62 protein-coding genes, 1 tRNA gene, 1 other RNA gene and 1 other annotated feature (1 of these 65 running past the window's edge) are annotated in these 57,671 nt (G+C 45.1%); of the genes, 57 read left to right on the top strand and 7 right to left on the bottom strand.

The features are described from left to right. From GM612_RS06740 to GM612_RS06755, 4 genes are all read left to right on the top strand, one after another. A partial coding sequence (locus GM612_RS06740) for an LPXTG cell wall anchor domain-containing protein (RefSeq protein WP_155431628.1) occupies positions 1-436 on the top strand: 436 nt, incomplete at its 5' end. Positions 437-733: 297 nt separating this feature from the next. Continuing rightward, positions 734-1,531, top strand: coding sequence for a pyrroline-5-carboxylate reductase (gene proC / locus GM612_RS06745; RefSeq protein WP_155431629.1), 798 nt, complete (start codon positions 734-736; stop codon positions 1,529-1,531). Between the two features lie 152 nt (positions 1,532-1,683). Next, complete coding sequence (gene nagA / locus GM612_RS06750; RefSeq protein WP_155431630.1) at positions 1,684-2,829, top strand: N-acetylglucosamine-6-phosphate deacetylase; 1,146 nt, start codon at positions 1,684-1,686, stop codon at positions 2,827-2,829. Between the two features lie 25 nt (positions 2,830-2,854). Further along, entirely contained in the window at positions 2,855-3,556 is a 702-nt protein-coding gene (locus tag GM612_RS06755; RefSeq protein WP_155431631.1) for a GntR family transcriptional regulator, read from the top strand. Between the two features lie 63 nt (positions 3,557-3,619). On the opposite strand, the gene GM612_RS06760 is transcribed toward GM612_RS06755, so the two are convergent. Continuing rightward, on the bottom strand, positions 3,620-4,354 hold the full coding sequence (locus GM612_RS06760) for a WecB/TagA/CpsF family glycosyltransferase (protein ID WP_155431632.1): 735 nt from the start codon (positions 4,352-4,354) through the stop codon (positions 3,620-3,622). A 112-nt stretch (positions 4,355-4,466) separates the two neighbouring features. On the opposite strand from GM612_RS06760, the gene GM612_RS06765 reads away from it, so the two are divergent. From GM612_RS06765 to GM612_RS06835, 15 genes are all read left to right on the top strand, one after another. Then, positions 4,467-5,936: a nicotinate phosphoribosyltransferase gene (locus tag GM612_RS06765; RefSeq protein WP_155431633.1), complete on the top strand. Its 1,470-nt coding sequence runs from the start codon at positions 4,467-4,469 to the stop codon at positions 5,934-5,936. Between the two features lie 16 nt (positions 5,937-5,952). Further along, a complete protein-coding gene (nadE, locus tag GM612_RS06770) occupies positions 5,953-6,777 on the top strand; it encodes an ammonia-dependent NAD(+) synthetase (protein ID WP_155431634.1) in 825 nt (274 codons plus the stop codon). 140 nt (positions 6,778-6,917) lie between these two features. After that, on the top strand, positions 6,918-9,569 hold the full coding sequence (locus tag GM612_RS06775; RefSeq protein ID WP_155431635.1) for a cation-translocating P-type ATPase: 2,652 nt from the start codon (positions 6,918-6,920) through the stop codon (positions 9,567-9,569). Between the two features lie 12 nt (positions 9,570-9,581). After that, positions 9,582-10,016 carry a hypothetical protein gene (locus tag GM612_RS06780; RefSeq protein ID WP_155431636.1) on the top strand — a complete coding sequence of 145 codons (435 nt, stop codon included), beginning with the start codon at positions 9,582-9,584 and terminating at the stop codon, positions 10,014-10,016. Positions 10,017-10,418: 402 nt separating this feature from the next. Continuing rightward, positions 10,419-12,584, top strand: a complete 2,166-nt coding sequence (locus GM612_RS06785; protein WP_155431637.1) for a Tex family protein — start codon at positions 10,419-10,421, stop codon at positions 12,582-12,584. Next, positions 12,577-13,038: a SprT family protein gene (locus GM612_RS06790; protein WP_155431638.1), complete on the top strand. Its 462-nt coding sequence runs from the start codon at positions 12,577-12,579 to the stop codon at positions 13,036-13,038. Before GM612_RS06785 ends, GM612_RS06790 begins: the two co-directional genes overlap by 8 nt. A 14-nt stretch (positions 13,039-13,052) precedes the next feature. Beyond that, on the top strand, positions 13,053-14,324 hold the full coding sequence (locus tag GM612_RS06795) for a homoserine dehydrogenase (protein ID WP_155431639.1): 1,272 nt from the start codon (positions 13,053-13,055) through the stop codon (positions 14,322-14,324). A gap of 4 nt (positions 14,325-14,328) precedes the next feature. After that, the gene (gene thrB, locus GM612_RS06800) at positions 14,329-15,210 is read left to right on the top strand and encodes a homoserine kinase (RefSeq protein ID WP_155431640.1); all 882 of its coding nucleotides are present in this window, start codon (positions 14,329-14,331) and stop codon (positions 15,208-15,210) included. Between the two features lie 66 nt (positions 15,211-15,276). Further along, positions 15,277-15,361: transfer RNA gene (locus GM612_RS06805), tRNA-Leu, on the top strand. Positions 15,362-15,444: 83 nt separating this feature from the next. After that, positions 15,445-16,074: an HAD family hydrolase gene (locus tag GM612_RS06810; RefSeq protein WP_173021242.1), complete on the top strand. Its 630-nt coding sequence runs from the start codon at positions 15,445-15,447 to the stop codon at positions 16,072-16,074. 114 nt (positions 16,075-16,188) lie between these two features. Then, positions 16,189-16,608, top strand: coding sequence for a PTS sugar transporter subunit IIA (locus GM612_RS06815; protein ID WP_343031835.1), 420 nt, complete (start codon positions 16,189-16,191; stop codon positions 16,606-16,608). Beyond that, positions 16,605-17,108 (top strand): PTS sugar transporter subunit IIB, encoded by a 504-nt coding sequence (locus tag GM612_RS06820; protein ID WP_155431642.1) that lies wholly within the window; start codon positions 16,605-16,607, stop codon positions 17,106-17,108. Before GM612_RS06815 ends, GM612_RS06820 begins: the two co-directional genes overlap by 4 nt. 36 nt (positions 17,109-17,144) lie before the next feature. Beyond that, positions 17,145-17,939 (top strand): mannose/fructose/sorbose family PTS transporter subunit IIC, encoded by a 795-nt coding sequence (locus GM612_RS06825; RefSeq protein WP_343031836.1) that lies wholly within the window; start codon positions 17,145-17,147, stop codon positions 17,937-17,939. Further along, complete coding sequence (locus GM612_RS06830; RefSeq protein WP_173021243.1) at positions 17,936-18,772, top strand: PTS system mannose/fructose/sorbose family transporter subunit IID; 837 nt, start codon at positions 17,936-17,938, stop codon at positions 18,770-18,772. The genes GM612_RS06825 and GM612_RS06830 overlap by 4 nt, the downstream gene beginning before the upstream one ends. Positions 18,773-18,786: 14 nt before the next feature. Continuing rightward, positions 18,787-19,107 carry a hypothetical protein gene (locus GM612_RS06835; protein WP_155431644.1) on the top strand — a complete coding sequence of 107 codons (321 nt, stop codon included), beginning with the start codon at positions 18,787-18,789 and terminating at the stop codon, positions 19,105-19,107. Positions 19,108-19,196: 89 nt separating this feature from the next. Here GM612_RS06835 and GM612_RS06840 read toward each other — a convergent pair whose 3' ends face one another. Continuing rightward, a complete protein-coding gene (locus GM612_RS06840; protein WP_155431645.1) occupies positions 19,197-20,279 on the bottom strand; it encodes an LCP family glycopolymer transferase in 1,083 nt (360 codons plus the stop codon). 357 nt (positions 20,280-20,636) lie between these two features. Here GM612_RS06840 and GM612_RS06845 point away from each other — a divergent pair, with 357 nt between their 5' ends. Beyond that, positions 20,637-21,590 carry an AEC family transporter gene (locus tag GM612_RS06845; protein WP_155431646.1) on the top strand — a complete coding sequence of 318 codons (954 nt, stop codon included), beginning with the start codon at positions 20,637-20,639 and terminating at the stop codon, positions 21,588-21,590. Positions 21,591-21,745: 155 nt separating this feature from the next. Next, complete coding sequence (locus tag GM612_RS06850) at positions 21,746-22,417, top strand: 2,3-bisphosphoglycerate-dependent phosphoglycerate mutase (RefSeq protein WP_155431647.1); 672 nt, start codon at positions 21,746-21,748, stop codon at positions 22,415-22,417. 71 nt (positions 22,418-22,488) lie between these two features. Here the strand turns inward: GM612_RS06850 and GM612_RS06855 are convergent, their stop codons facing one another. Then, a complete protein-coding gene (locus GM612_RS06855; protein WP_155431648.1) occupies positions 22,489-23,838 on the bottom strand; it encodes a C1 family peptidase in 1,350 nt (449 codons plus the stop codon). Between the two features lie 141 nt (positions 23,839-23,979). On the opposite strand from GM612_RS06855, the gene GM612_RS06860 reads away from it, so the two are divergent. The 16 genes from GM612_RS06860 (at position 23,980) to rplL (ending at position 36,526) form a co-directional block, all read left to right on the top strand. Next, positions 23,980-24,516: a dCTP deaminase/dUTPase family protein gene (locus GM612_RS06860; protein ID WP_155431649.1), complete on the top strand. Its 537-nt coding sequence runs from the start codon at positions 23,980-23,982 to the stop codon at positions 24,514-24,516. A gap of 110 nt (positions 24,517-24,626) precedes the next feature. After that, positions 24,627-26,003: a DNA repair protein RadA gene (gene radA, locus GM612_RS06865; RefSeq protein WP_155431650.1), complete on the top strand. Its 1,377-nt coding sequence runs from the start codon at positions 24,627-24,629 to the stop codon at positions 26,001-26,003. Between the two features lie 19 nt (positions 26,004-26,022). Beyond that, a complete protein-coding gene (locus GM612_RS06870) occupies positions 26,023-27,198 on the top strand; it encodes a PIN/TRAM domain-containing protein (protein ID WP_343031837.1) in 1,176 nt (391 codons plus the stop codon). Positions 27,199-27,352: 154 nt separating this feature from the next. Beyond that, positions 27,353-28,843: a glutamate--tRNA ligase gene (gene gltX / locus GM612_RS06875; RefSeq protein ID WP_155431651.1), complete on the top strand. Its 1,491-nt coding sequence runs from the start codon at positions 27,353-27,355 to the stop codon at positions 28,841-28,843. Positions 28,844-29,041: 198 nt separating this feature from the next. Further along, positions 29,042-30,466, top strand: a complete 1,425-nt coding sequence (gene cysS / locus GM612_RS06880; protein WP_155431652.1) for a cysteine--tRNA ligase — start codon at positions 29,042-29,044, stop codon at positions 30,464-30,466. Further along, positions 30,463-30,885 (top strand): Mini-ribonuclease 3, encoded by a 423-nt coding sequence (locus GM612_RS06885; RefSeq protein WP_155431653.1) that lies wholly within the window; start codon positions 30,463-30,465, stop codon positions 30,883-30,885. Before cysS ends, GM612_RS06885 begins: the two co-directional genes overlap by 4 nt. Then, on the top strand, positions 30,875-31,642 hold the full coding sequence (gene rlmB, locus GM612_RS06890) for a 23S rRNA (guanosine(2251)-2'-O)-methyltransferase RlmB (protein ID WP_155431654.1): 768 nt from the start codon (positions 30,875-30,877) through the stop codon (positions 31,640-31,642). The genes GM612_RS06885 and rlmB overlap by 11 nt, the downstream gene beginning before the upstream one ends. A gap of 18 nt (positions 31,643-31,660) precedes the next feature. Continuing rightward, complete coding sequence (locus GM612_RS06895; RefSeq protein WP_155431655.1) at positions 31,661-32,203, top strand: NYN domain-containing protein; 543 nt, start codon at positions 31,661-31,663, stop codon at positions 32,201-32,203. Between the two features lie 202 nt (positions 32,204-32,405). Continuing rightward, entirely contained in the window at positions 32,406-32,987 is a 582-nt protein-coding gene (locus GM612_RS06900; protein WP_155431656.1) for a sigma-70 family RNA polymerase sigma factor, read from the top strand. A gap of 30 nt (positions 32,988-33,017) precedes the next feature. Then, positions 33,018-33,197, top strand: a complete 180-nt coding sequence (gene rpmG, locus GM612_RS06905; protein WP_155431657.1) for a 50S ribosomal protein L33 — start codon at positions 33,018-33,020, stop codon at positions 33,195-33,197. Between the two features lie 29 nt (positions 33,198-33,226). After that, on the top strand, positions 33,227-33,403 hold the full coding sequence (gene secE, locus GM612_RS06910; RefSeq protein ID WP_155431658.1) for a preprotein translocase subunit SecE: 177 nt from the start codon (positions 33,227-33,229) through the stop codon (positions 33,401-33,403). A 116-nt stretch (positions 33,404-33,519) separates the two neighbouring features. Continuing rightward, entirely contained in the window at positions 33,520-34,068 is a 549-nt protein-coding gene (gene nusG, locus GM612_RS06915; RefSeq protein ID WP_155431659.1) for a transcription termination/antitermination protein NusG, read from the top strand. A gap of 130 nt (positions 34,069-34,198) precedes the next feature. After that, positions 34,199-34,624 carry a 50S ribosomal protein L11 gene (gene rplK, locus GM612_RS06920; protein WP_343031838.1) on the top strand — a complete coding sequence of 142 codons (426 nt, stop codon included), beginning with the start codon at positions 34,199-34,201 and terminating at the stop codon, positions 34,622-34,624. A 96-nt stretch (positions 34,625-34,720) separates the two neighbouring features. Further along, a complete protein-coding gene (rplA, locus tag GM612_RS06925; protein ID WP_155431661.1) occupies positions 34,721-35,413 on the top strand; it encodes a 50S ribosomal protein L1 in 693 nt (230 codons plus the stop codon). A 52-nt stretch (positions 35,414-35,465) separates the two neighbouring features. Then, positions 35,466-35,591 (top strand) — a sequence feature (ribosomal protein L10 leader region). A 21-nt stretch (positions 35,592-35,612) separates the two neighbouring features. Next, positions 35,613-36,116 carry a 50S ribosomal protein L10 gene (gene rplJ, locus GM612_RS06930; protein ID WP_155431662.1) on the top strand — a complete coding sequence of 168 codons (504 nt, stop codon included), beginning with the start codon at positions 35,613-35,615 and terminating at the stop codon, positions 36,114-36,116. A gap of 47 nt (positions 36,117-36,163) precedes the next feature. Continuing rightward, positions 36,164-36,526 (top strand): 50S ribosomal protein L7/L12, encoded by a 363-nt coding sequence (gene rplL / locus GM612_RS06935; RefSeq protein WP_155431663.1) that lies wholly within the window; start codon positions 36,164-36,166, stop codon positions 36,524-36,526. A gap of 454 nt (positions 36,527-36,980) precedes the next feature. On the opposite strand, the gene nrdF is transcribed toward rplL, so the two are convergent. The 3 genes from nrdF to nrdH all read right to left on the bottom strand — a co-directional run bounded on the left by nrdF (position 36,981) and on the right by nrdH (position 40,503). After that, a complete protein-coding gene (nrdF, locus tag GM612_RS06940) occupies positions 36,981-37,937 on the bottom strand; it encodes a class 1b ribonucleoside-diphosphate reductase subunit beta (RefSeq protein WP_155431664.1) in 957 nt (318 codons plus the stop codon). Between the two features lie 68 nt (positions 37,938-38,005). After that, positions 38,006-40,177 (bottom strand): class 1b ribonucleoside-diphosphate reductase subunit alpha, encoded by a 2,172-nt coding sequence (gene nrdE / locus GM612_RS06945; RefSeq protein ID WP_155431665.1) that lies wholly within the window; start codon positions 40,175-40,177, stop codon positions 38,006-38,008. Positions 40,178-40,275: 98 nt separating this feature from the next. Beyond that, complete coding sequence (nrdH, locus tag GM612_RS06950) at positions 40,276-40,503, bottom strand: glutaredoxin-like protein NrdH (protein WP_155431666.1); 228 nt, start codon at positions 40,501-40,503, stop codon at positions 40,276-40,278. A 194-nt stretch (positions 40,504-40,697) separates the two neighbouring features. On the opposite strand from nrdH, the gene tadA reads away from it, so the two are divergent. From tadA to tsaD, 16 genes are all read left to right on the top strand, one after another. Next, positions 40,698-41,192, top strand: coding sequence for a tRNA adenosine(34) deaminase TadA (gene tadA, locus GM612_RS06955; RefSeq protein WP_155431667.1), 495 nt, complete (start codon positions 40,698-40,700; stop codon positions 41,190-41,192). A gap of 59 nt (positions 41,193-41,251) precedes the next feature. Next, positions 41,252-41,338: signal recognition particle sRNA small type (ffs, locus tag GM612_RS06960), an RNA gene on the top strand. A 158-nt stretch (positions 41,339-41,496) separates the two neighbouring features. Further along, positions 41,497-43,239, top strand: coding sequence for a DNA polymerase III subunit gamma/tau (dnaX, locus tag GM612_RS06965; protein ID WP_155431668.1), 1,743 nt, complete (start codon positions 41,497-41,499; stop codon positions 43,237-43,239). A gap of 22 nt (positions 43,240-43,261) precedes the next feature. Next, the gene (locus GM612_RS06970; RefSeq protein WP_155431669.1) at positions 43,262-43,576 is read left to right on the top strand and encodes a YbaB/EbfC family nucleoid-associated protein; all 315 of its coding nucleotides are present in this window, start codon (positions 43,262-43,264) and stop codon (positions 43,574-43,576) included. 28 nt (positions 43,577-43,604) lie between these two features. Then, positions 43,605-44,204, top strand: a complete 600-nt coding sequence (recR, locus tag GM612_RS06975; RefSeq protein WP_155431670.1) for a recombination mediator RecR — start codon at positions 43,605-43,607, stop codon at positions 44,202-44,204. A 4-nt stretch (positions 44,205-44,208) separates the two neighbouring features. Continuing rightward, on the top strand, positions 44,209-44,460 hold the full coding sequence (locus GM612_RS06980) for a YaaL family protein (protein ID WP_425500338.1): 252 nt from the start codon (positions 44,209-44,211) through the stop codon (positions 44,458-44,460). Between the two features lie 406 nt (positions 44,461-44,866). Continuing rightward, positions 44,867-45,517 carry a dTMP kinase gene (gene tmk / locus GM612_RS06985; RefSeq protein ID WP_155431672.1) on the top strand — a complete coding sequence of 217 codons (651 nt, stop codon included), beginning with the start codon at positions 44,867-44,869 and terminating at the stop codon, positions 45,515-45,517. A 15-nt stretch (positions 45,518-45,532) separates the two neighbouring features. Next, positions 45,533-45,862 carry a cyclic-di-AMP receptor gene (locus tag GM612_RS06990; RefSeq protein WP_155431673.1) on the top strand — a complete coding sequence of 110 codons (330 nt, stop codon included), beginning with the start codon at positions 45,533-45,535 and terminating at the stop codon, positions 45,860-45,862. A gap of 22 nt (positions 45,863-45,884) precedes the next feature. Next, the gene (holB, locus tag GM612_RS06995; RefSeq protein ID WP_343031839.1) at positions 45,885-46,913 is read left to right on the top strand and encodes a DNA polymerase III subunit delta'; all 1,029 of its coding nucleotides are present in this window, start codon (positions 45,885-45,887) and stop codon (positions 46,911-46,913) included. A gap of 64 nt (positions 46,914-46,977) precedes the next feature. After that, positions 46,978-47,310, top strand: a complete 333-nt coding sequence (locus GM612_RS07000; RefSeq protein WP_155431674.1) for a DNA replication initiation control protein YabA — start codon at positions 46,978-46,980, stop codon at positions 47,308-47,310. Next, entirely contained in the window at positions 47,297-48,211 is a 915-nt protein-coding gene (gene rsmI, locus GM612_RS07005) for a 16S rRNA (cytidine(1402)-2'-O)-methyltransferase (RefSeq protein WP_155431675.1), read from the top strand. Before GM612_RS07000 ends, rsmI begins: the two co-directional genes overlap by 14 nt. Positions 48,212-48,233: 22 nt before the next feature. Further along, a complete protein-coding gene (locus GM612_RS07010; protein ID WP_155431676.1) occupies positions 48,234-49,001 on the top strand; it encodes an acyl-[acyl-carrier-protein] thioesterase in 768 nt (255 codons plus the stop codon). A 66-nt stretch (positions 49,002-49,067) separates the two neighbouring features. After that, complete coding sequence (tsaB, locus tag GM612_RS07015) at positions 49,068-49,790, top strand: tRNA (adenosine(37)-N6)-threonylcarbamoyltransferase complex dimerization subunit type 1 TsaB (protein WP_155431799.1); 723 nt, start codon at positions 49,068-49,070, stop codon at positions 49,788-49,790. Further along, the gene (gene rimI, locus GM612_RS07020) at positions 49,774-50,358 is read left to right on the top strand and encodes a ribosomal protein S18-alanine N-acetyltransferase (protein WP_155431677.1); all 585 of its coding nucleotides are present in this window, start codon (positions 49,774-49,776) and stop codon (positions 50,356-50,358) included. The genes tsaB and rimI (GM612_RS07020) overlap by 17 nt, the downstream gene beginning before the upstream one ends. After that, entirely contained in the window at positions 50,345-50,800 is a 456-nt protein-coding gene (rimI, locus tag GM612_RS07025; protein ID WP_155431678.1) for a ribosomal protein S18-alanine N-acetyltransferase, read from the top strand. The genes rimI (GM612_RS07020) and rimI (GM612_RS07025) overlap by 14 nt, the downstream gene beginning before the upstream one ends. A gap of 27 nt (positions 50,801-50,827) precedes the next feature. Then, entirely contained in the window at positions 50,828-51,850 is a 1,023-nt protein-coding gene (gene tsaD, locus GM612_RS07030; RefSeq protein WP_343031840.1) for a tRNA (adenosine(37)-N6)-threonylcarbamoyltransferase complex transferase subunit TsaD, read from the top strand. Between the two features lie 147 nt (positions 51,851-51,997). On the opposite strand, the gene abc-f is transcribed toward tsaD, so the two are convergent. Beyond that, positions 51,998-53,956, bottom strand: a complete 1,959-nt coding sequence (gene abc-f / locus GM612_RS07035; RefSeq protein WP_155431679.1) for a ribosomal protection-like ABC-F family protein — start codon at positions 53,954-53,956, stop codon at positions 51,998-52,000. A 233-nt stretch (positions 53,957-54,189) separates the two neighbouring features. Between abc-f and GM612_RS07040 the strand changes: the two genes are divergently transcribed. The 4 genes from GM612_RS07040 to GM612_RS07055 all read left to right on the top strand — a co-directional run. Next, positions 54,190-54,828 carry a redox-sensing transcriptional repressor Rex gene (locus GM612_RS07040; protein WP_155431680.1) on the top strand — a complete coding sequence of 213 codons (639 nt, stop codon included), beginning with the start codon at positions 54,190-54,192 and terminating at the stop codon, positions 54,826-54,828. Between the two features lie 215 nt (positions 54,829-55,043). Beyond that, positions 55,044-55,328, top strand: coding sequence for a co-chaperone GroES (gene groES / locus GM612_RS07045; RefSeq protein WP_343031841.1), 285 nt, complete (start codon positions 55,044-55,046; stop codon positions 55,326-55,328). A 60-nt stretch (positions 55,329-55,388) separates the two neighbouring features. After that, on the top strand, positions 55,389-57,014 hold the full coding sequence (groL, locus tag GM612_RS07050) for a chaperonin GroEL (protein ID WP_155431681.1): 1,626 nt from the start codon (positions 55,389-55,391) through the stop codon (positions 57,012-57,014). A 554-nt stretch (positions 57,015-57,568) separates the two neighbouring features. Next, positions 57,569-57,671, top strand: partial view of an APC family permease gene (locus GM612_RS07055; RefSeq protein ID WP_155431682.1) — the 5' end (the start) only. 1,733 nt of this gene lie beyond the right edge of the window; 103 of the gene's 1,836 nt are visible here — the first part of the coding sequence; its start codon is at positions 57,569-57,571; its stop codon lies off the right edge, out of view.

A 57,671-nucleotide genomic window follows, 5' to 3' on the forward strand; every position in this document is an offset into this window, starting at 1 on the left:
TAACCCTGACAATGGTAGTGGTATTCCAGGTACTGGAACTAATTCGACCGGAAACAATGGCCAGGCTAATAATGGACAAGCTAATAATTCTGGAGACAATAACACTACTACTGGCGTTGATAGGGGCAAGGTACCATCAGCTAAAGGATCTTCAAATAATTCACAGATTGGTACAACTCACAATATTGCAAAAGGTACTCAATCAACTGGTGATGACGTTGTTAAGAATCAAGTTCATGGCGAACATCCACAAGCAACGGTGCATTCCGTTCAGAATAGTATTACAAATACTAAAAAGAATGGAACTCAGCATCAATTACCACAAACTTCAGAAAGCACTAATGAGTTAGGTACAATGGGAGCTCTGCTTCTAGGACTTTCTTCGTTACTTGGTTTGTTAGGAATTGGCAAACGGCGTAAACATGAAGATAAGTAACTACTGCAGATGTTAATCATAAATAGTTAGTGATTTTAGAAGTAAGAAAGCAGTAGCTCCATTCATTTGGGGCTGCTGCTTTCTTGTACATATATTGAATAATTTGGAGCATTTCATCTTTAGTAGATTTTAATCATTACTCATTAAACACAATGTTATTTTATAAAATATTCACACAGATTCAACTAATTAAACAACATAAGGTTAACTTCGCAAAAGACTGCCTGCAAGCTACTTTTTTGCTATAATGTATACAGTGTATTGATGTCAAATTAAGATCCATAGGAGTTGATACTCATGAAAGTTGGGTTTATCGGAGTCGGTGGTATGGCACAGGCGATTATTCACGGGTTGTTAAGCCAGACGAAAATTGCACCTGCCGATATTTTAATTCATAGTGCGCATACCTCGACTTATGAACCGTTTGCCAAGGAAAATGGGGTCACCGCGATGGCCAGCAATGTGGAAGTGGCGAGGTCAAGCGATATTGTCGTCCTGGCGGTCACACCTAACGTTGCAACACCGGTTTTGCAGCAAATTCGCGATGAGTTGGATCCCAAACGTCACACGCTAGTTTCAATTGTCGCTGGACTCTCCTTAGAACGACTAGAGGAAATTGCCGGTTACGATTTACCAATTTTGAGAACTTTGCCAAATTTAAACGTGGCTATTGGTGCCGGTATGACGGCGATCCACGGTAATGAACATTTGACTGGTAAAGTTAAGCAGCAAGCGGTCTCATTGTTTGACCAAATTGGGAGTACCGTAACGTTGCCAGAGTCAGATTTCTCCACGTTTTCCGCATTGGCGGGCTCCAGTCCGGCCTACGTTTATTTCTTTATTGATAGTTTGAGTCGAGCGGGTGTTAAGCACGGATTAACGAAGGCTGCTGCGACTAAAATTGCTGCACAAGCCGTGATGGGTTCGGCCGAAATGGTGCTCAATTCTGACGATAATCCCTTTGCGCTGATTGACCAAGTTTCCTCGCCGGGCGGCAGTACCGTCGCCGGTCTGTTAGCGATGGAAGAGGCTGGGTTCATGACTTCCGTTGTCAAAGGAATTGATGCAACGATTGCTCGGGATAAGAAAAAATAATAACGTTTGAAGCATAAACTAGCGGTGGATACAGGAACTTTAAAATGCAAGCTGAACGCCGATACAACGGGCTTGCAACATGGTCTATACCAGTATATAATGAATTCGTAAACGTGATCAAGTAGATCAGATTTGATTAGGAGGAACAGTTTATGAGTATCGTGTTGAAACACGCGACGATTTACACTGGTGAAGACGTTATCAGTGATGGCTACATCCGGTTTAGTAAGACGGTTGAAGCCGTGGGTGCGATGAATGATTACCAAGCACAACCCAATGACGAGGTTCACTTTGTCAGTGGAAAGGTGATCGTTCCCGGATTCATTGATGTTCACACACATGGTGGCTACGGCTTTGATTCGATGGACGGAAATGCTGATCAGATCAACCAGATGGTTAATCTGATGGTTAAAGAAGGGATTACGACTGTATTTCCTACGACCATGACCCAGTCTAATGATAATATTGCGCACGCAATGACTGGTATTAGGAAAGCAGCAAAGGTTAATCCGGTGATTAAGGGGATTCACCTTGAAGGTCCGTTTATCGCAGCAATCTACAAGGGTGCCCAGCCAGAAAAGTTCATTAAAGATCCAGACGTTTCCTTACTGGACCACTGGAATGAACTTTCAGGCGGGTTAGTCAAGCTGATTACTTATGCGCCTGAAGATGAAGGTGCTAAGGTGTTTGAAGACTATTGTCTCGCTCATCATATCGTGCCTTCGGTTGGACACAGTAACGCTACTAGAGCACAAATGTTAGCCAGCCGTGCGACCCACGTTACTCATTTGTACAATGCTCAACGCGAATTCAAACACCGTGAACCGGGTGTGACCGGCCACGCAATGCTGGAAGATAACATGTATGCTGAGCTTATCTGTGATGGATTCCATATTGTTCCCGATATGATCAAACTTGCTTACGAACAAAAGGGACCTCACCGAATCGAATTGGTGACGGATTCTATGCGTGCCAAGGGTATGCCAGAGGGCGTCAGTGAACTTGGCGGCCAAAAAGTGATCGTGAAGGATAAACAAGCTCGACTTGAGTCGGGTAATTTAGCCGGTTCGGTTTTACGTTACGATGACGCTTTTCGTAACGTGATCTCATTCACTGGCTGCGCAATTGAAGATGCTGTTCAAATGGCTTCCGTCAATCAGGCCCAAGAATTTGGGTTGACGAGCAAGGGTAAATTATTGCCCGGCTTTGATGCAGACCTGAACGTCTTTGATCGCGCACTTAATTTGCAAACTACTTACAGCTATGGTCGTGCCTTCGAAGCTGACCAGGCTGACTAGCAAGTCAGAAAGGTCGTTAAATGCTATGGGGTCACCTGTATATATACAAATTCATAATGATATCAAAAAAGCGATTGAGGCTGGTAAATGGTCGGTTGGGGATCGAATTCCATCTGAACGTGAGCTCGCCGTTCAATTTCACGTCAGTCGAATGACGCTGCGACAGGCGATTCAAACATTGGTTGAAGAAGGAATTTTAGAGCGTTTTGTGGGTTCTGGTACGTTCGTTGCCAACCAAAAAGTGCAGGAAAAAATGTCAGGGGTCACCGGGTTTACTGACGTGATGCTTGCTCAAGGTAAACAGCCTTCCAGTAAGACGGTTTCTTACCACGTGATGAGCCCTTCACTAAGCGAGGCTGAAAAGCTGCAACTGAAAGACGGGGACCAGGTTTTGCGAATGGAACGGGTGCGGTATGGTGATGATGTGCCGATCAGTTTTGAAGTGGCGACGATTCCAATTGAAATTGTTGATGGCCTCTCGAAACCGGAAGTTACCGATTCACTCTATCGGACTTTGGAAGCTAAAAAAAATTTGATTCCAGGACACGCCAAGCAAATGGTGTCTGCATCATCAGCTTCTGAGCGCATTGCCGAGTATTTGGATATCAAGCGCGGTGACGCCATCCTCAGATTGCGGCAGATTTCCTACTTGCAAGATGGTCGGCCGTTTGAATATGTCCGGACCCAGTACGTGGGTGAACGGTTTGAATTCGTTCTAGAAAAGTAAATGTTGAATCAAAAAGATAGCAACGCTCCAATTCAATCATTGAAGTGTTGCTATTTTTTTAAGTTATTTCGATTGACGAACTGATTTTTTAACGGCTTTTAGGTACTTTGGCAGAACCATCATACGGCCAATTCGAGATGGTTCGGTAATTAAACGGTAGAACCATTCCAGATGGTGGTTTTGAAAGAATTTTGGCGCTCGTTTGGTATGGCCGCTAAGAACGTCAAAGCTGCCGCCCACGCCCATCCAGAGGCCGTCATTTTGATGCCGGTATTGAGCAATCAGCTGTTCTTGTTTGGGAAAGCCAACTGCTAGGAAGACCATGTCTGGTTGCTGAACCTCAATATCAGCAGCAATCGGGTTAAAGTCTTGAAAATAACCATCGTGGGTGCCAACCACCTTTAAATGCGGATATTGGGTAGCCACTACCCTAGCCACGTCTGAGATCACGTCTGGCTTAGCGCCCACGAGGTAGACTGATTTGTCATTTCTGTTTCCCCAGGACAGCAACGACAGCATTGTATCATACCCGGTGATGCGTTCGGACATCGGGGTACCAATAATGGCTGCCCCCTTCAAAATACCGATCCCATCTGGTGTGATATAGTCAGCCCCAGCCAAAATATTTTGATAATCGGGGTGTTCTCGCGCATACATGACGATCTCGGGGTTAGCGGTCACGATAAAAGTATTGTGACGAGCAGTGATCCGAGATTCAATGGCAGTTAAAAACGCCTTTTGGGTTGTGTTGATGAACGGGACACCTAGGACAGTAACGTGTGAAAAATCTTGAACCATAATGACCACCTAACTTTTGATAAAATAATAATACTACCGTTTAAATGACGTCCCAAGGGATTAATGCTAAAATAGTGCTTATAAATAGCAATCAATTAAAGGAGTTGCAGACATGGCAAAGCAGTATCCAGATGATAGCACAACGTTGCATACGGATGCGTATGAATTAAGCATGATTCAAACCTATTTTGAAAAGGGGATTCAGAATAAACCGGCCATTTTCGAGGCTTATTTCCGGGAGATGCCCTTTCATAACGGTTTTGCAGTCTTCGCTGGACTAGAACACATTATCCATTATATCGAAGATTTGCACTTTTCCGACACTGACATTGCATATTTAAAGGAAACTGGTGATTTTTCACCAGCGTTTATTGATTATTTGAGTCATTTTAAATTTCAAGGGACGGTTCGTTCTGCCGTAGAAGGAGAATTAATCTATAACAATGAACCGATTATGCAGGTCGAAGGTCCGCTGGCCGATTGTCAGCTGATTGAAACCGCAGTACTGAACATTTTGAACTATCAGACCCTGATTGCCACCAAAGCCGCCCGAATCCGTTCCGTAGCGGGCAACGATGGCATTATGGAATTTGGAACACGTCGAGCACAGGAATTTGACGCTGCTATTTGGGGTACTCGAGCAGCCTATATTGGTGGTTTTGATGCAACTTCCAACGTTCGTGCCGGCAAGTTGTTTGGGATTCCGATCAGCGGGACTCACGCCCATTCACTCGTGCAAACTTACGGCAACGATTACGATGCATTTCGCGCCTACGCTGAGACCCACAAAGACTGTGTATTTCTAGTTGATACCTATGATACGATCAAATCAGGTGTGCCATCAGCCATTAAGGTTGCTAAAGAAATGGGCGATAAGATCAATTTCTTAGGTGTTCGTATTGATTCTGGTGATATGGCTTACCTGTCAAAGCGGGTGCGCGAGCAATTAGACGACGCCGGCTTCACGGATGCTAAGATCTATGCGTCAAACGACCTGGACGAAAAAACGATTATGTCACTGAAAATGCAGCGGGCAAAAATTGACGTTTGGGGAGTTGGAACTAAGCTGATCACGGCCTTTGACCAACCAGCACTGGGCGCGGTTTACAAGATGGTGTCCATCGAGCACAACGGCAAGATGGAAGACACGATCAAGCTATCTAACAACGCTGAAAAGGTCTCAACACCTGGTCGAAAGCAAGTTTGGCGAATCACCAAAAAAGCGGACGGCAAGTCGGAGGGTGACTACGTGGCACTGTGGGACGAGGACCCGCGCAAATTGGATGAACTTTACATGTTCCACCCAAGCTACACTTACATCAATAAAACGGTCACGGACTTCGATGCTCGGCCGATTTTGCAAACGATTTTTGAAGATGGCCGTTTGGTTTATCAACAGCCTGAACTGGAAGCCATCAAGGCTCGCTGCCAACAAATGCAGGAGAACCTGTGGCCCGAATATAAGCGTGATTTGAACCCCCAGAAGTACCCGGTTGATTTGTCGCAGAAGTGCTGGGATAACAAGATGGCGCTGATTAAAAAGATTCACGAATATGTCAGAAATATTAACTATGATGACTAAGTAAGAGGGCGCAGAGATGAGAGCATTACAACGAGAAATTATTGGCGCGTTGAAAGTTCAGCCAAAGATTGATCCCGAAACTGAAATTCGCCGCAGTGTTGATTTTATGAAGGCCTATTTAAAAAAAACCGGTTTAAAATCTTTGGTACTAGGAATTTCCGGTGGTCAGGACTCCACGCTAGCAGGCAAGCTTTGTGAGATGGCGGCTAGTGAACTAAGGGCTGAGACTCACGATGACAGTTACCAGTTTATTGCTGTGCGGCTGCCATACGGAACTCAAGCAGACGAATCAGACGCGATGGCAGCCGTTAAGTTCATGGGAGCCGACCGTGTGGACCGTGTGGATATTCAACCGGCTACCGATGCCACTGTTAAGGCGGTTGAGGCTAATCACGAGACAATTTCAGATTTTAATAAGGGGAACATTAAAGCCCGTCAACGGATGATTGCCCAGTTTACGATTGCCGGCGCAAACCAAGGTGTCGTGGTTGGCACCGATCATGCTGCTGAGGCGGTTACTGGATTTTACACTAAATTTGGTGATGGTGCCGCTGACATTACGCCGATTTGGCGTCTCAATAAACGCCAGGGCAAACAGCTACTGGCTGCCTTGCACGCACCGGAACATCTTTATACGAAGGTACCAACGGCTGACTTGGAAGAGGATCGGCCAGCGCTGCCAGATGAAGCTGCACTGGGTGTGCGTTATGACGATATTGATGATTATCTTGAGGGTAAGGACGTTTCGGACAAGGCTGCTGAAACCATTGAAGGTTGGTATTTGCGGACTCAGCATAAACGACACCTACCCATTACGGTATTTGACACATTTTGGAAATAACGTTTACTTTAACGATGAGGGAGTAATCGGCAGAATCTTCTGTGACCAACCCGTCAGCAAGGGATGATAGTCTCCGGGAAGGCCTTAATCGATGAGACTTATAACAATAAAGAGGTTTCACAATTACAGGAGGTTTCGAGATGACAAAACAGCCGTGGTATCAGCAAACGACCGATGAGTTGTTTGCCAAAATGGACACGCAAGAACAGGGACTCTCTGAAGCAACGGTCAAGCAACGCCGTACCAAATACGGTGAAAATCGGCTGGCAGCTAAACGGCAAACAACTGTTCTTGAGAAGTTTGCGGCTCAGTTTAAGGACTTTATGATCATTGTGCTGATCGTAGCAGCTATTATTGCTGGAGCAACCGGTGAAGTAGTGGATGCAGTGATCATTTTGGCAGTGGTGATTCTAAACGCGATTTTTGGTGTCTTTCAAGAATCTAAAGCGGAAAACGCGATTAATTCGTTACGTGAAATGTCAGCTCCAGTAGCTCATGTTGAGCGAAACGGCCAGATCACGACGATTAAAAGTGATGAACTAGTGCCGGGTGACGTGGTTCATCTAGAAGCTGGCGACATTGTTCCGGCGGACATTCGGTTAGTCACTGCCAACGCTATGAAAGTTGAAGAAGCTGCTCTGACAGGTGAATCCGTGCCAGTTAATAAAACCAGTATGGCCCTTGAAGAAAGTGATCTACCGTTAGGCGACCGCTCAAACATGGTCTATATGACGTCTAATATTACGACAGGCCGTGGCAGCGGCGTGGTGGTCGCAACCGGAATGCAGACCGAGGTTGGTCAAATTGCTGGCATGATCAACCAAACCGAAGAGGTCAAGACACCTTTGCAGGCCAACTTGACCCAGCTAGGAAAGTGGCTGACCGCTCTAATTCTGGGCATCGCTGCCTTGGTATTTGTGATTGGTATGTTGCGCGGTGAAGAGTCCCTCGTCAATATGCTATTAACTGCGATTTCACTGGCTGTTGCAGCCATTCCTGAAGGACTGCCCGCCATTGTCACGATTACCTTAGCACTGGGAACCCAGCGAATGGCCAAGAAAAACGCCCTGATTCGAAAGTTACCAGCGGTTGAAACGCTAGGTAGTACGGATGTTATCGCCTCAGATAAGACTGGGACCTTGACTCAAAATAAAATGACCGTTGAGCAACTATATGAAAACGGTCAATTAATCGATGCAAGGAAAGCTCAGATTGACCTGAGCGATCCATTGGCAATGGCCATGATTTTGAACAACGATTCTAAGTTTAGCGAAAGCGGCCTTGCCGGGGATCCCACCGAAACGGCACTGATTCAATACTTTCTTGACCAAGATGATGCCGTTGCATCAGCTATTAGCAGTAACAAACGGGTGGCTGAGATTCCATTTGATTCGGAACGAAAGTTGATGTCGACGTTCAACGAGGATCAAGACGGCGCGGTTATTCAGTATGTTAAGGGTGCTCCTGATCAACTGCTCCAACGCGTTGACCGAATGTTAGTGGATGGTGACGTTCGTGAAATCACGACAGCTGACAAGCAACAGATTTTAGCGACTAATCATTCGCTAGCCACTCAGGCATTAAGGGTGCTAGCATTTGCCTATCAGCCAGTTGATCAGTTACCAGTGGAACCGAATTCGCAAGATGATGAACAGCATTTAATTTTCATCGGTCTGATTGCGATGATCGATCCTGAGCGGCCGGAAGTGGCACAAGCTGTTACCGAGGCACATCAAGCCGGTATTCGGCCAATCATGATTACCGGTGATCACCGAGATACCGCGACGGCCATTGCTAAACGGCTGGGTATTTTAAGTGCTGATAGTATGGCAAGCCAGGTGATCACTGGAGCCGAGCTTGATCAGCTCAGTGATTCGGAATTCGACAAACAAGTTACCCAGTATTCAGTCTACGCACGAGTCGCCCCCGAACACAAAGTTCGAATCGTGAACGCTTGGCAAAAGCGTGGTAAAGTAGTGGCAATGACTGGTGATGGGGTGAATGATGCCCCGGCTTTAAAAGCCGCCGATATCGGTGTTGGCATGGGCATTACAGGTACTGAAGTCTCCAAGGGCGCCAGCGATATGGTTTTGGCTGATGATAATTTCTCGACCATCGTTGTGGCGGTGGAGGAAGGTCGAAAGGTATTTGCCAACATTCAAAAGGCGCTTCAGTACCTCCTGTCTGCTAATATTGGTGAAGTTTTAACACTGTTTATTATGACGCTGCTTGGTTGGCAGATCCTAGCACCGGTCCAGATTTTGTGGATCAACTTGGTGACAGACACTTTTCCAGCCATTGCTCTAGGGTTAGAGCCAGCTGAACCTAATATCATGAAGCAAAAACCCCGGGGTCGAAGTTCCAACTTTTTTTCTGGTGGAGTCTTTGGCAATGTGATCTATCAGGGAATTTTGGAAGGCCTGATCACACTGGGAGTCTATGCACTCGCAATTGCTTATCCGGTCCATGCTAGTGGCCAGTTGGCGCATGCTGATGCTCTGACCATGGCCTTTGCGACGTTGGGGCTGATTCAATTGTTCCACGCTTTTAACTCAAAGTCGATTCATGAATCAATTTTTAAAGTTGGTTTGTTTAAAAACCGGGTCCTTAACTGGGCAATTTTAACGGCCTTCTTGCTGTTAGCAGTGACAATCATTGTGCCAGGCTTCAACACCGTTTTCCACTTAACTGAATTAGCGTTAGCTCAGTGGGCCATGGTCTTTGGCGCTGGTATTTTAATGATTGTAATCGTTGAAATAGTCAAGTTTATACAACGCCGGTTTGAAAATTAGGAGGGATTGCTTATGAAGCCAAAAACAATGGCCAGCTATTTACCAGCATTAACAAAGATCATCGAAGATACGGATCAGATGGGCTCACAAATGAACCCAGATTTCGATAAGTTACGTCAGGCAATTGATGGGGATTCCGTCGCCGAATTAGGAACCGATACCATTGCAGATATCAAGGCAACGTTCCAAAAGGGGACGGACGCCTACACAGAGTATCTAAACCGGCTTCAACAAGCAGCGGTACCAGTTCGTATTTTGGGCCGTCATAAGCAGTTAGTGGCAGCTTATCGAAATTATGCACAAGCTTGCCAAGCAATGGTGGACGCAATCGATCCCGAGAATCAAACGGTCAATACGGAAGCCTTTAATGATTCAGAGCATGAACAGGAAAACATGATGGCTAAGGTAACTTCTGCGACACAACGAATCATGAGTATGGTCAATTAGGTCAGTCTTTAAAATACAGTTATGATGGTGAGACTGTGACGCATTTTTAACAAAAATACCACTGGTGTATTTACTGAAAATTCGCCGTCAATCATCACTAAATCCAGACTGCTAGCTTACCTAAATTGGTGCCAAAGCTCAGATCACGGCCTTATAACAATACTAAAGTGGGTTCCCTAAAATTTAGGAAACCCACTTTTAGTATCGCTATACGCTGTCAGTTAGACATGTTTTGGCATATTCCTCTTATGGGGTATTCGGTTTGAAATAGTGTTGTGAGCCTTTTCTGCTGCATTTTCTAGACATCACCTCGATTTTAAATTGCCGTGAGGGCACGCTTGTCACATGTTATAATGAGAACATTACTGACGAACAAGAAACTGAAATATAAGGATGTAAAACATGGACGACGAAACAATTAAACTGATCAAACAGGCATTACCTGCCTATAAGGGTCGCCAAATTGACGTAACCCTGAATTTATTAAATGACAATAATACTGTCCCTTTTATCGCCCGTTACCGAAAGGAAATGACGGGTAACCTTGATGAAGTTGAGATTCGTGAGATTCAAGATGAAGCAAAGCGAATTAGTAAACTTCAGCAACGCAAACAGGAAGTACTGAAGCTGATCACCGAAGAGGAAAAACTGACGCCAGCGTTAGCGAATAGTATTCAAGCAGCTACTCAGATGCAACAAGTCGAAGATCTCTACTTGCCCTACAAGCAAAAGCGCCGTACTAAGGCAACGATTGCTAAGGATGCGGGATTATATCCCTTCGCACAATGGGTGTTGCAGTATCACTCGGATTCCGTTACCTCTCAAGCTGTCAACTACATTAACGAAAAGGTGCCGGATACTGATAGCGTGTTAGCTGGTGTTCACGAGATTTTGGCTGAAGCGATTGGTGAACGGGCTGAATTTCGTGAATGGATCCGCCACTATACGCAACAAAACGGCGACTTGACCAGTAAATTGAAACGCAATGCGGCTGACAAAGATGAAAATCAAGTTTATGCGATCTACTACGATTTTCAATCAGCGTTAAAACAGCTCAGTCCGTACCAGACACTAGCAATGAATCGCGGTGAAAAAGAAGGCGTCCTCAACGTGAAAATTAACGTTGCGGATGATGCAATTTTGAACTACCTTAATTTTCAACTGATCGGTCGGCATCAGGGCCCCGCTGTAGCCACGGTGACTGATGCTTATCAAGATGCTTATAAACGGTTTATCGCACCGGCCATTGAACGGGAATTGCGCCATCAGCTGACTGAAACTGCACAGGACCACGCGATTCAAGTTTTTGGTGACAATTTGTATCACTTGTTGATGCAAGCACCCCTGAAAAACCATACGGTCATGGGATTTGATCCAGCCTACCGGACTGGTTGTAAACTAGCTATTATGGATGGCAATGGAAAGTACCTGGCAAAGCAGGTGATTTATCCGCATAAACCGGCCCCCGAGAAAAAGCGCGCTGCCGCCATGCCAGCATTCATCAAGTTACTCAATGATTATCAAGTTGATATGATTGCAATTGGCAACGGTACGGCTAGCCGTGAATCCGAACAGTTTGTTGCCGATGCGATCAGCCAAGTTGACCGTGATGTTCGCTACACCATTGTGAATGAAGCTGGGGCTTCGGTTTATTCTGCCAGTGCAGTTGCCCGGGCGGAATTTCCGGATTTTAACGTCGAAGAGCGGTCTGCCATTAGCATTGGCCGCCGTTTACAAGACCCATTGGCCGAGTTGGTCAAAATCGATCCGAAATCAGTTGGTGTTGGTCAATATCAACATGACGTCCCTGAAAAGCACCTAGATCAACAGCTCGATCGGGTGGTGGAGACGGCCGTTAACCAAGTTGGTGTCGATCTCAATCGGGCTAGCATTGAATTGCTGACCCACATTTCTGGTTTATCTGAACAGACAGCAGCTAACGTGGTGGCGTATCGCGAAGAAAACGGCAGTTTCCAAAGCCGACCAGAACTAAAAAAAGTGCCGCGCTTAGGACCAAAAGCTTACGAACAATCGGTTGGCTTCCTGAGAATCATTAACGGTAAAAATATTTTGGATAATACTGACATTCACCCGGAAAGTTACGCCGTTACTAAACAGGTGTTAGCTAATCTAGGCCTGCAGCTTGCAGACGTTGGTACACCTGCCGTAGCCACGGCATTGAAGAACGTCGATCCTAAGATTTTAAGCCAAAAACTTGACGTGGGCGAAGCAACGTTACAGGATATTTTAAGTAGTTTGCAACGCCCTGGTCGCGATCGTCGTGATGAGATGCCAGCTCCAATTTTACGAACCGATGTTTTAAAGATCAGTGACTTAAAACCTGGAATGAAATTACAGGGTACCGTTCGAAACGTGGTTGATTTTGGGGTATTTGTTGATATTGGCGTTAAGCAAGACGGCCTAGTTCACATTTCACACCTTTCAAATCACTTTGTTCGTAATCCAGCCACGATTGCCTCGGTTGGTGATATCGTGACCGTTTGGGTACTTGAAGTTGATGAGCAACGGCATCGGATCCAGTTGACAATGGTGGCACCGAATGACTGATCAAGAATTACAGGCTTTAGTTGAGCGCATTTCATTACAGTCCTTTGGAAAACCATTTCGGCATCAAGCCGTTTTTAATTCTCGGCTGCGCACAACTGGTGGCCGCTATCACTTACGCGATCACCACATCGATATAAATCCTCGGATGCTGACGATGTTTGGGGAGGATACGCTGGAGGGTGTGATTAAGCACGAGCTCGTCCACTATCATCTGCACATGGCGGGGCAGTCGGGACAGCACCGGACAAAGGCCTTTAAACAGCTATTGAAGGCAGTTGGTGGGCTCCGGTTCGCTCCGGAGCAGCCACGGTCAGCCAAACCAGTCAAGATTTTAATTTATCAATGTGAAAAATGTGGTCGAATCTATCAGCGTAAACGACGCATCAATACGCAAAAATACGTTTGTGGGGTTTGTCACGGCAAACTGATTTATCAAAAAACAATGCTACAATAATGGGGTGATCCTAAGTGAGGCAGATTCGAATCGGTTTAATTGGCCTTGGAACCGTGGGCAGCGGTGTGGTCCGAATTTTACGCGACCAGGCAGCTCTAATCGATCAACAGACTGGTCTGAGCTTTAAAATTGTCGGGGCAGCCGTTGCTAACCTCGACCGTGAGCGAGCAGGGGATCTACAGCGGATTCCGTTGGTCGCCCATGTATCAGAGCTGATCAATGACCCCTCGATCGACGTTATCGTTGAGGTGATGGGGCAGGTTAAGAAGGCTAAGGCACTAATTTCGGCAGCTTTAAAGGGAGGCAAACACGTTGTTACCGCAAATAAGGATCTGATTGCACAATCCGGTAATGAACTGGCGCAGCTCGCTGTTGATAATCACGTAATGCTGCGTTATGAAGCCAGTGTCGCTGGTGGAATTCCAATTTTACAAACGCTGAGAACCGTCTATACAGCAGATCCAGTCAACGAAATCGCTGGGATCCTAAACGGGACCACTAACTTTATTTTGACCCAGATGGATAGCCAGAACTGGAGCTATGATCAAGCGTTACAGGCCGCTCGGGATAAGGGCTTTGCTGAAAGTGATCCGACTAACGACGTGGACGGCTTCGACGCTGCTTTCAAGCTGGGCATCCTCACGAAAATTGCCTTTGGTCTGTCAGTAAGTCAATCCCAAATTGAGATTACGGGAATCCGCGGAATTGCGGTGGCTGACGTTCGAGCGGCTCGGACATCTGGTTATGAGCTGAAATTAGTTGCGATGGCGAAGCGGACCAGTGCAGGTTTGCAATTGTCAGTAGCACCAATGGTGATTCAAGAGGACCGACCACTTGCGAAGATTCAAAATGAAAATAACGCGGTCTGGGTCAAAAGTGCTAACATTGGCACCGCGTTATACGTTGGCCCAGGGGCTGGCCAGTTACCAACTGGTAATAGTGTTGTGACAGATCTCGTTCAGGTTGGCAAAGCCATCCGTCATCGCGATCCCGCTGAACCGTTTGCGTTGAAACGGGTTGCAGATCTCCCCTCAATCATTCCTGGCCACCGATCATATTGGGTGCTGCTGGCCAGCCCCGATAACGATCAGTTACCCGCAAACGTTAAACTCTTGTTTGGCGATGTTAAGGTGAGTCAGCCAGACGTGATTCGGGGGTTGGATCCGCACAGGACACTAGCCAGTATTGAGGTTCGGCTTGACAGCCCAATGCCCCTTGAAACCTTTGTTAATTTAACTCAGCAACTTGGTGATATCCGGGCTGCTTATCCAGTATTGGAGGACTAAAATTATGGGAAAAATTGTGATGCGAATTCCAGCTACTTCAGCTAATCTAGGACCGGGATTTGATTCCATTGGTATCGCGCTGCACCTTTACCTGACGATTATCGTTGAAGAAGAAACGCAACATTGGCAGGTTAACCACGCACTGGGACCAGACGTGCCAAATGACGAGCATAATCTGATCGTTCAGTCAGCCCTGACGGTGAATCCTAAATTGAAGCCCCATCAGCTGACGGTCATGTCTGATATTCCAGTTGCTCGCGGACTGGGCAGTTCTTCGACTGCGGTGGTTGCAGGTGTTAAGATTGCTAACGCCTTGGGTGAGATGAATTTATCGTCTGAACAGCAGGTCACGTTGGCTGCTAAAATGGAGGGTCATCCCGACAACGTTGCACCTGCTATCTTAGGTGATGTCGTCGTGGCTGATTTTGATGGTGAAAATGCCACCACGGTCAAATTGGCAATGCCAGATAACCTTAAGTTGCTAGCTTTCATTAAAAAGGAGCCTCTGTTAACGTCTGACAGCCGTCAGGTATTATCGGACCAATTACCGCGAAAGCGAGCTGTTGTAGGCAGTAGTGTGGCTAACGTCATGGTTGCAGCCTTAGCAAAGGGTGATTGGCAACTTGCCAGTCACATGATGGAAATGGATCAATTTCATGAAGCCGAGCGGACAAGACTGGTGCCAGAACTGCCTGTAATTCGTGAAGCTGCGCATCAATTAGGCATTTATGGCACCTACCTTAGCGGTGCTGGTCCTACTATCGCCACGTTTGGTACTGAACCGCAACTGATCGTTTTACGGCAAAAATTGACTGATATGGATATGAAAGGCAGTCTTCGAATTTTTGACATTGATCGGCAAGGAACCACTGTAAATGCAGAGTAAATCTGAATATATTGCAAATAACCATTGAAAACAAGTCATAATTCTGGTATATTATTTCTTGTTGATGCGGCCATGGCGGAACTGGCAGACGCGCAAGATTAAGGATCTTGTCGGGATTATCCCGGTGGAGGTTCGAGTCCTCTTGGCCGCATATTTGAACTCGGAACGTTTGACCCAATGGTTGAATGTTGCGAGTTTTTTGTATTTTACGTAAAATTTGGAGGCCAATTTGGTATGAAAACCTTTATTTTTGACATTGATGGCACGTTATTGGACACCGAGGCGATGTATATGAAGGCTTTGGACCAAGTACTTCGGCGTCATCAGATCGTTCACCCCTATCATGAATTAACGCAGACGTTTGGTATTACTAGTTTAGACGCTTTAAAACGGTTGCGGGTGCCGGATGACCTGATTGAGCCGATCCTCAAAGAATGGACGGCGGCGATTCCAGCTTTTCAATCATTGGCGCACGTGTACGATGGCATCGAAGCAATGTTGCAGAAATTGAACGCTCAAAAAGACGTTCAGGTCGCGATCATGACGTCCAAGAGACAGTTTGAATTCAAACGGGACGTTACGCCTTTAGGCCTTGATAAATACTTTAGTGAATTTGTCTTTTTTGAAGACTATCAGCGTGGTAAACCGGCACCTGACCCAATTTTAGTTGCGCTGAAACGGCTCAGAGCAGACCGCACCCAAACCGTCTATATTGGCGACACCCAGTACGATTTACAAGCTGCCCATGCGGCGGGTGTAAAGTTTGGTTTGGTGGCATGGGGTGCCAAAAATCAGCAGGGCGTTAGCGCCGCCGATTACGTTTTTGCTTTTCCAGACGAAATTGTGGCACTAGCTCAAGAGTAGTCCGAATTCTGGTGCCAAATACAAGGTCAATGTGCTATGATATTAACGAGTGTACGCGGTTTCGGGTAACCGTGTAAACGGATTGAAATCGCTTAATTAAGAGGGGGCAACACAGTGATTGCCATTATTATTGCCAGCCATGGTGATTTTGCCACGGGACTGTTGCAATCAGCAACGATGATTTTTGGCCAGCAGGAGAATGTGGCCACGGTCGCTTTTCAGGCCAGTGAAGGTCCAGAGGATTTAAAAAATAAGTACCAGCATGCATTATCAAAGCTTGACTCCACAGATTCAGTGCTTTTTTTAGTTGATCTATGGGGTGGCTCACCATTCAACGTTGCCAGTGAAATTGTGGCGCAACACGCTGACCAGATGGCACTTATCACAGGAGTTAATTTGCCCATTTTGATTGACGCCTTTACCATTCGTGACCAACCACTGGACAAAGTTGTGGCGCACTTGGAAACCAGTGGCAAAAGTGGCATTCGTCACTTAGAGCTCAACAGCCAAGAACAGGAGGATGACCTGCTATGACAATGGATATTCGTTTAGCTCGAATCGATAGTCGACTACTGCATGGCCAAGTCGCGACCGTTTGGACTAAAACGGTCACACCAAACCGCATTCTGGTAGTTTCGGACAAAGTGGCCAAGGATAATTTAAGAAAGTCATTGATCACTCAAGCTGCACCCCCGGGCGTTAAAGCTAACGTGATCACAATCAAGAAGATGCTGGCGATTTATACCGACCCCCGTTTTGACGTGTTCAAAACACTGTTACTCACCGAAAATGCCCAGGATATGGCTGCGCTCGTCAAGGGTGGCATAGATCTGAGCAAAATTGGTATCAACGTTGGCAGTCTTGCTTATCAAGATGGCATGGCCACGCTAACGGATGCTGTGGCGGTGGACCAGACAGAAGCGAAAGCCTTGCGGTATTTGGCAAGTGACGCAGGCCTAAAGGTCACAATTCAAAAAGTGCCTGGTGACCGTCAGATAGATGTGTTGCCATTACTGGATAAAAATCAGCTATAAAACAATTAATGGTCAAAATCAGAAGGGAGCGAGAGTGTGAGTATTGGAATTGTTTTAGGCATACTTCTCGTTGCTTTTTTAGCTGGGATGGATGGCATCTTAGATGAATGGGAATTCCAACAGCCGCTGGTTGCCTGTACCCTAGTTGGATTAATGATGGGTGATCTAACAGCCGGCATCGTGTTTGGTGGTAGTTTGCAAATGATCACGATTGGCTGGATGAATATTGGTGCGTCAGTGGCACCTGATACGGCGCTGGCGTCAGTTGTGGCCGCCATTTGGGTCTGCGGACCCGTTCAACTGTCAGTTCCAGAAGGCTTAGCGATTGCTGTCCCGTTAGCGTTACTTGGTCAGGGGTTTACGATGGTTTTACGCCGGGTCGTTACCCGATTGGTTAAGGTAGCTGAAAATGGGGTTGAAAATGGACATCTGTCGCGCGTGACACAGATGCATTTAGCCAGTCTATTGCTTCAGGGTTTGCGGGTCATGATACCAACTGGTTTATTTTTACTGATCCCGGCGGCATGGGTGACTAGCGCTTTTAATGCACTGCCAGTGGTTTTGACGATGGGACTGGCAATTGCCGGTGGCTTTATCGCAGTTGTTGGTTATGCCATCGTCATCAACATGATGGCAACTAAACAGCTCTGGCCTTTTTTTGCGTTAGGCGTTGCTTTAGCAGCCGTCAAAGCTTTGAACATGGTTGCTTTAGGTATCATTGGTTTAGCCTTGGCAATCATTTACGTTCAGCTCAGTAATCGACAGCAGCCACCAAGTGCGGGTGGTGATGACGACCTTGATGATCTTGACCGAGAACTGGAGGACCTATGATGGAGAAAACGGAGGAGAAACAACTGACCCGCAGTGATCTCGCACGGATGGTCTGGCGGTCAAGCTTTGAACAGGGATCTTGGAATTATCAAGGGATGCAAAACCTCGGCTTTGCCTATATCATGGTACCAGCCATTAAACGGCTCTATGACTCTCCAAAACAACAGCAGGCGGCTTTGCAGCGTCATTTGACGTTTTTTAACACCATGCCATACATGCAGTCAACGATTACGGGTGTCGTGGCCAATGTTGAACAGCAACGCGCTAACGGGGCACCGGTGACCAGTGAAATGATCAACGACGTTAAGACGGGAATGATGGGTCCATTGGCCGGTGTTGGCGATCCGGTCTGGTGGGGGACTTTGCGCCCCGTCTTAGCAGCGCTCGGTGCTGGACTAGCAATTGGCGATGCCAGTCTACTGGGACCACTGCTCTTTTTCTTTGGTTGGAACATTGCTCGGCTTGTATTTCGAGCCTATACCCAAAAATTAGGTTTTCAGTATGGAACCGAAGTTGCCGACCGTACGGGACACTGGTTACCAAAACTGACGCAGGGTGCATCGATTCTTGGCATGTTTGTTATGGGCGCGGTCGTGCCTCGGTGGACAACCATCAAGATGCCGATTGTTCTTGCCCAAGTGCACGTTAACAACGAGTTGAAACAAATTACGCTGCAAATGATCTGTAATCGTATCCTGCCAGGATTAGTGCCGGTGATTTTAACGTTAGTCTGTGTCTGGTTGCTCCGTAAACGAATCCACCCGATGTGGCTGATCTTTGGTATGTTCATTATCGGCATTCTTGGCTACGTTTCCGGCGTGCTAGCCTTGTAGTAGGAAGGTTTAAAATGCAGTTTAACCAAATTAACGAATATCAGACTTCGGCTAATTATTTTGTAACCCCTTATCGAAGTGTTAGGGGGGTACTCTCGTTAGGCGACCGGGGTCTTTATTTTAATCGCGAGTTGACACGGCAAAGTATTCGAGTTCCGTACGAGCAAATTTCGGCTGTTTGGGTACAATTGGTCTTTCAACGTATTCCGTACGGTATCATCGTTGAAACTGCCACTGATGCACTTCAATTTCGTTTCTGGCACGTTCGCGGTGCACTGCACGTTTTCAACCGTAAATTGCCAGCTGGTCTTGTTCGTCATCAACGCAGAAAATAAAAAATCAACCTTTTTGCAAACGGCGGCTTTTTAGCCGGGTTAACGAAAAGGTTGATTTTTTGATTGATTTCGGTTTTAAAGAAAAACTGTTAGTAGCCAGTTGCTGATGATGAGCCATACGAAGAAGTGTAATTACTGTCGTCACCAGTTCCTGTCGAGCTAGACGTTAGTTTTGTGCTATCACTCAGACCCAGCGTTCGACGAATATTATTGGAAACTTTTTGCAGTTCCGAAAGTGGGGCAACTTGATAGGAAATGCCGTCGATCATAGCATTTTCACCCTGCAGCGTTTGAGACTTAATGTGGTGACTCGCATCACCATACTTTGCTCGGATCGTCAACATATCATTAAAAGTCATATCAGTCTTCATGTTACCGTTTAGTGAGGTTAAGATTTGTTTGTAGCGGGTGATCGATGAGATACCGACGCCCTTCACAACTAACTTTTGCAGAATCTGACGCTGACGTTTTTGACGGCCATAGTCACCCAGCGGATCTTCTTCACGCATTCGTGAGTAATCCAGTGCTGCTTTACCATCCAGATGAATCTTTTGTCCCTTCACCACGTTGGCGTTGCCATACTTGAACGTCAGGGTTGGTACAACGTCCACACCACCAACGGCATTGACCATTTTTTCCAGGCCGCCCATGTTGACTAAGGCGTAAAAGTCGATCGGGACATCCAACAGGTTTTCAACCGTGCTGACGGAACTTGATGCCCCACCGATCGTATAAGCTGCGTTGATTTTTTCGTAAGGCTGCGAATCGCCCTTAACTTGAACCCGAGTATCACGTGGGATACTGGTTAAGTAGGCGGTTTTCTTGGTTGGGTTGATCGTGGCAACAATTAAGGTATCAGTTCTCCCAGTATCGTGTCGTCCAAGTGCACCGGTATCGGTTCCCATCAATAGGATCGAAAATGGCTTGCCCTGTTTGAGGACGTCATCAACGTTGCGTAATTTGTTGGTTTGTCCGGCCTGAAACGTTTTATCAAACGTGTTCTTGGCGTCATTATAGGCGTGCCAACCATACGCCACACCACCCGTAGCCAGAATCAAAACGACGATCAATAGGCTCCAAAGAAGCCCTCGATGCCGTTTACGTGGCTTAAAGTGGGGCTGGTCGCTGCGTCGTTTAAATTGATTATTTGAATTATAATTATTTGATGCCATAAGTCGTCCTCGCCTTTGTAAATACTTTCTAAATTATATGACAGTTTTATTACAAATAAAGTTTAAGTTTAGAAGCTTTAACTGATTTTAAGAAAAAAGTGAAATTTTTCTTGTCTAACTGTACTATTACATCACAAATTACGTCGCTCGTAAACTAAATCTTGATGATTGAAATGGCTTTTAAGGTTTTATTTCAACGTTAGATGGGTGTCAAAATGCTGGGGTAACAGTCACTCATGACACTGGACACTTCTTTTTGAAAAGTTATTACGGCTAGTGATTAAGCAACTTGTTCGCAGTATCGGGTATGTTATAATAAATGTTATTGTTTTTGATTGTAAGGGGGCTTGGACGGCTATGCTGTTATTATTCGCCCGGAGTGTTGCGGGCGTTGTGGAAATTTTGATTATGATTGCTTTGGGCTACCTTTTGACGAATTTGGGCTGGTTCAACGAATCAGCCAGTAAACTGATTGCTAGACTTGTCACACAAGTTGCGCTACCAGCCTATATGGCGTACACGATCACCAGTAAGTTTTCTTTTAAGACGCTGGTCGGGACGCTCCCAGATTTACGGTTTCCGGTTCTGTCCATGATGATTTTATTTGTGGTTTCGATCATTGTGGCGAAGTTTTTACATATTGACAAGCGTCAAAAGGGGCTTTTTGAGTCGATGTTTTTTAATTCCAACACCGTCTTTGTGGGTCTGCCCGTGAACGTCGCATTGTTTGGTGCAGCCAAGAGTTTACCCTACGTGCTGGTGTACTACATGGCAAACACGACGATTTTTTGGACCTTAGGCGTTTACTTAATCCAACGCGACGGTGAGGGTGAGTATCGCTTTAGCCTCTTGCAGACGTTGAAAAAGGTCTTTTCGCCACCGTTACTGGGGTTTATGGTTGGGGTTGTTTTGGTGCTGCTGAAGATTCAACTGCCTAAGTTTATCATGGCTGATTTGAATTATATCGGGGGCTTGACCGTTCCCTTATCGATGATTTTTATTGGGATTGCGGTTGCGGGTGTCGACCTGCATGATTTAACGTTAGACCGTGCTAGTTTGGGGATTTTATCCGGCCGGTTTATTTTGGCGCCGGCGTTGATGGCATTACTGGTTATTCCAACTAGTATGCCAATTATGATGAAGCAGGTTTTCATCGTTCAGTCGGCCATGCCGGTCATGACAAATGCCCCGGTTGTCTCAAAGTTGTACGGTGCCGATTCCAGTTTTGCTGCGGTAATGGTGACTGAGACGACGCTGCTTAGTCTTATTGTTATTCCGATTTTGATGATGTTACTAAACGGGATCCCATAGCAATTATACTGACGGTTTCTTTTGAGAATGGTTTCAAAAGAGGCCGTTTTTGATTTGGCAGCTTAATCATCGTAATAAGAAAGTTTGCTTCACTGAATTTTCAGGCGGTGCTATACTGATATGTGAACAAAAGAGCATAAGAGAGGGTCCAATTTATGGTTAAATTAGTCATTTTACGTCACGGCGAGAGCCAGGCCAATCGGGATGGTGTTTTCACAGGCTGGAGTGATGTCGCCCTAACTGAAAAGGGGATCGAACAGGCGCATGCAGCCGGCAAAATTATCAGTCATACTGGGATCCAGTTTGAACACTTGCACACATCGATGCTAAAAAGAGCCATTATGACGGCTAATATTGTGCTTGAAGAAGCTGGCCAGCTATACCTTCCAGTCACTAAGTCGTGGCGCTTAAACGAGCGACATTACGGTGCCTTACGAGGCCTTAAAAAAGCCGAAGTTAAAGCCAAAGTCGGTGAAAAGCAGTTTAAACTATGGCGTCGGAGCTACAAAGTGGTTCCGCCACTTTTAGAAAAACCTGACCAGGATTCACGTTATGAACCGTTGGGGGTCACAGAACCGCTTGGAGAAAGCTTAGCAATGGCTTATGATCGGCTGATGCCGTACTGGCAAGATGAGATTGCGCCGCGGCTGTTGGACGGGCATAATCAGTTAGTTGTCGCTCACGGCAGTACGTTGCGGGCATTGATCAAATACATTGAGCGAATCAATGACCACGATATTGACGCCTTGGAAGTGCCCAACGGCGTTCCGATTGAATACGAGTTTGATCAGCAACTTAGCATTGTAGATAAGAAAACTTTAGATTAAAAAATACTCCAGAATGCCTGAAACCATTTTGGAGTATTTTTCGTAGTTTAAGTTATATCAAGGTGTGCTAGCTAGTTAGCAGCCAACGCGCCCATTGGATCCCAAGGCTCCAGCATCGTTGGTGCTTCACTTTGGGCCTGACGTAGTTCATCACTGAGGTACTTCTTGTTCACAACGACTTGGTAGCAGTATTCGTCCATCCAGCTGTCGCTCATTACAAAGTAACCCTTCGTACCAACTTTGTCGCCCCAGCTATTTTCAACTTTCCACTTGGTTGGTTGACCATCGACTAGGTCAACACCAGTAATGACCATCGCATGAGTCATTAAACTATCACCGTAGTCAAGACGCTGTGCCTTGGTCATGTTGAGGTCGATATCTAACAGTTCGTTCTTATTGAACGCATGGGTATCCATGATGCCCTTTTGCCGGTCTGAACTTTGGCCCACGTCACAGCCAAACCAGACACTTTGACCATCTTTCAACTGTGCAATTGCGAGTTGTTTGAAGTCCGCCATGGTGACGTTCAAGTGTTTTACCTGACGGCCACCGACCACGTTGCCTAACATTTCGATTGTGTAAGTTTTGTTGTAAGGCTTGTCAGCGGTCGGCGCATTGATGATCGACACGTAATCAGCCAAATTCCAGCCAACGTATTTGTCATAAAATGATTTCGGTGTTAAATCACGATCAATGTGATAGTTTTTATCGTCATCGCGATATTCGAAATCAAATTTTTGAGCTGGTTCACCGAGCGTATAGCAGAGGAGCCGGTAGACTTCACCCAGCATTTTGTCCCGGGCAGTGGCAATGTCACTATCACTAGCACCCTTAACCACGAGAGCGCGTAAAGTAATCGCGTCCTTTCGTAACTTTTCGTTCAGGGTTTTGTTGAGTTCACTGGACTTCGAACTACTGTAGGTTTCTGGCATGACCGACTTTGGCACGATGCCATATTTTTCAATAATCGCACACAGCATATCCCATTGGCCGCCGTCCTGCTGCGGAGTCGCCATTAAAAAGGCCACTTTACGGCTATTTAACGGCTGGTCGGCCGTTTTCAAAACGTTTTGATAGAAGTAATTAGACTTTTCAAACTTATCCCAAAAGTTTGTATAGTTTTGTGAGAGCTCGAAGTCACTCAAATGGAATAGGTCCGCTAAATGATGACGCATGGTGTTAAGGGCTGCAAACATCCAGCAACGGCCACTCTGTTTTTGATTGGCAACTTTACCAGTCTCCAGTTCAATTGAAAACACTGGTGTCATATCAGTGTCGGAAGCGTAATCGGCACTGGTTGCCAGAATTCCTTGGTGGGTCACAGCACGTTCAACGACTTTGGCATCCGCGCGTTCTTTTAACTGAGCTTGGTATCGCGCAATCTGATCACTGCTGATTGCAGCTTGTTTGTCATTAGTCAAATGGGTCACTCTCCTTAGTTTTTAGTACTTACAATTGTACAACACTTTTTAGTGGAAAGTGAGCCCCGTAATCGACACATTTCCCCTGTCCTGGAAAGCACTTATAGTGTAAGATTAAACAAGCACGAAAGGAGTAGAAACATGTCACGAGGATTTGAAATCGTTTCATCATACAGAAATGCTGATTTGAGGCTCCCTTACCGAACAACGCAACGCGCCGCTGGATACGACTTTGAAAGTGCCGTGGACTTCACTGTACCAAGTATTTGGAAGCTCGATTTTTTAAAAATACTGTGGGCAATTCGCCATCAGGAAAGCCTTGATTCAGTAGCTCAAGCAAAGGCTCAAAAAGCCTTGAAACCATTCTTGATTCCCACCGGAATTAAGGCTTATATGGGGCCAGACGAGGTTTTGATCTTAGCTAACCGTTCAAGCAATCCCTTAAAACGAAGCTTAGTGATTCCAAATGGGATCGGCGTTATTGATGCGGACTATTATAATAACGAAAACAATGAAGGCGAAATTTTCATGCAGGTGCTTAATTTTGGCCTAGCGGATGCCAAAATTAAAAAGGGTGACCGCATTGGCCAAGGAATTTTCATGCCATTCTTAAAGGCGGATGACGAACGGGCCCCTCAGCAAGAACGACAGGGTGGTTTTGGCTCGTCTGGCAAGTAATTTAAGAACGTTTAAAAGTCGATTATCAATGGCTGCAAAGCCGCTAGACTATGCTAAAATAGTATTTGGTTAGTAATAGTCAAACTTTAACCAGGAAGGAAGAAACAAGATTGGCGAAAGCAAAGACTCAGTTTGTTTGTCAGGAGTGCGGTTATCAAGCACCACGTTTTCTAGGTCGTTGCCCAAACTGCGGCAAGTGGAACACCTTTGTTGAAGAAGTGATTGCACCAGCGACTACTTCAGTTTCAAAGTCCGCTTCGACCCTTGTTGGTGGGGCAGTTACAAAGCCGGAAAAATTAGCCGCTGTTTCCACAGCGAAAGAACCCCGGATTAAGACTCAGCTTGGTGAATTAAACCGAGTTCTTGGCGGTGGTGTCGTCCCTGGTTCATTAGTCCTCATTGGCGGTGATCCAGGGATTGGTAAGTCAACTTTGTTGCTTCAGGTTTCTGGTCAGTTGAGCCAAACTGGCGGCACAGTTCTTTATGTGTCGGGTGAGGAAAGTGCTAACCAAATTAAGATGCGCGCTAATCGTCTAGGGGTTGCTAGTGATAATTTGTACCTGTACCCTGAAACCGATATGAGCCGGATCCGAGCGAATATTGATGAGATGAAGCCAGACTACGTGGTGATCGATTCGGTTCAAACCATGTCGGAACCTGAGATTACCTCGGCGATTGGTTCAGTTTCACAAATTAGACAGGTCACAGCGGAGTTAATGCGGATCGCCAAGTCACAAGGTGTGACGATCTTTGTGGTGGGGCACGTGACGAAGGGCGGGGCAATTGCCGGGCCCAAAATTTTGGAACACATGGTGGATACGGTTTTATACTTTGAAGGGGATCTGCACCACACTTACCGGATCTTACGGGCGGTCAAAAACCGGTTTGGTTCAACCAACGAGCTGGGCATTTTTGAGATGCAGGAGACCGGACTGAAAGAAGTTAAGAACCCCTCTGAGATTTTTCTTGAAGAACGTTTGAAAGATGCCACTGGTTCGGCCATCGTGGTTTCCATGGAAGGCACTCGACCAATTCTGGTTGAAATTCAGGCGTTGCTGACGCCATCGGTTTTTGGCAATGCTCAACGCACGGCCTCTGGCGTTGACCGGAATCGGGTGTCCTTGATCATGGCCGTTCTAGAGAAGCGGGCGAATTTGATGTTACAAAATCAAGACGCTTATTTGAAGGCGGCCGGTGGTGTTAAGCTGGACGAACCGGCAATCGACTTAGCATTAGCAATCAGTATTGCCAGTTCCTACCGTGATAAGGGTACTAATCCGAATGAATGCTACGTTGGTGAAATTGGATTGACGGGCGAAGTCCGGCGGGTCAATCGAATTGAAGACCGGGTCAGTGAGGCTCATAAATTGGGGTTTAAGCGAATCTATATCCCGAAAAACAACCTAAAGGACTGGACACCACCAAAGGGGATTCAAGTCATTGGCGTCGCGACAATTGGTGAAGCATTGAAAAAGATTTTAGCATAGTGCATTGGAGGTGAAATGAGTGAACAAAAAAAGATTAATTATTCAAGCAATATTTGCGTTTATTGGTTTAGGGATCGGTTCTGTTTACCTGCCACTTCTGTGGGGCGCCGTTGGCCACCCAACACAGACTTGGTTTAATAATGATCTTTCAAACGCTGTAATTGGGGCGCTCGTGTTTTGGCTATTATCCCTTGTTTTTTCCTCTTTTATCGAGCGTTTGATTAATCGACTTGAAAAATCCCTGACTTCTAAGAGCCCGACATATCTATTATTCGGTACCTTGTCAACGATTATTGGACTGGTGTTTGCCATTCTGATTTCAACACCGCTTTACAGACTTAATTCTCGTTTCTTTAGTTCCGTGATACCCATCATTTTGATGATTTTATTTGGATACCTTGGTTTTCGTCTTGGAACGACTAGGCGCGAAGAGTGGAATCGGTTATTTTCATTTCGTAGTAACAAGAAGGCCGACGACCACGGTGAAGCGATTATTGACCGACCAATCGATGATAATTATCACCACTACAAGATCCTAGATACCAATATTTTAATTGATGGCCGGATTTATGACTTAGTCAAAACGGGCTTTATTGAAGGGACGCTGCTAGTGCCAAACTTTGTGCTGTATGAATTACAGTACATTGCAGATTCCAGCGATAGTATCAAACGAGTTCGGGGACGTCGTGGACTCGACATTTTAAATAAGTTGCGTGAGGAAAACATCATTCCTGTTGAGATGTACGAGGGTGACTACGACGATATTTCGGAAGTTGACAGTAAGTTGATTCGGTTAGCCAAAGAAGTTAATGGCGTGATCGTCACCAATGATTACAACCTGAATAAAGTGATTGAATTTCAAAAGGTTCAGGTGCTTAATATCAACGCTCTAGCTAACGCTTTGAAGCCGCGAGTAATTCCTGGTGAACACCTTGATGTGATGGTAGTCAAGAATGGAACGGAACGGCAGCAAGGGGTTGCTTATCTGGATGATGGCACCATGGTGGTTGTTGAAGACGGGCGCTTCTATTTAAATGAGCATTTGGATGTGATCGTGACTTCGGCGATCCAAACTGATGCCGGCCGAATGATTTTTGCAAAACCAGCGCATTCCACTCACGAGATCAAAGAAGAAACTGATGCTCAAAAGAACGGTGGCAACAAACAAAAAAACAATAAGAAACGAGCGAACTAACTTTTCTTTTTGAAGGTTCCATTGTACACTTAAAAGGATATCGATTTCTTTGGACACTGTAAGGGATGTTCATAAATGAGGGATACATCGATTGATGTATCCCTTCGTTAACGGATGAGTTAATCGAAATATTTTGAAAGAGGCGGAATAGATATTGGCAAATGATTCAATTCGCGTTCGTTATGCACCAAGTCCGACTGGGCATCTGCATATTGGTAACGCACGGACAGCACTGTTTAACTACTTGTTTGCGCGTCACTACAAGGGCAAGTTTATTATTCGAATCGAGGATACTGATACTAAGCGAAACGTGGCTGACGGCGAGAAGAGCCAGCTTGATAACTTACGTTGGTTAGGACTCGACTGGGATGAAGGACCTGACAAGCCCGGTGACTTTGGCCCATACCGTCAGTCAGAACGGTTTGAAATTTACAAACCTTACATCCAGCAACTGCTTGACGAAGGCAAGGCATACAAGTCTTACCGGACTGAAGAGGAACTGGAAGCTGACCGGGACGCTCAGCGGGCACGTCATGAGATGCCCCACTATGAGTATGAGTACGCTGGTATGACGGATGAAGAACGGGAAGCTAAAATGGTGGCAGCCGAAGCTAAAGGACTGAAGCCGGTCATTCGTTTCCACGTTCCAGAACACACGACTTATGCTTGGGATGACATGGTCAAGGGCAAAGTCTCATTTGATTCGGACACCATTGGTGGTGACTTTGTTATCGTTAAAGCGGATGGTATTCCGACTTATAACTTCGCGGTTGTCTTGGACGACCACCTAATGAAAATCAGTCATGTCTTTCGTGGTGATGACCACGTTGCCAACACCCCTAAGCAATTGATGATTTATGAAGCTTTCGGCTGGCAGCCACCGAAGTTTGGACACATGAGCCTGATTATCAGTAAGGATACCGGAAAGAAACTGTCTAAACGCGATGAAACAGTACTCCAGTTCATTGAGCAGTACCGTAAGCTTGGCTACTTACCGGATGCCTTGTTGAACTTCATTATTCTGTTAGGCTGGTCTCCAGTTGGTGAAGATGAAATCTATTCTTTGAAACAGTTTGTGAAGATGTACGATGAAAAACGGCTGAGTAAGTCCCCAGCAACCTTCGATAAAAAGAAATTGGAATGGATCAACAACCAGTACGTGAAGTCATCTGATGAAGATGTAGTGGTGGACCTGGCCTTGCAACAACTGATCGAGGCTGGTAATATTCCAGAAAATCCGGATACTAAAACGGTTGAATGGGCTCGTCAACTGATCAATCTTTACAAACAGCAGATGAGTTACATGGCTCAAATCAACGAGATGGCAGACGTCTTCTTTCATGAGCCTAAGGAAGTCACTGGTGATGCCTTAGCCGAAATTTCGAATGACACTGCACCAGTGGTCTTAAAAGAATTCGCTGCAAGGGTGAAAAAATTACCGATTTTTGATAAGGTTAAGATCTTAGCCACCATCAAAGATATTCAAAAGGATACAGGAATCAAAGGACGTCAACTTTGGATGCCGATTCGAATTGCGGTTACCCATGAGATGCACGGACCAGAACTTCCTGAATCGATTGAATTGGTTGGTCGTGAAACAACTCTGGAACACGTTGCACAGACGTTAGCTCAAATTGACAAATAAACTGTTTTTTCGTAAAGGGACTTGGTTGCAAGTAAAGTTGCATTTGTGACCAGTTCCTTTTTAATGCTTTCAATCGGCTATTTTTAAATGCTTGCCAGTTAATTAGAATAAATAATCATTACGATGCGCTGAATACTGTAAGCTCATAGGTTAATTATGCTAAAATATACTTACGATTAATCAGAGAGGAGTTCGCCCATGCTAAAAGTTTTCAACACACTCACACGCCAAAAGGAAGTTTTTACTCCAATTACCTCGGGAATTGTCAACATGTACGTTTGTGGACCAACTGTCTACAATTACATTCACATTGGTAACGCTCGCAGTGCCATTGCATTTGACACGATTCGCCGTTACTTTGAATATAAAGGTTATCACGTTAATTACGTCTCAAATTTTACGGATGTCGACGATAAAATGATCAAGGCTGCTAAAGAGGCCAATACTACCGTACCGAAGATCGCCGAACGTTTCATCGCTGCCTTCATGGAAGATACGACCGCACTGAATATTGAGCCCGCCACTAAGCACCCGCGAGCGACAGAAAACATCAAGGAGATTATTTCATTCATTCAGGTTTTGATGAATAAGGGTTACGCGTATGAATCTGAAGGTGACGTGTACTACCGAGCACGCAAATTCGCCAAGTACGGTGAACTTTCTCACCAAAATATTGACGATTTGGAAGTTGGTGCGAGTCAGCACGTTGATCCAGAAGAAGTTGACCGTAAGGAAGATCCCGTTGACTTTGCACTTTGGAAGGCCGCTAAGCCCGGTGAAATCTCCTGGTCGTCACCATGGGGTGAAGGTCGTCCTGGCTGGCACATTGAATGTTCCGTAATGTCGACTAAGTATCTCGGTGATACCATCGATATTCACGGTGGCGGACAAGATTTAACCTTTCCGCACCATGAAAATGAGATTGCTCAAACCGAAGCCAAGACGGGACAGACGTTTGCCCATTACTGGCTGCATAATGGGTTTGTCACTGTCGGTGATGATAACGAAAAGATGAGTAAATCATTGGGAAACTTTGTTACGGTTCATGATATTTTGAAGACGGTTGACCCTCAAGTGCTGCGCTTCTTCATGGCCACTACACAATATCGTCGGCCAATTCAGTACACCCAGGGCAATTTGGATGACGCTGCTAATAATTTGAAACGCCTGCAAACCGCATTCAATAATTTAACCTACCGGCTCAAAGATGCTGAGGCGGGCAGTGATCCAAAGATCGAGCAGGAAATTCGGCAGATCGAGGCCGATTTTGTGGACCAAATGGATGACGATTTTAACGTTCAAAACGGGATTACCCAGGTCTATGAACTGGCTAAACTAGGAAATGTTTATGCTGAAAGACCAGTGGTTTTTAATGATAGCGTGCAGTTTATCTTAAAGACGCTACAGGAGCTGGTCAGCATTTTTGGCATTGAATTCAAACGGGAAGCACTTAATGATGAGGGAATTCAAGCTCTAATTGATGAACGACTCGCTGCACGGAAAGCGCGCAACTTTGAACGCAGTGATGAGATCCGCGAGCAGTTAAAAGCTCAGGGCATCATTCTTGAAGACACGCCTCAAGGTACCCGTTGGCATCGAGAAGACGGGAAAGGAACAGTATGAGTGAATTACAGCAACAGGATTTTCGGCAGTTAAATGGCGTTGCACTCGCCTATATGGGAGACGCAGCTTATGAGGTGTTTATTCGGCGCCACTTGATTGAACAGGGTTACACGAAACCTACTAAGTTACATCACCAAGCTACAATGTACGTTTCTGCCAAGGCACAAGCAGGTCTAATCGCGTTGATGGAAGCGGACGATTTTCTCACGGAAGAAGAAACCTATTATTTCAAGCGTGGGCGCAATGCAAAAAGTTATACCCACGCTAAGAATACTAGTGTGATGACCTATCGAATCTCGACTGGGTTCGAAGCCGTTTTTGGGTATTTAACCTTAAGTGACCAGGATGACCGATTAGCTGAAGTTGCTCACTGGTGCATCGAACAAGTTGAAGCAGGGAGGCTCCCAAATGAAAAATAATCAGCAAACTTCAGATGAAGCTTCGGAGTTTATCTTCGGTCGCCATCCTGCAATGGCAGCACTCAAAAGTGATCAGGAGATCAACAAAGTCTTTATTCAAGATGGTTTAAAAAACGACATGATCGGTGAGATTATTAAACTTGCCAAGAAGCGGTCTCTGGTGATTCAAATGGTGCCCAAGTCTAAGCTGGAACGCTTAGTCCCTCATGAAAATCATCAGGGCGTTGTTTTAGCGGTTGCCGCTTATGACTACGCCAGTATCGACGACTTATTTAAGCGGGCTGAAGAACGTGATGAGGCGCCATTCTTCTTGATTTTAGATAACATTAATGATCCCCACAATTTGGGATCGATCATGCGTACTGCGGATGCCGTTGGGGCCCACGGCATTATTATTCCAAAACGCCGTTCGGTTGGCTTGACCGGTGTGGTGGCGAAAGCTTCAACGGGCGCCATCGAGCACGTACCGGTTGCTCGTGTGACCAACTTGGTCAACACCGTTAAGGAACTTAAAGAGCGTGGTCTGTGGATCTTTGGTACGGATATGAACGGGACGGACTACCGGCATTTTGACGCTACGGGATCAGTGGCCATCATCATCGGTAACGAGGGTAAAGGCATCTCGCCGTTACTAAAAAAGTCGGTGGACGAGATGCTGACGATTCCAATGGTGGGCCACGTTCAAAGCTTAAATGCCAGTGTTGCGGCTAGCTTACTGATGTATCAAGCCTTCTCGTCACGGCACCCACTGAACTAAACGAAACGGGTGAGTCCAATGAAAAAAGAAATATTAATTGTAGATGCCTACAATATGATTGGTAACTGGCCCGACCTAAACCGGCTTAAGCTGTCCAACCGGCTCGAAGAAGCCCGTGATACCCTTTTAGCCATTTTATCGGAGTACCGGAAATACATGAATATTGAAATCATCGTTGTTTTTGACGCAATGTTTGTGCCGGGGATGTCCAAAAAGTATGATCAGTATGGATTGGAAGTTGTCTGGACGGGTCAAGATCAGACTGCTGATGAATACATTGAAGCGCTCACGAAAGAAAAGCAGACTCGCTTCACACAGGTTACTGTTGCGACAAGTGACCAAGCAGAGCAGTGGACGGTCTTTTCGGCTGGTGCTTTACGGATACCTGCTACTGAATTATTGACTAACGTGAACCGAACAAAAAAAGAAGTTCATACACAAGCTGTAAAGTATGCCGATTTGGGTAAAGTTCGCCGTTCCCCCTGGAATGACGGCCAATTATCGCAATTGGAGAAGCTCAGAGAGAACTTGGAAGATGAACATCATCCTAATGAGCGCTGAGATCCACCTAATATTCACGTGAGAAAACAACCATTTAAGCATTTGGTATAGCTTACTAAGAGCCCTTAAACTGGCGGATAGTAACTGTTGAATAAGAATTGGTTGGCTCTCACTTTGTACATACCCGTTTTTTGTTTGGTATAGTCCGTCTTTTTTCCTGTTATACTATCGCTCAGATAATAAAATCTGGGAGGAAAGACAAATGCAATTGCAAGAAAACGCTGACTGGATGTTAGTTGAAATGGCTAGAAATGGAAATGAACATGCCTTGGAGGAACTGTTGAATCGCTACCGCCCACTGATTATCAGCATTCAAGAACGCTACTATTTGAAGGGTTTGGAGCTTTCAGAATGGGCTCAGGAATCCATGATCGTGCTGTGGGAAGTGGTTAAACGTTTTGATACTAGTCGCCAAGAAGCTTTTGGCAGCTATTTCAAGACTGCTTTATTAAATTGCCGGCGAGATATAGTGCGGCGAATTAACGCTCAGAAGCGTAAGGCAACTGGTCCATTGACTTCGATCGATGCTAATCCGTCTTATTTTGCGGAAACGCTAAAGGACGAAGACCTCTTTTCCTCGGAGCATCTTGTGGTGCATCAGCAACGGTTGATGGAGATTATTAAGAAGCACCTTTCAAAAATGGAACGGACGATTTTGCTGGCACAGATGGCAGGGGATTCGGATGAGGAGATTCTCGAACGACTGCATTTAACCCCGGTCCAGTTTCACAACGCTTACGAACGGATGAAACGCAAGACTCGTGAGCTGATCTGGGAAGAGTAATCTTGACATCGGCCTACTGGGAATGCTATGATGGTTTGTACTATTGAGGAGGTGTTGAACGTGGCTCAAAAGAAAGTTGCGTTAGCATGTTCTGTCTGTGGGTCTCGAAACTATACGATTGCGGCCAGCCCCAATCGGACAGTTCGACTCGAAGTTAACAAGTATTGTAAGTATTGTGGTAAATATACGTTACATCGGGAGACCCGGTAATCGTCGTCATCCCTTGTTAGGAGGAGCTCATGCGGTTTTTTAGGTTCTTAGTTTCAGTAAAGGACGAAATGAAGCAGGTTTCTTGGCCTGATGCTAAGCAAACCCGTAAGGATACGACTAGCGTGATCGCTGTGGCGGTCTCAATGGCGATTTTCCTAGGCCTAGTTGATTATCTAATTCAAATAGGATTAAAATTAATGGTCTAACACCACTAGACGGTATTTTATGCTATAATGACTTTTGACGAAAACTTCGCGCTGTCGGAGTTTTTTTATTTTGACAAAATTGACATTGGTAGTCCCTTTAGAAAGGATGGAACAAGATGGTTGAATCAGCCGAGAAGCAATGGTATGTCCTACATACTTATTCTGGTTATGAAAATAAAGTTAAGATGAACCTGGAGTCACGTGCCCAATCAATGGGCATGCAAGACTACATTTTCCGGGTAGTCGTTCCCGAAGAAGAGGAACGTGAAGTTAAGAACGGTAAGGAAAAGATCAAGATGGATAAGACTTTTCCCGGCTACGTTTTGGTGGAAATGGTCATGACCGATGAAGCATGGTACATCGTTCGGAACACGCCTGGGGTTACCGGGTTTATTGGTTCGCATGGTCAGGGATCAAAACCAACGCCATTGTTGCCCGACGAAGTTGAACTAATTCTGAAACGACTGGGCATGAGCAGTCGGCATGAGGACCTTGATGTGGATGTCGATGATACGGTTAAAATCGTCGATGGTGCTTTTTCAGGCCTTGAAGGTAAAGTGACCGAGGTCAACCATGAAAAAGCACTACTGAAGGTTAATATTAACATGTTCGGCCGGGAGACCAGCGCCGAACTGAATTTTGATCAAGTTGACCCGGTCGCTTAATTTATTTCAACTATTACTTGGCATTTGGCCGTATTTGTGGTAGTTTATATGAGTATGTTTTGCATACACGTGTGGGAGGAGAAATCTGCTCTCCATTTACCACAACACGGACTTCAAGGAGGTATGTCTCGTGGCTAAAAAAGTAGCTAACATTGTTAAATTGCAAATTCCTGCGGGCAAAGCAACACCAGCTCCACCAGTTGGACCAGCTTTGGGCCAAGCCGGAATTAACATCATGGGCTTTACGAAGGATTTCAACGCTCGTACTGCCGATCAAGCTGGAATGATCATTCCAGTTGTTATTACGGTGTATGAGGATCGTTCATTCGACTTCGTTACCAAGACACCGCCAGCTTCCGTTCTGTTGAAGAAGGCTGCTGGTGTTGAACACGGTTCAGGCGAGCCTAACACGAAGAAGGTTGCTAAGGTAACCAAGGATCAAGTGAAGGAAATCGCTCAAACCAAAATGCAAGACCTAAACGCCGCTGACGTTGAAGCAGCTATGCGTATGGTTGAAGGTACTGCTCGTAGCATGGGCTTCACTGTAGAAGGTTAATCCCAGCTACTAACACTACGGATACTTTGTGAAAGCAAATGTATCAAGTGGGAGGCCAAGCCGTTATAACCACATTTGCAAGGAGGAATACACAAGATGGCTCATAAAAGAGGTAAAAAGTATCAAGACGCCGTTAAGCAAGTAGAACAAGATAAGCTCTACAACCTTGACGAAGCCGTTGATTTAGTTAAGAAAATTGATTTTGCTAAGTTTGATGCAACGGTTGAAATTGCATTTAAACTCAACGTTGATACAAAGCAAGCTGACCAACAACTCCGGGGCGCAGTTGTTCTGCCAAACGGAACTGGTAAAGAACAGACTGTGATTGTATTTGCCAAGGGTGATAAGGCTAAGGAAGCACAAGCAGCCGGAGCCGATTTTGTCGGTGATGATGACTTAGTAGGCAAGATTCAAGACGGCTGGTTGGACTTTGACGTTGCCATTGCAACGCCTGATATGATGGCCCAAGTTGGTCGTTTAGGCCGGGTCCTTGGTCCTAAGGGCTTAATGCCTAACCCTAAGACGGGAACGGTTACTATGGACGTTACAAAAGCTGTTAGCGATTCTAAGGCTGGTAAGGTTACTTACCGGACTGATCGTGATGGTAACGTTGCCGTTCCAGTTGGTAAAGTATCATTCGATGCTGACAAGTTGGTTGAAAACTTACGCACGATTGCGAACGTGGTAGTTTCTGCCCGTCCTGCAGCTGTTAAGGGAACTTACGTACAGCACGTATCGATTGCCTCAACCTTTGGCCCAAGTGTCAATGTTGATGCAGCTGCCCTTTAATTAAATTAGAAAATCCCGTGTTGACTTTTGATAGTGTATTCGGTATGCTTGATGAGTTGATATTGTTCTGCCCAAGACTCAGGCGGCGAAAGCCTTAATATGACCTGCCGAGGAGATGTGAAATTAGTTTTACATTTCTCTCTATGTCTGGGTGACATAGGGATTTTTTATTCCTAAAATAATTCAGGAGGTGAAACTAATGAGTAAAGAAACTATTGCAATCAAGGCTAAACAAGTTGATGAAGTGACTGAACGTTTTAATAACGCCCAATCAGCTATCGTTGTTGACTATCGTGGTCTAACGGTTGCAGAAGTGACTGACTTACGTAAGCAATTACGTGATGCTGGTGTATCAATGAGCGTCATCAAGAACAAAGTTTTGACCCGTGCCGCTGATAAGGCTGGCTATGGTGATTTGAATGATGTCTTTGCCGGACCAACAGCCGTTGCATTCTCAGATGAAGATGCAATTGCACCCGCAAAGATCTTGAAGAAGTTTGCTGACAGCCATGATGCCTTGGAAATCAAGGGTGGTATGGTTGAACAGAAGGTTGCTTCAATTGATGACATTAACACTTATGCTACGATGCCAAGTCGTGAAGACTTGTTATCAATGCTTGCTAGTGCCTTGTCTGATCCAATGCGTAAAATTGCGCGTGCGGTTAAGGCAATCGCTGACAAGGGTGATGGCGAAGCTGCCTAACCTAGAATTATTACTAACTATCCCAATATAAAATGGAGGAAACAAAAATGGCTTTTGATAAAGACTCAATTATTGCTTCATTAAAAGAAGCATCAATTTCTGATTTAAACGACCTTGTTAAGGCAATCGAAGACGAATTCGATGTCTCAGCTGCTGCTCCAGTTGCTGGTGGTGCTGGTGGCGACGCTGGTGCAACTAAGGATTCTTACGACGTTGAATTAACTGAATCTGGTGACCAAAAGGTTAAGGCTATCAAAGCTGTCCGTGAAATCACTGGTCTTGGTTTGAAGGACGCTAAGGGTCTTGTTGATAACGTACCTTCAATCATCAAGGAAGGCGTTTCAGAAGACGAAGCTAACGATCTTAAAGCTCAGCTTGAAGAAGTTGGTGGCGTAGTTACCCTTAAGTAATTTAAGGTGACTGCTTAAAGCCGTTGTGCGATTATTCGTACAACGGCTTTTTTGGTTGAAGGTTAAATTCGTCAATTCTCTGTGAAGCGACTGGCGAAACTGTCCGTCCTAAAGAAATTCGTCTTTATACTTCTGCTCATGGTGCTCATAGACGACTTTGGACTGGTCCTAGACCATCTCCCAAGGACGACAACAACCGTTGCTTACAGGTTGATAATACAGCTTGTGATTGACAGAAGGGCTGGGTAACTATACCCACATTGGTAAGCATCTAACGGGTTTCTTAACACCAAGGAGTTAGAAAGACTGCTCGATTTTGAAACTAGATCTGTTCTAAAGTTGAGCTAAAGCTCAGGTTTCGGTTCTGTAAGTAAATAGCGTCGTAGATTCCAAACTAGGAATCTACGACGCTATTTACTTATAGCCCTGAATCTAAACGAGTTTCGTTACACTACTAAATATCATAATCACTATCTTGCATTGCTTCAACGTTACCTAACAGATAACCATTACCAACTTGTGAGAAGAAGTCATGGTTGGCTGTAGTCGTTGAGATTCCGTTCATCACGATTGGATTAACATCATCTGCCGTATCAGGGAACAGTGGATCCTGACCTAAGTTCATGAGCGCTTTATTCGCGTTATACCGGATAAAGGTTAAGACTTGATCAGTCCAACCAACTTGGTCATAAACTAGATGGGTGTACTTTTCTTCGTTTTCGTATAATTCATACAAGAAATTAAACATCCAATCCTTTAATTCTTGCTGTTCATTTTCACCGAGTTGGTTAAAGCCAACCTGGAACTTATAACCGATGTAGGTGCCGTGGACTGATTCATCACGGAGGATCAATTTAATGATTTCAGCCACGTTGGCTAGCTTATTGTGTCCTAAGTAATACAAAGGCGTGAAGAAACCAGAATAAAACAGGAAAGTTTCGAGAAAGACATTCGCAATCTTCTTTTTCAGTGGGTGACCATCATCGTGGTACAAATCACGAATTCGAAGTGCTTTGTTTTGTAAAAATTCCTCACTATCGCTCCAGTCAAAAATTTCGTCAATTTCTTCTGGTGTGTTTAAGGTACTAAAAATTGAAGAATAACTCTTTGCGTGCACGGATTCCATGAACTGAATGTTATTTAACACAGCGGTTTCGTGTTGCGTCTGTGTATCTTTCCGAAGGGATGCCATGCCGTCTTGGGACTGCAAGGTGTCCAGAAGGGTCAGGCCACCGAAAACGTGTCCCACGACCCATTGGTGTTTGTCGTCAAGTCCGCGCCAATCATCTAAATCATTTGAGAGGGGAATTCGAGTATCCAACCAAAATTGTTCAGTCAGTTTTTCCCAGGTTGCCTTGTCAATCATGTCATCGACAGCGTTCCAATTAATTGCTCGATATGATTCTGCCATTACATAAACTCCTTTTTGCGTTTAAACTGCCAGTTTGATATCTTAATGTTTGCCAAATGTTAAGTTGACTAAATGACGCAACTTTCACATTGGTTAGCACCAATCTCACTATCATCATCGGTGAATGTCCGGACGTAGTAGATCGATTTGAGTCCCTTCTTATGGGCGTAATTTCTCAAAATACTGAGGTCACGAGTCGTCATCTTATTAGTTCGACCGTTCTTCCACTCATACAAGCCTTCAGGAATCGTTGAACGCATGAAGAGCGTCATGCTCATTCCCTGGTCTACGTGTTGCTGTGCTGCAGCATAAACGTCAATTACTTTACGCATGTCAGTGTCGTAAGCTGACTTGTAATATGGTAAGGTTTCGTTTGAAAGGTATGGGGCGGGATAGTAAATATTGCCGATCTTCTTTTCCTGTCGTTCTTCAATTCGATTAATGATCGGGTGAAGACTGGCAGTCGTATCGTTGATGTAAGAGATTGAACCATTTGGCGCCACGGCCAATCGGTTCTGGTGATACAAACCATCTTTCATGACAGCTTCTTTTAGGGCTTTCCAGTCAGCGGCTGTAGGAATGAAAGTATCTTTGAATAGTGCCTTGACCTTATCAGATTGCGGCATGAATTCACCGGTTTGATTTGTGTATTTGTCAAAGTAACTGCCGTTAGCATAATCACTCTTCTCAAAGTTGTAGAAGGTGGTCTTGCGTTCCTTAGCAATCTCGTTAGAAGCTTTTAGAGTCCAGTAGTTCAGCAACATAAAGTAAATATTTGTAAATTCAATGGTTTCTGGATCACCGTACATCATTTGATTCTTAGCAAAGAAGCTGTGCAGTCCCATGGCACCTAGGCCAATCGTATGGCCTAGTTTGTTACCATTTTGGATGGAAGGAACAACGTCAATATCCGAGTGATCGGTAATGAAAGTCAGTGCCCGAACCATTGTCTCCACCGAGTGGCCGAAGTTAGGACTCTGCATTAAATTAACAATATTAGTTGATCCTAGGTTGCAGGAAATGTCACGACCCATTTGAATGTAGTGTTGGGTGTTATCCACCGTCGATGGGGTTTGAACCTGTAAAATTTCTGAGCAGAGATTACTCATGACGATTCGGCCATCAATCGGGTTATCCCGGTTAGCGGTGTCAACGTTAATAATGTAAGGATAACCAGATTCCTGTTGCAGTTTGCCAATTTCAGTTTCCAACTCACGAGCTGGCAACTTCTTTTTATGGATCGCATCGTTAGCAACCATATGATCGTATTCTTTGGTAATGTCTACGTAACTAAATGGGACGCCGTATTCCCGCTCCACGTCGTATGGGCTGAATAAGTACATGTCTTGGTTGTCGCGGCACAGTTCGTAGAATTTATCTGGAACTGTGACACCAAGCGAAAGGGTCTTCAAACGAATCTTTTCGTCGGCGTTTTCTTTCTTTGCCGACAAAAAGGCAATGATATCAGGGTGGAAGACGCTAAGATAAACCACACCAGCACCTTGACGTTGACCCAGTTGGTTAGAATAGGAAAAACTATCCTCTAACAGTTTCATGACTGGTACAACACCGCTAGCTGCGCCTTCGATGTTTTTGATTGGATCACCAGCACCCCGCAGATTTGAGAGGTTGATGCCAACACCGCCACCAATTCGTGATAGTTGAAGAGCAGAGTTGATTGTTCGACCAATGGTATTCATATCATCCGTGGTTTGAATCAAGAAACATGAGACTAACTCACCACGCTGCTTTCGCCCGGCGTTTAAAAAACTCGGCGTTGCCGGTTGGTAACGTTGATGGATAATCTCATCGGCTAGGTCCATGGCTAATTTTTCATCGCCATCCGCAAAGTACAGTGCGTTCATTGCGACACGGTCAATGAAGTTCTCCAAATAATAGTCGTTATCGTTGGTGCGTAGTGCGTACTGTGCGTAAAATTTGTAAGCAGCCATAAAGGATTTGAAGTGAAAATCCTGAGACTTTAAATAATCGTATAGTGACTCAATGAATTTAAATTGATATTTGTTATAAAAACCGGTTTCAATGTAATGATTCTCTAACAAGTAGTTAAAGCGGTCTTGTAAGGAATCAAACTTCATCGTGTTGGGTTCAACGTTTTGAGTCAGAAAAGCTTGCAGCGCTTCTTGATCCTTGTTCAGTGGGATCTGACCATCTACCGGAATGTTGATTTCGTTATTGAGGTCATAATAGGTGACATCCTTTAGATCTTTTAAACTCATTTTTCAACTCACTCTTTTCTCTTAGTGGTAAATTCAGTAAAATAAAAAAGGTGACGTTTTCTGGTACCCAGAATACGCCACCTTAATGCCTGCGTATGTTAAATCGCCAGTTGTTTTAATTTATCTGGTCTGAAACCGCTGAACTGAGCACTTTCAGTCTCAATAACGGGCAGGGATTGAAAGCCCCGGTCCTTAAGATAATCAACGTACTGTGGGCTTTCGTTAATATTGTGTTCAATAAAATCGACGTGGTGCTCCGTTAAAAAGCGCTTAGTCATTTTGCATTGCATGCAATTATTCCGTGAATATACTGTCACTTTTGCCATTAGAATCACTCTCCTATGTAATTTCTCAATAGTTAGAGTTTACACCTGTGAGTGAAAAATTCAAGCCTGAACCACTATATTTTGTGTCTATTTTTAAATTTAAACACAAAATATAGTGAAGTGACAGTGCTTAGAGGTATTAGAGTAACGACATTTATTATGGCCATTCTTTGGCCGTCAGTCAAGGAGATATAATGGAAAAAACGGATGAATATTTTATGCGGCAGGCGTTGCTGGAAGCCCATAAGGCCGCCTTGATCGGTGAAGTTCCAATTGGCGCTGTCGTTGTGCATAATGGTGAAATCATTGGTCGTGGTCACAACCTCAGAGAACACAGTCAGCAAGCTGCAGACCACGCAGAAATGCTGGCCATTATGGAAGCTAATCAGGTTCTTCACAGTTGGCGGTTAGTCGACTGTGATCTATACGTGACGTTAGAGCCCTGCGTGATGTGCAGTGGCGCAATCATTAACTCACGGATTGAAAATTTAATTTTTGGTGCGAAGGATCCTAAGGCGGGGGCGGTGACCACACTATATAGGGTGTTAGATGATGATCGGTTAAATCACCAGGTGAACGTTAAGGCGGGCATTCTGGCAGATGAATCAGCGCAAATGCTAAAGACTTTTTTTAAAGCGGCCCGAAAACGAAATAAAAAGCGCCGTTTGAGTCGGTCAGTTTCATCATAAACTCATCTTTTTTAGTTGGCATTTAAGCTGAAATATGCTACAGTATAAAGTGCCGCAAGGCCTTGGGGCAAGGGCGGCCTTACGAATCGTGTCAGGTCCGGAAGGAAGCAGCACTAAGTACGTGTCACTTTGTGCTCCAAGTTGATATGCCAATAATGAGGGCGGAACAAAACCAGGGTTTTGTTGCCGTCCTCTTCTTATACTTTTTTTACGATCTGAAGGAGTAGTATTTGACTGCCAAACACTATATAATGTTTGTCAGTGAGTTTTTGAGACAGTTAATAAGAATCGAGGGAATGCAGTCATGAGTTACCAAGCCTTATATCGGGTATGGCGGCCGCAGCGTTTTGATGAGGTAATTGGCCAGACGCTGATCACCCAGACGTTGAAGAACGCCATTAAAACGAAACAAATTAGTCATGCCTACCTATTTGCGGGCCCCCGTGGAACGGGCAAGACCTCGATGGCCAAGATTTTTGCAAAGGCGGTTAATTGTCAGTTTCAAAAAGATGGCGAACCGTGCAACGAATGCGAGACCTGTAAGGCAATTACTAAGGGAACGTTAAACGATGTGATCGAGATTGACGCGGCCTCTAATAACGGGGTCGAAGAGATTCGTGACATTCGTGATAAGGTCAAATATGCGCCAACCGAAGCCGACTATAAAGTTTATATCATTGATGAAGTACACATGCTTTCTACCGGTGCTTTTAACGCCTTGCTGAAGACTTTGGAAGAACCACCAGCAAACGTGATCTTTATTTTAGCAACAACGGAACCCCATAAGATTCCTGCAACCATTATTTCGAGGACTCAGCGGTTTGACTTCAAGCAGATTCAAGCAAAAGATAGTCTTGAACGAATGGCACACATCCTTAAAGAAAAGGATTTGAAGTACGATGAGGAAGCCTTGAAGGTCATTGCTAAGGCTTCTGAAGGCGGCATGCGAGACGCTTTGAGTATTTTGGATCAGGTCATATCCTTTGGTGATGATACGGTGACTCTTGATAACGCGCTACTTGTTACTGGGGCGGTGCGTAAGCAGTTACTGGTCAAATACCTGATACAGGTGATGCAACAAGATACCCAAGCAGCGTTATTGACTGTTCACGATATTTTAGCTGATGGCAAGGATCCTGAGCGTTTTACTGAGGACCTCGTTAACTTGACTCGCGACCTATTGCTTTATCAGCAGTCGCCGGAGTTAGTGACCCAGATTGAAATGGATCAGGTTGATTCTGACTTCAAAAAATTAGCGTCAGAGGCCACTCCTCAGCAATTGTATACGATCATTGATGATTTAAATGATATTCAGCAGCAGATGCGGTTTACAACTCATGAAGACGTTTATCTTGAAGTCCTGACTGTTCGGCTTGCAGGTCCACAAAAGGCTGCTGCACCAGCGCAGACACAAGCTCCTGCTGACTCAGCGACCATTGAGCGACTGCAACATGAGATCAGTAATCTCAAGCAAACGGTTGAAAGCCTTCAGCAGACTGCCGCCACTGCGACTCCAGCCAAATTGCAAACGGTTAAGACAACGCCAAAACCGAAGCGCACGAAGGTCAATCTGAGTCAGGTCTACCCAATTTTGGGTGCTGCAACGCGACAGGATCTATCTGCTCTCCAAGAAATTTGGCCGGACCTGATGAATATTTTGTCGATCCCGCAGCGTTCGATAATGGGGGTCTCGAAGCCGGTTGCAGCTAGTCCTAAGGGTGCTATCATTGCGTTTGACTACGCTTTCTTGCAACAGCGGGCTAATGGTGATCAGGAACTGATCGATGCACTGGAAAACGGCCTTGACCGTTTGATGCATAAGGTTCCCAAATTAGAATTTGTTCCGGCCGATCAGTGGCCTCAGATTCGAAAGGATTATTTGCAGCAACACCAAGTTGCCGCACGAGAAGATGATTCTGAGGAAACTCAAGAGGTCCACACGGCTTCATCGGCGGAACCAGTGAAATCTGAAGCGAATGATGATCCGGTGGTTTCAAAAGCCAAGCAGTTGTTTGGTGACGACGTGATCGATGTTAAATCAGACTAAAAATGAAGGACGGTATACGATAATGATGCGTGGAAATAGGAATATGGGTAACATGATGAAGCAAATGAAGAAGATGGAAAAACAGCTTGCTGAAGAACAAAAGATTATGGAGAGCAAGACCTATACTGGAACGTCACCGGATGAATTAGTCAAGGCGACCTTCACAGGAAAACGCGAAATGACGGATTTGACCATTGACCCCAAGGCCATCGACCCAGATGACCCAGATATGTTAAGCGATTTAATTATGGCAGCAGTCAATGCGGCGCTCAAACAAATTGATGATGAGGGCAAGCAAACGTTGGGCAAATACACGAATAATTTACCCGGTATGTAAATTGGTAATGAAGGAGTGATTGGTAACTATGCAATACCCAGAACCAATTGCGCAACTGATCGATAGTTATATGAAACTACCAGGTATTGGTCAAAAGACCGCTACCCGGCTGGCTTTTTATACGATTGATATGAATGGCGACGACGTCACTCGTTTTGCGAAGTCGCTGATATCGGCAAAGCGGGATCTACATTTTTGCTCAATCTGTGGTAATATCACGGAAAATGATCCCTGTGATATTTGCCGTGACAAGACTCGTGACCAGAGTCAGATTTTGGTTGTGGAACAGGCTAAAGATATTATGACGTTGGAAAAAATGAAGGAGTATCACGGCCTGTATCACGTACTGAATGGTGTTCTTTCACCGATTGAAGGTAAGGGTCCTGAAGACTTGAACATGGCTAGTCTTTTAAAACGATTGCAGTCCAACGACGCCGTTAAGGAAGTTATTATCGCAACCAATGCAACTCCTGAGGGCGAGGCCACTGCGATGTATCTGTCACGGCTGATCAAACCGGCAGGCATCAAAGTCACTCGCTTGGCGCATGGCTTGTCAGTTGGCAGTGATATTGAATACGCTGATGAAATGACGCTGTATAAAGCGGTCGAAGGCCGTACGGAAATGTAAGGATGTGAATGCCTTGTTTGGAAATCGAAAACGCCACATTAAACAAGAATATGATAACCAGTTGTTGACGACCATTGAACACGCGAAGGAAGAATGGGATCACGCCAAGCAAACCGAGCTTGCGATCGCGGATGTTGACGAAGAAATTACTGCTCAAACGGCGTTAGCTCGGCAAAAGTACCTCTTTTTATACCGTGAAGCACGGTTACGTCACGTTCGCGGCCAGCATATTCAGCCGTCAGTGTTTGATTTTTAAAACGTGTCAAGAGTAGTGGTGGCTTGCTAGGGTGGTTGAGCTGCTCGGTTAGAAGCCATGAACGATCAATAAAATGCAGGTAGGTGAATTCACTTGCCTGCATTTTAATTTGTCAAACCCAAACTTTTTTCAGGAATGATTATTAGCCTTATTAGCAGCAGTGAAACATGGCAGAACTTAAAGTTATTTATATCCCAGCTGAGGCGAGCTGATTTCATATTTTATACGTCATTTTTGACGCTATCAACATGTTTTATGCAGTTGGAAAAGCCTGTAATAGCAGTCTCTTACCGCTTGCACCCACACCTGTAATCAAGTACAATTGCAATGTGTCGTATCAATTTCTACGGCTAACGAAACCGTCAGTTTCTTAGCGGTAATTATTTGGAGATCGAGGTAACTGAATTTGGCAGGACTATTTATCACCTTCGAAGGGCCGGATGGTGCGGGTAAAACAACCGTCTTATCAGCAATTTCTGAGCAGTTTAAACAGGCTCATCGCAACGACATTGTGGTCACCCGTGAACCAGGGGGCAACCAAATATCGGAGGCCATTCGTGACATTATTTTGAACCCTAAAAACACTCAGATGGATGTCAGAACCGAAGCACTATTGTACGCTGCTGCACGACGTCAGCACATCCAAGAAACGATTCAACCGGCACTAGATGCTGGCAAGGTGGTACTGTGTGATCGATTTGTGGATAGTTCGGTTGCCTACCAGGGTGCGGGCCGTGAAATTGGTGAAAATGCCGTCTACGAGATGAACCAGTTTGCCACCAATGGATTGACTCCAGATTTAACGATCTACGTGGATGTCCCTTCAGAAGTGGGTCTTGCAAGAATTAAGGCTCATCGGGACGTGGTTGATCGACTTGATGCAGAAACGTTGAGTTTTCATAAACGTGTCCGGGCGGCTTATCTGCGCTTAGCCGCTGACCATCCGGATCGAATTGTTACTGTTGATGCGACCCAGCCCGTCGCAACGGTGATCGACACGGCCACCACACTAATTATTAACGCGATTAAAAAGCATCAAAGAATCGGTCAGGAATAGGGAGGAGGAGCAGGTATGAAGTTAGTGATCGCTATCGTTCAGGATAAGGATGCTAACCGACTTCGCAGTGAATTTGTTAAAGCCGGTCTGGGGGCAACTCGGTTATCAACCACCGGTGGTTTTTTAAAGTCTGGCAATACCACCTATATGATTGGTGTCGAAGATAAACGGGTGCAAGAAGTCCTTGATCTGATTAAAGAGACCTCTCGAACTCGACAACAATTTATGACCCCGTCGGTTAATTTGGATACTCAAATGGACAGCACTACTGGCTATCCCGTTGAAGTTCAAGTGGGTGGGGCAACCGTCTTTGTTTTACCGATTGATGAATTTCATCAATTTTAATTCTAAGGAGTGACTCGTTATCGTGGCTGAGCAAGCTGAACAGAACTTAATTGAACAAGCTGAGCAAAAGCAACCTCGGCTAATGAATCATTTTATTCATTTGGTGACGACTAACCGGCTGAGTCACGCCTATTTATTTTCGGGCCTACCAGGTTGTGGAAAGCGCGCCGTGGCACAAGTTGTTGCCATGCGGCTATTTTGCCAGCAGCCAACTAACTCGGGGCTACCGTGTGGGCATTGTCCAGAATGTCGCCGGATTTTGGCGGGCGATAACCCAGATGTTGTAATGGTGGAACCTGATGGTCAGCGAATTAAGATCGATCAGGTTCGCTACATTAAAGATGAATTTTCTAAGAGTCCAGTTGAAGGCGCCACGAAAGTCTTTATTATCGAGGGTGCTGAGACGTTGACGACCAACGCGGCTAACGGATTATTAAAATTCATTGAAGAGCCGGTTGCCAACCGGGTGATTTTCCTACTGACTACCAACAAAAGCATGATTTTGCCGACGATTCTATCCCGGTCGCAAGTGGTTGAATTTCCGGCGTTATCCAGTTCTGCATTTGCCGACACATTACGTGAGCGTCAAATCTCTGACAATCAAATTTCGTTACTGAGTGCGCTGACAAATAGTTTGGAAATTGCGGAAAAACTGACTAATGATGATTGGCTGGCCAATTGTCAGCACGAGTTGAGCCGCTGGTTTGGACAATTAGCCAAACGCGATGACATGGCATTTGTCACCGTTTCAACTGGGCTGATGCCCCTTGCAAGTGATCGGGATCATCAGGGAGTTTTACTGGACGCAATTATCTTACTATGGGAGACAACGTTAAGAGTTAAGTATTTGCCAGACGCTCTCGATACAGCATTTCCAGAGCTTCAGCAGACCACGGTGAACGTGGCCCAATCGTTAACCCGGCAGCAATTATTAGACATTTTGACGGCGGCTTTAGGTACCAAGAAGTTATTGGCAAGCAACATGAACATTCAAAGTATTTTGGAAACGTTGACGCTTAACATTTTAGCGGAACTTAAAAAAGTGGCTTAACGCGCTAGACGGATGTAATTATGGTGCGTTACTTACATATCGGAAAATTAAGGAAGGTGTAATTTTGGCAAAGCGAGATGTCTACGAAGATCTAAAAAACTTACAGGCCGAAATGACACAAATGTTAGCAAAATTCACTGAAGTTCAAGATGAAGTGACTCAAACGTTGGAAGAAAACGCCGAATTAAAAATTGAAAATCAGCATCTCAGAGAAGCACTGCACGAAAACGGCGAACCAACGGGGGATAGTCATGAACCGCAATTATCGAAATCACGCCAGAATCTAGAAAAACTCTACGAACAAGGATTTCACGTTTGTAATTTTGAATATGGCAAACGTCGCGAAAATAATGAACCCTGTGCTTTTTGCTTAGATGTTATCTATGGTGAACGATGAAAGGAGGCGCCACTTGCAATCACAGTTAAGTTTTTCAACTCAGAATCAGACTGGAACACTCTACCTGGTTCCCACACCAATCGGTAATTTAGGTGACATGACTTTTCGCAGTGTGGACGTTCTTAAACGGGTCGATTTGATTGCTGCTGAAGATACCCGCAACACGCAGAAGTTACTAAATCACTTCGAAATCGAAACGTCACAAATTAGTTTTCATGAACATAATACGCAGGAACGGATCCCGCAACTGGTAGCAAAATTGAAGGCCGGACAAAACTTAGCGCAAGTCAGTGATGCCGGGATGCCATCAATCAGTGACCCTGGGCACGAGCTAGTCGTCGCCTGCATCGAGGCGGGTATTCCAGTGGTACCGTTACCGGGTGCTAACGCTGGTTTGACAGCCTTGATTGCATCTGGGCTAGACCCACAACCGTTTTATTTCTACGGCTTTTTGGATCGCAAAGCCAAATTACAAACTGAAGAACTTAGTGAATTAAAGACTCGTTCGGAAACGTTGATCTTTTATGAAGCACCGCACCGACTGGCCAAAACGCTTACGCGACTGGCTAAAATTTTGGGTGATGACCGAACCGCCAGCCTTTGCCGGGAACTGACTAAGAGGCATGAACAATTTATTCGTGGTACTTTAGAAGAACTGTTGAATTGGGCTAGCACTTCGGATCGGGTTCGTGGTGAATTCGTGATCATTGTTAATGGGAATCCCGATGGCAATGCCACAGTAAAAACGGCGGACTTCAGTAACCTTAGTATTGAAGATCATGTTGATCAACTCATGGCGACGGGACTCAAGCCGAATCAGGCAATCAAAGAAGTTGCTCATTTGCGTGGCATGAGAAAGCAAGAGGTTTATCAGATCTTTCATCATCTTGATCAGAATTAAAATAGGATTAGGGGACAATCATATGGGTGCAAGCACATTTTCAGAACAACATCAAATTACGTTTTATGAAGCGGATGTGACCAATACCGTCACGCCAGCAATGTTAGTCAACATGATTATTTTGGCATCTGAGCACCAGACGACCGCCCTTGGTGTCGGAAGTGATGTCGTTGCCAAGCAAGGACTCGGTTGGGTGGTTACCCAGTATAAAATGGATATTACACGGCTGCCGAAAGCCGATGAGACCATTACGCTAACAACTCGTGCCACTTGTTATAACCGTTACTTTGCATTTCGCGAATTTTGGGTTCACGACAGTGATGGCAAAGAATGTGTTCACGTTGAAAGTATCTGGGTAACGATGGATCATGAGACGCGTAAGATTGTGACTATTCCGGCCAACATTATTGAGCCGTTCGAGTCCGAAAAAGTTAAAATGATTCCTAGACTGGCGCGGCCTAAAAAGTTAACGGATCGAGATCAGTTGTTATCAAAAAAGTATCGGGTTCGCTACTTTGATATTGACGGTAACGGTCACGTGAATAACGCTCGTTACTTTGACTGGCTCTTAGACGCCTTACCAATGAGTTTTCTAACCCGGCATGACCTGACTGGAATCAATATTCGTTTTGAAAATGAAGTTCAGTACCATCACATGGTCACCAGTGAAGCAACACTATTGACTGATATCAACGAACCAATCGTCACCAAACACCATATTGTGACGGAAGACGGCGGAATCGCTACGGAGGCTGAATTTCATTGGCGTCCAATCACTAACCAGCAGTAGCGTTACCACAACCATTGGTGTATGATGATGGCTGTATAAATGACAAAAAGGGGTCAGATCAACGAAATGAAAGTATTGGCATTGGATACCTCCAATCAGCCGTTATCTGTTGCTGTGATGAAAGACCATCAGGTGTTGGCTACAACAACGGTAACGACCACTAAAAAACACGCGGCACATTTGTTGCCAATCATAAATGCGTCAATGAAAGCCGCTCAGTTTGAACCTGAGGATCTGGACCGCGTCATTGTGGCAGATGGTCCTGGGTCCTATACAGGAATTAGAGTGAGTGTGACCGCGGCTAAAACACTAGCAGAAACCCTACATATTGAGTTAGTGGGTGTTTCAAGTTTAGCAACGATTGCTGCCAACGTGCCGGTTGAAGGCCAACTGGTAGCAGTGTTGTTTGACGGTCGCAATGACAATGTTTTTGCCGGTGTGTACCGGATTAAAAACGGCGCACCCGAAAATGTCATTGCAGATCAGCATATTGCGTTTGAAAAGTTATTACCGCAAATCAAGAAATTGGGAGAACCAGTTGTTGTGCTTGGTGATTTAGCCGCCTTTAAAACCCGGTTAGATAGTCAGCTTAAGGAGCACTTTATCTCTTACCCGCAAGAAAACAGTTTGCCAAGTGCCGTACAACTAGGCCGACTAGGCGAAAGTTTAAAACCCGTCACAGACATTAATGCGTTTGTGCCACGGTATTTGCGTCTGACCAAGGCTGAAGCTGACTGGCAACGACAGCACCCGAAAGAGGATAATAGGGACTATGTTGAAAAAGTTTAAGCACTGGTACCAGCGAATGTTTCAAGTGCAGGATGCCAAGTACCAAGATGTGTTAGACATCAAAAACCACGAAGTTCACATTCAAAACGTTGCCTATTTTTTGGCAAAGGCACAGTTTACTGATATTCCTGAGATGTTGGGCATTGAACGGGCGGTCTACGGTGGTAAAACACCCTGGGACTCAGCCGCATTTGCCAGTGAACTTCGTCGTCAGACTGACAGGCTGTATCTCGTGCTACGGCGACATGATCGACTATTGGCGTTCATTGGCTGCACGTTTAACGATGATAAAAGTGATGCGCACATCACTAATATCGCCGTTGTGCCTGACTTTCAAAACCGCGGGTTAGGTCATTTTTTAATTGCTATTATGATCAAGAAGGCTCGTCAGCTTGGGTTAAGCCAAGTCTCCTTGGAGGTTCGTTTAAGTAATGTCAGGGCTCAAGCGCTTTATCAAGACCTTGGGTTTGAAAAGGCCGGTATTAAAAAGGGATATTACTTTGGCGATCATGAGGATGCTGTGGACATGATTTTAACGACTGGAGAGACACGTGATGACGACCTATAAGGCTCAGGTGCTGTCAAATGCTGCCTTACCACCCTTAGCAGCTGCCTGTGCAGTAGTTGCAAAACGGGCCTATCCCGTCGGAGCAGCTTGGCATCTAACGGGCTTTCAGCAAGATATGGCAGCTGCTCACCGCTTATACGCCGTCGTGCGGGTAGAGGGGCAACTATTAGCATACGTGGGTGCCATTCGGGTTCTTGATCAAGTTGACATCACGGGTGTTGCCGTTGACCCAAACTATCAACGAATTGGTCTTGCTAAGAAGCTAATGGCAGCCCTATTTGCTAAGTTGACGGCTGGTACCGACGTTTTTTTAGAGGTCCGAGCTGCTAATTGGCCTGCACGAAATTTATATTGCCAAGTGGGTTTTAAGCCGATCGGCGTGCGAAAAGACTATTATGAACATCCAGACGAGGATGCCGTTTTAATGAAATTATCAATTTAATTCGTTCTAAGAAAGGAGAGGGGTCACGTGGAACGTAATCTAATTTTAGCTTTTGAGTCCAGCTGTGACGAAACGAGTGTTTCAGTTGTCGAAAACGGTTCTAAAATTTTGTCTAATATCGTGGCAACCCAAATTAAGAGTCACCAACGGTTTGGCGGTGTGGTACCCGAAGTGGCTAGTCGTCACCATATTGAGCAGATCACTGACTGTATTGACCTTGCCATGTCGAAAGCAGGCGTCGGGTACAGTGATCTTAATGCAGTAGCTGTCACTTACGGACCGGGATTAGTTGGTGCGTTATTGATTGGTGTGACCGCGGCTAAGACGGTGGCCTATGCTCACCATCTGCCATTAATTCCGGTCAACCACATGGCCGGGCATATTTACGCGGCGCGTTACGTTAAGCCAATTGAATTTCCTTCATTGGCCCTGTTAGTATCAGGCGGGCATACTGAATTAGTCTACCTGGCTGCTCCAGGTAAATTCGAGATCATTGGTGAGACTCGGGATGACGCGGCGGGTGAAGCCTATGATAAGATTGGTAGGGTACTGGGTATCAATTATCCAGCTGGTAAGGAAGTTGACCGGCTTGCCCATCTCGGGAAGGATACCTTCAACTTTCCGCGTGCAATGGATGATTCTGAGTCGTTTGACTTTAGTTTTAGTGGTTTAAAGAGTGCCTTTATTAACACTGTCCACCACGCCGATCAAATTGGTGAGACATTAAACCGTGAAGACTTAGCTGCCAGTTTTCAGGCCGCAGTGGTTGATGTCCTTGCAGACAAAACCGTTCGGGCTTTGGATGCTTATCCGCAAGTGAAACAACTGATCTTAGCAGGTGGTGTGGCTGCCAATCAAGGTTTGCGAGAACGTTTAACGGCTGAATTGCAGGCCTTTGATTCGGTTGAGTTTGTTAAGGCACCACTTAAATTATGTGGTGACAACGCTGCAATGATTGGTGCAGAAGCTTATGTGGAATATCAACAGCAACATTTTGGCAAGCTAGATTTAAATGCTGACCCAAGCTTAGAATTTGATTTCATGGCTTAAGTTTAATTTCAATGAAATAGTAAATCGGTTTTAGCGTATTCAAAAAGGTGGTCATCAATTTCGCTCACTAACGAAATTGATGACCACCTTTTTGATGACTAAACTGAAGTGTGAACCACTTCCAGTATTTCAAAAAGATCAACGAATCTAGCCCGTTAATTCTTCCAACTGTAAAGAAGTCTCCTCCCAACTTGCTTCTGTGACCTCGATTTCCTTAGTGACCGATTCAAGTTGACTTTGGAGCTCTGCCATTTTGGTAGGATCTGAAAAAACGTCAGGTTGAGTCATCGTTGTTTCAAGTTGATGCTTATTTTCATCGAGTTCAGTAAGTTTATTTTCTAGTGCTTCCACTTCACGACTGAGCTTACGTTGCTGCTTTTGGGTTTCCTTAGAAGCTTGATAACTCTGTTTGCTTTGACTAACGGTTTTAGTTGGGGCGCCATCGTTGGCATCAGCAGCTTCTTCGCGGGCTTTTTCGGCCAAAGCCTGCTGCTCTTCCTTCTTTTCAATGAAGTAGTCGTAATCACCTAGGTAGAGTTCAGAACCTTTGGCAGATAATTCAACGACTGAGGTAGCGACTTGATTGATAAAATACCGGTCATGAGAAACAAACAAAATTGTTCCGTCAAAATCGTTGAGGGTATTTTCGAGTACTTGACGGCTGTCGATATCCAGATGGTTGGTCGGCTCATCAAGAATCAGGAAATTATCGTGTTTCATGGCTAACTTGGTGAGCAGAAGACGGGCCTTTTCCCCACCGCTCAAACTGTGGACCATCTTGTCAACATCTTCACCACTAAAAAGAAAACTACCAAGAATCGTTCGGATATCCCTTTCAGGTGTGGTGGGGTGATCATCCCAGAGTTCATCTAAAACCGTTTTATTGCCGTGCAATGACTTTTGCTCTTGATCGTAGTAACCGGTATCAACGCCAGTTCCAAAACGAACACTACCCCCTAAAGCCGGTATTTGACCCAAGATAGTTTTTAGAAGGGTCGATTTACCCACACCGTTTGGACCAACAATGGCAATTGCCTGATGTTTTTTAACGTTCAAATCAATTGGCTGTGCCAACACTTTTCCAGGATCGTAACCAACGGCCAGATCCCGCACTGTTAAAACAATGTTGCCACTCTGCCGATGGGGCGTGAATTCAAAATGGGCCACCTTATTGTCCGCTTCTGGCCGTTCGATCCGATTCATTTTTGCTAATTGTTTGCGACGTGCCTGCGCCCGTTTGGTGGTGGAAGCCCTGACGATGTTGCGGTTCACAAAGTCTTCCAGTTGTGAAATTTTATGTTGTTGCTTGTCGTATTCCTTCCACTGCCGTTGTAATTGAGCAGCTTTTTGGGTCACGTAGGCCGAATAATTACCGTGAAAGTGGGTGACTGTGCCCATCGACATTTCGTAGACGTCAGATACTAACCGGTCAAGGAAGTACCGGTCGTGAGAAACGATCAGTAACGCCCCTTTGTATGATTGGATATAGCCTTCCAGCCAGGTCAACGTTTCAACATCCAGGTGGTTGGTGGGTTCGTCCAGGACTAGCAAATCGCGTTTTTCCAAGAGTAATTTTGCCAGTGCCAGCTGCGTTTTTTGACCACCTGATAGTTCATTTATCGAGCGGTTATAATCTGGTTCGTCAAACTCGAAGCCGTGCAGCACACCACGAATCTCCGCTCGGTAACCATAACCGTTGTCGCGTTTAAACTTAGTTTGCAGTTGATCATAGGTTTTCGATATTTGTTCAAAACGTTCATGATTATTAATGATTTCAGGATCACTCATCTGTTCTTCGAGGTGGTGAAGTTCAGCCTCTTGATCTTGCAGATCCTTGAATACACTAGTCATTTCGTCCCAAATAGAGTTGTTGGAATCAAGGCCGGTATCTTGGGCGAGATACCCGATGGTCATGCCTTTTTTATAGATAATTTGACCCTCATCGGGCGCATCGATTCCAGTGATCATACGAACGAGGGTTGATTTACCCGCCCCATTTCGACCGACCAGTGCAACCCGCCCGTGTTCAGGCACGTCCAGACTGACATTGTCAAAAAGGGTATCCGCACCGAATCGACGTGTTACTTGTTGGACCTGTAATAACATGTTGAATCAGCTACCTTTCTATTGTGAAACTATTTTAACATTAAATGCATGGCTTCCGATAGGCTATCATCGTGGTTCTGCTATTTTTTATTGAAAATTATTTCACAAAATAGCCGAATATGCTACAATTAACTAGGACGATGATTTCACAAGCGCTGTTTTTCCTATTAATTTGCTATCATTGAAGTTTCAAGATCGTTTACTTTCTATCATTCACAAGGAGGACAAGAGACTTGACAGAACAGAAGATTCCAAAGGCAACCGCAAAACGTTTGCCGATTTATTATCGCTATTTAAATATCTTAAAAGATGCTGACAAGACGCGGGTCTCATCCACTGAGCTCTCAGATGCTGTTAAGGTTGATTCGGCCACTATTCGCCGTGATTTTTCCTACTTTGGCGCACTTGGTAAGCGCGGCTACGGCTACGATGTCGAGAGTTTGCTAAAGTTTTTCAAGAAAATTTTAAATCAGGATAAGTTGACCAACGCCGCCCTGATCGGGGTTGGTAATTTAGGTAATGCCCTGCTAAACTTTAATTTCCACCAAAACAGTAATGTGCGAATCAGTGCGGCTTTTGACGTTCGGCCAGATTTGGCGAATACCGTTCAAAGCGGTGTCCCAATCTATCCGATGGCAGAACTGCGTAAACAACTGGAAGACCAACAGATTAAAATCGTGATTTTAACTGTGCCTTCGTCAGTTGCCCAAGACGTCACCGATGAAGCAATTGCCGGTGGGGTTCGAGGGATCCTGAACTTTACGTCATTACGGTTGTCTGTACCAAAGGACGTACGGGTTCAAAACGTTGATCTGACTAATGAATTGCAAACGCTGATTTACTTCCTTGATCATTATAATGATGAGGACTAGGGTGGTGCAATCCGACTCAGAATGATTAGCCAAGTGCTAACCATTCTTTTTTTATGAAAAAGCTTAGAAATTACGAGTTTTGGTGGGTATTTAAAAATTTTTGGTGAAATCTCTTGCAATTGAAAAGGAATAATTTTATAGTATTAACTGTGATTAGCACTTATGTTAGATGAGTGCTAACAGTGCTAAACTTTATATTTATTGGAGGGATTCAAGTGTTAAAACCATTAGGAGACCGTGTTATTTTACAAGCACAAGAAGAAGAGGAAACAACTGTTGGCGGTATCGTGTTAGCAAGCAATGCGCAGGAGAAGCCACAAACGGGTAAGGTTATTGCTGTTGGTGATGGCCGTGTGCTTGACAATGGTGAAAAGGTTGCGCCAAGCGTTAAGGAAGGCGACACTGTCTTATTTGATAAATACGCTGGTACTGAAGTTAAGTACGAGGGCACCACTTACTTGGTAGTCCACGAAAAGGATTTAGTTGCCATCGTCGACTAATCTAGTTTCAATCAAGAATTTAATGTTTAAACTATACTAATTATGAGGTGAAGTTAAATTATGGCTAAGGAACTTAAATTTTCTGAAGAAGCCCGCTCATCAATGCTTGCTGGTGTGGACAAATTAGCAGATACAGTAAAAACAACTCTCGGTCCTAAGGGTCGTAACGTTGTTTTGGAACAATCATATGGTAACCCGACCATTACAAACGATGGTGTTACGATTGCAAAGGCAATTGAACTTTCTGACCACTTTGAAAACCTTGGCGCCAAGTTGGTTGCTGAAGTTGCTTCAAAGACTAACGATATTGCCGGTGATGGTACTACTACTGCTACTGTTTTGACCCAGGCTATTGTTAACGAAGGCATGAAGAACGTGACTGCCGGTGCTAACCCAGTTGGCATTCGTCGTGGGATCGAAAAAGCTACGACTGCTGCTGTTAAGGCACTTCACGGTATGAGTCACAAGGTTGCAACTAAGGATGATATTGCGCAAATCGCCTCCATTTCTTCAGCTGATGAAGAAGTTGGTAAGTTGATTGCTGAGGCCATGGAAAAGGTTGGTAACGACGGGGTTATCACGATTGAAGAATCTCGTGGTGTTGATACCAGCCTTGACGTTGTTGAAGGAATGCAATTCGATCGTGGTTACATGTCACAGTACATGGTTACTGATAATGACAAGATGGAAGCTAACCTCGATAACCCATACATCTTGATTACCGATAAGAAGATTGGTAATATCCAAGACATCTTACCACTGTTACAGTCAGTTGTTGAGCAAAGTCGTTCGCTGTTGATCATTGCTGATGATATTACTGGTGAAGCATTACCAACACTTGTATTGAACAAGATGCGTGGAACCTTTAACGTTGTTGCTGTAAAGGCACCCGGTTTTGGCGACCGTCGGAAGGCTCAACTTCAAGATATCGCTGTTTTGACTGGTGGTACAGTGATCACTGATGATTTAGGCTTGAATTTGAAGGATGCTACGATCGAACAACTTGGTCAAGCTAACAAGGTCAACGTTACCAAGGATGACACGACTATCGTTGAAGGCGCTGGTGCTAAGGAACAGATTCAAGAACGAGTTGCTGAAATCAAGTCACAAATTGACGCAACAACTTCTGACTTTGACCGTGATAAGTTAAAGGAACGTCTAGCTAAGATGGCTGGCGGTGTTGCTGTGATCCGTGTTGGTGCCGCAACTGAGACTGAACTGAAGGAACGTAAGTACCGGATCGAAGATGCTTTGAACGCTACCCGTGCAGCCGTTGAAGAAGGCTTTGTACCGGGTGGTGGTACTGCTTTGGTTAATGTCATTGGCGACGTTGATAAAGTTGAAGCTGAGGGTGACGAAGCAACAGGTGTTCAAATTGTGCGTCGTGCACTTGAAGAACCTGTTCGCCAGATTGCTGAAAATGCCGGTGTTGAGGGTTCTGTCATCGTTGAACACATGAAGACCTTAGATCAAGGCATTGGCTATAATGCAGCAACCGATAAGTATGAAGACATGGTTAAAGCTGGTATCGTGGATCCAACTAAGGTGACACGTTCAGCACTTCAAAATGCTGCTTCTGTATCAGCATTGCTGTTGACTACTGAAGCTGTCGTTGCCGATGAACCAAAGGATGATTCTGCTGCACCAGCTGCACCCGCACAACCAGGTATGGGCGGTATGATGTAATCGATTCTTCCTTGCGACAAGGGTTTGGAAGCTGATTAATTGAATTTTAAAGCAGAAGCAGTGATGAGTTTTAAGAACCCGTCACTGCTTCTTTGTCGTTTGAATGTGCGTAAAATGGTGGCATTTGGCCAGTAAATGGTTTAATTTCGAGAGAGTAGGGGGATCAGTTCACTGCATTTTGTAAGCGGGATTAGGTTCGAGGGCCTGTTGGGGGTTAAAAATACAAGATGGCAGCCATTAAGGGAATCTGATGAAGTAAGCCGCATCCTTTTTGAAATCGTGTCTAACAGCCAGGAGTAACCTTCATAAAAGTCGAAATAATCACGTCGTATGTAAGCTGTTTTCACAACGGATGATGGGTGCTTTCGGGGAAGCGAAAGAACATTTGGGAACAGCTTGCTTTCACGCTCTAATATGTTGTACAATACCAATTGATTTTGCATACCCGTTTGCGTCATTAATTTAATTTGAATAGTCAATTCCGGATAAGAGCTATCAGTCACTGCTATCCTCGTGGCTGATAGCTGTTATTCGTCGATAAAGGAGTAAACAACATGTGGCGATATTTGAAACGGTTTCTTATTGGTAAACCGTTGAAGACCTCAGACGAGGGGGGCCAGGCCTTAACAAAATTCAAAGCTTTAGCACTTCTTTCTT

Origin of the sequence: Secundilactobacillus folii (assembly GCF_009720675.1) — a bacterium.
Lineage (GTDB): Bacteria > Bacillota > Bacilli > Lactobacillales > Lactobacillaceae > Secundilactobacillus > Secundilactobacillus folii.

Excerpts from the sequence above, each read along its gene's own strand:
- proC (WP_155431629.1), top strand. The coding sequence starts at position 734 with ATGAAAGTTGGGTTTATCGGAGTCGGTGGTATGGCACAGGCGATTATT.
- nagA (WP_155431630.1), top strand. The coding sequence starts at position 1,684 with ATGAGTATCGTGTTGAAACACGCGACGATTTACACTGGTGAAGACGTT.
- GM612_RS06755 (WP_155431631.1), top strand. The coding sequence starts at position 2,855 with ATGGGGTCACCTGTATATATACAAATTCATAATGATATCAAAAAAGCG.
- GM612_RS06760 (WP_155431632.1), bottom strand. The coding sequence starts at position 4,354 with ATGGTTCAAGATTTTTCACACGTTACTGTCCTAGGTGTCCCGTTCATC.
- GM612_RS06765 (WP_155431633.1), top strand. The coding sequence starts at position 4,467 with ATGGCAAAGCAGTATCCAGATGATAGCACAACGTTGCATACGGATGCG.
- nadE (WP_155431634.1), top strand. The coding sequence starts at position 5,953 with ATGAGAGCATTACAACGAGAAATTATTGGCGCGTTGAAAGTTCAGCCA.
- GM612_RS06775 (WP_155431635.1), top strand. The coding sequence starts at position 6,918 with ATGACAAAACAGCCGTGGTATCAGCAAACGACCGATGAGTTGTTTGCC.
- GM612_RS06780 (WP_155431636.1), top strand. The coding sequence starts at position 9,582 with ATGAAGCCAAAAACAATGGCCAGCTATTTACCAGCATTAACAAAGATC.
- GM612_RS06785 (WP_155431637.1), top strand. The coding sequence starts at position 10,419 with ATGGACGACGAAACAATTAAACTGATCAAACAGGCATTACCTGCCTAT.
- GM612_RS06790 (WP_155431638.1), top strand. The coding sequence starts at position 12,577 with ATGACTGATCAAGAATTACAGGCTTTAGTTGAGCGCATTTCATTACAG.
- thrB (WP_155431640.1), top strand. The coding sequence starts at position 14,329 with ATGGGAAAAATTGTGATGCGAATTCCAGCTACTTCAGCTAATCTAGGA.
- GM612_RS06810 (WP_173021242.1), top strand. The coding sequence starts at position 15,445 with ATGAAAACCTTTATTTTTGACATTGATGGCACGTTATTGGACACCGAG.
- GM612_RS06820 (WP_155431642.1), top strand. The coding sequence starts at position 16,605 with ATGACAATGGATATTCGTTTAGCTCGAATCGATAGTCGACTACTGCAT.
- GM612_RS06830 (WP_173021243.1), top strand. The coding sequence starts at position 17,936 with ATGATGGAGAAAACGGAGGAGAAACAACTGACCCGCAGTGATCTCGCA.
- GM612_RS06835 (WP_155431644.1), top strand. The coding sequence starts at position 18,787 with ATGCAGTTTAACCAAATTAACGAATATCAGACTTCGGCTAATTATTTT.
- GM612_RS06840 (WP_155431645.1), bottom strand. The coding sequence starts at position 20,279 with ATGGCATCAAATAATTATAATTCAAATAATCAATTTAAACGACGCAGC.
- GM612_RS06845 (WP_155431646.1), top strand. The coding sequence starts at position 20,637 with ATGCTGTTATTATTCGCCCGGAGTGTTGCGGGCGTTGTGGAAATTTTG.
- GM612_RS06850 (WP_155431647.1), top strand. The coding sequence starts at position 21,746 with ATGGTTAAATTAGTCATTTTACGTCACGGCGAGAGCCAGGCCAATCGG.
- GM612_RS06860 (WP_155431649.1), top strand. The coding sequence starts at position 23,980 with ATGTCACGAGGATTTGAAATCGTTTCATCATACAGAAATGCTGATTTG.
- cysS (WP_155431652.1), top strand. The coding sequence starts at position 29,042 with ATGCTAAAAGTTTTCAACACACTCACACGCCAAAAGGAAGTTTTTACT.
- GM612_RS06885 (WP_155431653.1), top strand. The coding sequence starts at position 30,463 with ATGAGTGAATTACAGCAACAGGATTTTCGGCAGTTAAATGGCGTTGCA.
- rlmB (WP_155431654.1), top strand. The coding sequence starts at position 30,875 with ATGAAAAATAATCAGCAAACTTCAGATGAAGCTTCGGAGTTTATCTTC.
- GM612_RS06895 (WP_155431655.1), top strand. The coding sequence starts at position 31,661 with ATGAAAAAAGAAATATTAATTGTAGATGCCTACAATATGATTGGTAAC.
- GM612_RS06900 (WP_155431656.1), top strand. The coding sequence starts at position 32,406 with ATGCAATTGCAAGAAAACGCTGACTGGATGTTAGTTGAAATGGCTAGA.
- rpmG (WP_155431657.1), top strand. The coding sequence starts at position 33,018 with ATGGTTTGTACTATTGAGGAGGTGTTGAACGTGGCTCAAAAGAAAGTT.
- secE (WP_155431658.1), top strand. The coding sequence starts at position 33,227 with ATGCGGTTTTTTAGGTTCTTAGTTTCAGTAAAGGACGAAATGAAGCAG.
- nusG (WP_155431659.1), top strand. The coding sequence starts at position 33,520 with ATGGTTGAATCAGCCGAGAAGCAATGGTATGTCCTACATACTTATTCT.
- rplA (WP_155431661.1), top strand. The coding sequence starts at position 34,721 with ATGGCTCATAAAAGAGGTAAAAAGTATCAAGACGCCGTTAAGCAAGTA.
- rplJ (WP_155431662.1), top strand. The coding sequence starts at position 35,613 with ATGAGTAAAGAAACTATTGCAATCAAGGCTAAACAAGTTGATGAAGTG.
- rplL (WP_155431663.1), top strand. The coding sequence starts at position 36,164 with ATGGCTTTTGATAAAGACTCAATTATTGCTTCATTAAAAGAAGCATCA.
- nrdF (WP_155431664.1), bottom strand. The coding sequence starts at position 37,937 with ATGGCAGAATCATATCGAGCAATTAATTGGAACGCTGTCGATGACATG.
- nrdE (WP_155431665.1), bottom strand. The coding sequence starts at position 40,177 with ATGAGTTTAAAAGATCTAAAGGATGTCACCTATTATGACCTCAATAAC.
- nrdH (WP_155431666.1), bottom strand. The coding sequence starts at position 40,503 with ATGGCAAAAGTGACAGTATATTCACGGAATAATTGCATGCAATGCAAA.
- tadA (WP_155431667.1), top strand. The coding sequence starts at position 40,698 with ATGGAAAAAACGGATGAATATTTTATGCGGCAGGCGTTGCTGGAAGCC.
- dnaX (WP_155431668.1), top strand. The coding sequence starts at position 41,497 with ATGAGTTACCAAGCCTTATATCGGGTATGGCGGCCGCAGCGTTTTGAT.
- GM612_RS06970 (WP_155431669.1), top strand. The coding sequence starts at position 43,262 with ATGATGCGTGGAAATAGGAATATGGGTAACATGATGAAGCAAATGAAG.
- recR (WP_155431670.1), top strand. The coding sequence starts at position 43,605 with ATGCAATACCCAGAACCAATTGCGCAACTGATCGATAGTTATATGAAA.
- GM612_RS06990 (WP_155431673.1), top strand. The coding sequence starts at position 45,533 with ATGAAGTTAGTGATCGCTATCGTTCAGGATAAGGATGCTAACCGACTT.
- rsmI (WP_155431675.1), top strand. The coding sequence starts at position 47,297 with ATGGTGAACGATGAAAGGAGGCGCCACTTGCAATCACAGTTAAGTTTT.
- GM612_RS07010 (WP_155431676.1), top strand. The coding sequence starts at position 48,234 with ATGGGTGCAAGCACATTTTCAGAACAACATCAAATTACGTTTTATGAA.
- tsaB (WP_155431799.1), top strand. The coding sequence starts at position 49,068 with ATGAAAGTATTGGCATTGGATACCTCCAATCAGCCGTTATCTGTTGCT.
- rimI (WP_155431677.1), top strand. The coding sequence starts at position 49,774 with ATGTTGAAAAAGTTTAAGCACTGGTACCAGCGAATGTTTCAAGTGCAG.
- rimI (WP_155431678.1), top strand. The coding sequence starts at position 50,345 with ATGACGACCTATAAGGCTCAGGTGCTGTCAAATGCTGCCTTACCACCC.
- abc-f (WP_155431679.1), bottom strand. The coding sequence starts at position 53,956 with ATGTTATTACAGGTCCAACAAGTAACACGTCGATTCGGTGCGGATACC.
- groL (WP_155431681.1), top strand. The coding sequence starts at position 55,389 with ATGGCTAAGGAACTTAAATTTTCTGAAGAAGCCCGCTCATCAATGCTT.